This is a genomic window from Amycolatopsis ultiminotia (assembly GCF_039536925.1).
Lineage (GTDB): Bacteria > Actinomycetota > Actinomycetes > Mycobacteriales > Pseudonocardiaceae > Amycolatopsis > Amycolatopsis ultiminotia.
Genome location: NZ_BAAAZN010000022.1, coordinates 56,753 through 113,397, shown reverse-complemented (window position 1 = coordinate 113,397; position 56,645 = coordinate 56,753). Strand labels below are relative to the sequence as shown.

General features: G+C 70.7%; 55 protein-coding genes and 2 pseudogenes (2 of these 57 running past the window's edge). 24 read left to right on the top strand and 33 right to left on the bottom strand.

Annotated features, from left to right (window positions below):
* The 4 genes from ABD793_RS36120 to ABD793_RS36105 form a co-directional block, all read right to left on the bottom strand.
* Positions 1 to 1,242: the 5' portion of an NAD(P)(+) transhydrogenase (Re/Si-specific) subunit beta gene (locus ABD793_RS36120; protein ID WP_344867896.1), read on the bottom strand. The gene continues 150 nt to the left of window position 1, outside the view; only the first 1,242 of its 1,392 coding nucleotides appear in the window; it begins with the start codon at positions 1,240 to 1,242; the stop codon falls past the left edge of the window.
* Complete coding sequence (locus ABD793_RS36115; protein ID WP_344867937.1) at positions 1,239 to 1,547, bottom strand: NAD(P) transhydrogenase subunit alpha part 2; 309 nt, start codon at positions 1,545 to 1,547, stop codon at positions 1,239 to 1,241. The genes ABD793_RS36120 and ABD793_RS36115 overlap by 4 nt, the downstream gene beginning before the upstream one ends.
* 2 nt (positions 1,548 to 1,549) lie before the next feature.
* Positions 1,550 to 2,656 carry a Re/Si-specific NAD(P)(+) transhydrogenase subunit alpha gene (locus tag ABD793_RS36110; RefSeq protein WP_344867895.1) on the bottom strand — a complete coding sequence of 369 codons (1,107 nt, stop codon included), beginning with the start codon at positions 2,654 to 2,656 and terminating at the stop codon, positions 1,550 to 1,552.
* 63 nt (positions 2,657 to 2,719) lie between these two features.
* Positions 2,720 to 3,424, bottom strand: a complete 705-nt coding sequence (locus ABD793_RS36105) for a TetR family transcriptional regulator (RefSeq protein WP_344867894.1) — start codon at positions 3,422 to 3,424, stop codon at positions 2,720 to 2,722.
* A gap of 91 nt (positions 3,425 to 3,515) precedes the next feature.
* Here ABD793_RS36105 and ABD793_RS36100 point away from each other — a divergent pair, with 91 nt between their 5' ends.
* The 8 genes from ABD793_RS36100 to ABD793_RS36065 all read left to right on the top strand — a co-directional run bounded on the left by ABD793_RS36100 (position 3,516) and on the right by ABD793_RS36065 (position 12,169).
* The gene (locus ABD793_RS36100) at positions 3,516 to 4,601 is read left to right on the top strand and encodes a ferredoxin reductase (protein WP_344867893.1); all 1,086 of its coding nucleotides are present in this window, start codon (positions 3,516 to 3,518) and stop codon (positions 4,599 to 4,601) included.
* Between the two features lie 21 nt (positions 4,602 to 4,622).
* Entirely contained in the window at positions 4,623 to 5,735 is a 1,113-nt protein-coding gene (locus ABD793_RS36095; protein ID WP_344867891.1) for a fatty acid desaturase family protein, read from the top strand.
* Between the two features lie 9 nt (positions 5,736 to 5,744).
* Positions 5,745 to 5,969 (top strand): hypothetical protein, encoded by a 225-nt coding sequence (locus ABD793_RS36090; RefSeq protein WP_344867890.1) that lies wholly within the window; start codon positions 5,745 to 5,747, stop codon positions 5,967 to 5,969.
* Between the two features lie 761 nt (positions 5,970 to 6,730).
* A complete protein-coding gene (locus tag ABD793_RS36085) occupies positions 6,731 to 7,927 on the top strand; it encodes a sensor histidine kinase (protein ID WP_344867888.1) in 1,197 nt (398 codons plus the stop codon).
* Between the two features lie 30 nt (positions 7,928 to 7,957).
* A complete protein-coding gene (locus ABD793_RS36080) occupies positions 7,958 to 8,602 on the top strand; it encodes a response regulator transcription factor (RefSeq protein WP_344867887.1) in 645 nt (214 codons plus the stop codon).
* Positions 8,603 to 8,617: 15 nt separating this feature from the next.
* Positions 8,618 to 9,028, top strand: coding sequence for a YjbQ family protein (locus ABD793_RS36075; protein WP_344867886.1), 411 nt, complete (start codon positions 8,618 to 8,620; stop codon positions 9,026 to 9,028).
* Between the two features lie 25 nt (positions 9,029 to 9,053).
* Entirely contained in the window at positions 9,054 to 9,755 is a 702-nt protein-coding gene (locus ABD793_RS36070) for an HAD family hydrolase (RefSeq protein ID WP_344867885.1), read from the top strand.
* Positions 9,756 to 9,961: 206 nt separating this feature from the next.
* A complete protein-coding gene (locus tag ABD793_RS36065; protein ID WP_344867884.1) occupies positions 9,962 to 12,169 on the top strand; it encodes a phosphatidylglycerol lysyltransferase domain-containing protein in 2,208 nt (735 codons plus the stop codon).
* Here ABD793_RS36065 and ABD793_RS36060 read toward each other — a convergent pair.
* Positions 12,109 to 12,840 carry a DUF8017 domain-containing protein gene (locus ABD793_RS36060; protein WP_344867883.1) on the bottom strand — a complete coding sequence of 244 codons (732 nt, stop codon included), beginning with the start codon at positions 12,838 to 12,840 and terminating at the stop codon, positions 12,109 to 12,111. The two genes, ABD793_RS36065 and ABD793_RS36060, sit on opposite strands and share 61 nt — an antisense overlap.
* A 406-nt stretch (positions 12,841 to 13,246) precedes the next feature.
* Complete coding sequence (locus ABD793_RS36055) at positions 13,247 to 14,995, bottom strand: proline--tRNA ligase (protein WP_344867882.1); 1,749 nt, start codon at positions 14,993 to 14,995, stop codon at positions 13,247 to 13,249.
* Between the two features lie 165 nt (positions 14,996 to 15,160).
* Here ABD793_RS36055 and yaaA point away from each other — a divergent pair, with 165 nt between their 5' ends.
* On the top strand, positions 15,161 to 15,907 hold the full coding sequence (yaaA, locus tag ABD793_RS36050) for a peroxide stress protein YaaA (protein ID WP_344867881.1): 747 nt from the start codon (positions 15,161 to 15,163) through the stop codon (positions 15,905 to 15,907).
* Positions 15,908 to 15,917: 10 nt separating this feature from the next.
* On the opposite strand, the gene ABD793_RS36045 is transcribed toward yaaA, so the two are convergent.
* Together ABD793_RS36045 and ABD793_RS36040 are read right to left on the bottom strand one after the other, a co-directional pair.
* Complete coding sequence (locus ABD793_RS36045) at positions 15,918 to 17,006, bottom strand: NAD(P)/FAD-dependent oxidoreductase (RefSeq protein ID WP_344867880.1); 1,089 nt, start codon at positions 17,004 to 17,006, stop codon at positions 15,918 to 15,920.
* A gap of 5 nt (positions 17,007 to 17,011) precedes the next feature.
* Positions 17,012 to 18,550 (bottom strand): phytoene desaturase family protein, encoded by a 1,539-nt coding sequence (locus tag ABD793_RS36040; protein ID WP_344867878.1) that lies wholly within the window; start codon positions 18,548 to 18,550, stop codon positions 17,012 to 17,014.
* 210 nt (positions 18,551 to 18,760) lie between these two features.
* Here ABD793_RS36040 and ABD793_RS36035 point away from each other — a divergent pair, with 210 nt between their 5' ends.
* The 3 genes from ABD793_RS36035 to ABD793_RS36025 all read left to right on the top strand — a co-directional run bounded on the left by ABD793_RS36035 (position 18,761) and on the right by ABD793_RS36025 (position 22,939).
* Complete coding sequence (locus ABD793_RS36035) at positions 18,761 to 19,714, top strand: serine protein kinase RIO (RefSeq protein WP_344867877.1); 954 nt, start codon at positions 18,761 to 18,763, stop codon at positions 19,712 to 19,714.
* A 322-nt stretch (positions 19,715 to 20,036) separates the two neighbouring features.
* On the top strand, positions 20,037 to 21,650 hold the full coding sequence (locus tag ABD793_RS36030; RefSeq protein ID WP_344867876.1) for a DEAD/DEAH box helicase: 1,614 nt from the start codon (positions 20,037 to 20,039) through the stop codon (positions 21,648 to 21,650).
* 113 nt (positions 21,651 to 21,763) lie between these two features.
* Positions 21,764 to 22,939 carry an 8-amino-7-oxononanoate synthase gene (locus ABD793_RS36025; RefSeq protein ID WP_344867874.1) on the top strand — a complete coding sequence of 392 codons (1,176 nt, stop codon included), beginning with the start codon at positions 21,764 to 21,766 and terminating at the stop codon, positions 22,937 to 22,939.
* A 225-nt stretch (positions 22,940 to 23,164) separates the two neighbouring features.
* On the opposite strand, the gene ABD793_RS36020 is transcribed toward ABD793_RS36025, so the two are convergent.
* The gene (locus ABD793_RS36020) at positions 23,165 to 23,710 is read right to left on the bottom strand and encodes a TetR/AcrR family transcriptional regulator (RefSeq protein ID WP_344867873.1); all 546 of its coding nucleotides are present in this window, start codon (positions 23,708 to 23,710) and stop codon (positions 23,165 to 23,167) included.
* 61 nt (positions 23,711 to 23,771) lie between these two features.
* On the opposite strand from ABD793_RS36020, the gene ABD793_RS36015 reads away from it, so the two are divergent.
* The gene (locus ABD793_RS36015; RefSeq protein ID WP_344867871.1) at positions 23,772 to 24,527 is read left to right on the top strand and encodes an SDR family oxidoreductase; all 756 of its coding nucleotides are present in this window, start codon (positions 23,772 to 23,774) and stop codon (positions 24,525 to 24,527) included.
* On the opposite strand, the gene ABD793_RS36010 is transcribed toward ABD793_RS36015, so the two are convergent.
* The 5 genes and pseudogenes from ABD793_RS36010 to ABD793_RS35990 form a co-directional block, all read right to left on the bottom strand.
* On the bottom strand, positions 24,524 to 24,811 hold the full coding sequence (locus ABD793_RS36010; RefSeq protein ID WP_344867944.1) for a hypothetical protein: 288 nt from the start codon (positions 24,809 to 24,811) through the stop codon (positions 24,524 to 24,526). The two genes, ABD793_RS36015 and ABD793_RS36010, sit on opposite strands and share 4 nt — an antisense overlap.
* A pseudogene (locus ABD793_RS36005) lies at positions 24,766 to 24,980 on the bottom strand (transposase); the annotation flags it as partial. The gene ABD793_RS36010 and the pseudogene ABD793_RS36005, both read right to left, overlap by 46 nt.
* 197 nt (positions 24,981 to 25,177) lie before the next feature.
* A pseudogene (locus ABD793_RS36000) lies at positions 25,178 to 26,177 on the bottom strand (IS481 family transposase).
* A 119-nt stretch (positions 26,178 to 26,296) separates the two neighbouring features.
* A complete protein-coding gene (locus ABD793_RS35995; protein ID WP_344867870.1) occupies positions 26,297 to 26,749 on the bottom strand; it encodes a GNAT family N-acetyltransferase in 453 nt (150 codons plus the stop codon).
* A 20-nt stretch (positions 26,750 to 26,769) separates the two neighbouring features.
* On the bottom strand, positions 26,770 to 27,591 hold the full coding sequence (locus ABD793_RS35990) for a S1 family peptidase (protein ID WP_344867869.1): 822 nt from the start codon (positions 27,589 to 27,591) through the stop codon (positions 26,770 to 26,772).
* Between the two features lie 174 nt (positions 27,592 to 27,765).
* On the opposite strand from ABD793_RS35990, the gene ABD793_RS35985 reads away from it, so the two are divergent.
* Positions 27,766 to 28,626: a M15 family metallopeptidase gene (locus ABD793_RS35985; RefSeq protein ID WP_344867868.1), complete on the top strand. Its 861-nt coding sequence runs from the start codon at positions 27,766 to 27,768 to the stop codon at positions 28,624 to 28,626.
* 68 nt (positions 28,627 to 28,694) lie between these two features.
* The gene (locus ABD793_RS35980; RefSeq protein ID WP_344867866.1) at positions 28,695 to 30,089 is read left to right on the top strand and encodes a mycothione reductase; all 1,395 of its coding nucleotides are present in this window, start codon (positions 28,695 to 28,697) and stop codon (positions 30,087 to 30,089) included.
* 57 nt (positions 30,090 to 30,146) lie between these two features.
* Here ABD793_RS35980 and ABD793_RS35975 read toward each other — a convergent pair whose 3' ends face one another.
* Complete coding sequence (locus ABD793_RS35975) at positions 30,147 to 31,433, bottom strand: CynX/NimT family MFS transporter (RefSeq protein ID WP_425548830.1); 1,287 nt, start codon at positions 31,431 to 31,433, stop codon at positions 30,147 to 30,149.
* Between the two features lie 27 nt (positions 31,434 to 31,460).
* On the opposite strand from ABD793_RS35975, the gene ABD793_RS35970 reads away from it, so the two are divergent.
* A complete protein-coding gene (locus ABD793_RS35970) occupies positions 31,461 to 32,129 on the top strand; it encodes a FadR/GntR family transcriptional regulator (RefSeq protein ID WP_344867865.1) in 669 nt (222 codons plus the stop codon).
* 439 nt (positions 32,130 to 32,568) lie between these two features.
* The gene (locus ABD793_RS35965; protein WP_344867864.1) at positions 32,569 to 33,546 is read left to right on the top strand and encodes an SGNH/GDSL hydrolase family protein; all 978 of its coding nucleotides are present in this window, start codon (positions 32,569 to 32,571) and stop codon (positions 33,544 to 33,546) included.
* Here ABD793_RS35965 and map read toward each other — a convergent pair.
* Both map and ABD793_RS35955 read right to left on the bottom strand, forming a co-directional pair.
* On the bottom strand, positions 33,543 to 34,400 hold the full coding sequence (map, locus tag ABD793_RS35960) for a type I methionyl aminopeptidase (RefSeq protein ID WP_344867863.1): 858 nt from the start codon (positions 34,398 to 34,400) through the stop codon (positions 33,543 to 33,545). The genes ABD793_RS35965 and map overlap by 4 nt on opposite strands.
* 43 nt (positions 34,401 to 34,443) lie before the next feature.
* Positions 34,444 to 35,298: a GNAT family N-acetyltransferase gene (locus ABD793_RS35955; protein WP_344867862.1), complete on the bottom strand. Its 855-nt coding sequence runs from the start codon at positions 35,296 to 35,298 to the stop codon at positions 34,444 to 34,446.
* Positions 35,299 to 35,324: 26 nt separating this feature from the next.
* Here ABD793_RS35955 and ABD793_RS35950 point away from each other — a divergent pair, with 26 nt between their 5' ends.
* Entirely contained in the window at positions 35,325 to 35,594 is a 270-nt protein-coding gene (locus tag ABD793_RS35950) for a DUF4177 domain-containing protein (protein WP_344867861.1), read from the top strand.
* A 44-nt stretch (positions 35,595 to 35,638) separates the two neighbouring features.
* Here ABD793_RS35950 and ABD793_RS35945 read toward each other — a convergent pair whose 3' ends face one another.
* Together ABD793_RS35945 and ABD793_RS35940 are read right to left on the bottom strand one after the other, a co-directional pair.
* Positions 35,639 to 36,037: a VOC family protein gene (locus tag ABD793_RS35945; protein ID WP_344867860.1), complete on the bottom strand. Its 399-nt coding sequence runs from the start codon at positions 36,035 to 36,037 to the stop codon at positions 35,639 to 35,641.
* Positions 36,038 to 36,127: 90 nt separating this feature from the next.
* Complete coding sequence (locus ABD793_RS35940; protein ID WP_344867859.1) at positions 36,128 to 36,940, bottom strand: helix-turn-helix domain-containing protein; 813 nt, start codon at positions 36,938 to 36,940, stop codon at positions 36,128 to 36,130.
* 66 nt (positions 36,941 to 37,006) lie between these two features.
* On the opposite strand from ABD793_RS35940, the gene ABD793_RS35935 reads away from it, so the two are divergent.
* Complete coding sequence (locus ABD793_RS35935) at positions 37,007 to 37,261, top strand: hypothetical protein (protein WP_344867858.1); 255 nt, start codon at positions 37,007 to 37,009, stop codon at positions 37,259 to 37,261.
* 46 nt (positions 37,262 to 37,307) lie between these two features.
* Here ABD793_RS35935 and ispG read toward each other — a convergent pair whose 3' ends face one another.
* The 3 genes from ispG to dxr all read right to left on the bottom strand — a co-directional run bounded on the left by ispG (position 37,308) and on the right by dxr (position 41,002).
* Complete coding sequence (gene ispG, locus ABD793_RS35930; protein ID WP_344867857.1) at positions 37,308 to 38,459, bottom strand: flavodoxin-dependent (E)-4-hydroxy-3-methylbut-2-enyl-diphosphate synthase; 1,152 nt, start codon at positions 38,457 to 38,459, stop codon at positions 37,308 to 37,310.
* A 119-nt stretch (positions 38,460 to 38,578) separates the two neighbouring features.
* A complete protein-coding gene (locus tag ABD793_RS35925) occupies positions 38,579 to 39,793 on the bottom strand; it encodes a M50 family metallopeptidase (RefSeq protein ID WP_344867856.1) in 1,215 nt (404 codons plus the stop codon).
* Positions 39,794 to 39,796: 3 nt separating this feature from the next.
* Positions 39,797 to 41,002: a 1-deoxy-D-xylulose-5-phosphate reductoisomerase gene (dxr, locus tag ABD793_RS35920; protein WP_344867854.1), complete on the bottom strand. Its 1,206-nt coding sequence runs from the start codon at positions 41,000 to 41,002 to the stop codon at positions 39,797 to 39,799.
* A 98-nt stretch (positions 41,003 to 41,100) separates the two neighbouring features.
* Here dxr and ABD793_RS35915 point away from each other — a divergent pair, with 98 nt between their 5' ends.
* Both ABD793_RS35915 and ABD793_RS35910 read left to right on the top strand, forming a co-directional pair.
* Positions 41,101 to 41,355: a DUF2631 domain-containing protein gene (locus ABD793_RS35915; protein ID WP_344867853.1), complete on the top strand. Its 255-nt coding sequence runs from the start codon at positions 41,101 to 41,103 to the stop codon at positions 41,353 to 41,355.
* 102 nt (positions 41,356 to 41,457) lie between these two features.
* Entirely contained in the window at positions 41,458 to 42,129 is a 672-nt protein-coding gene (locus tag ABD793_RS35910) for a peptidylprolyl isomerase (protein ID WP_344867852.1), read from the top strand.
* A gap of 6 nt (positions 42,130 to 42,135) precedes the next feature.
* On the opposite strand, the gene ABD793_RS35905 is transcribed toward ABD793_RS35910, so the two are convergent.
* The gene (locus ABD793_RS35905) at positions 42,136 to 42,990 is read right to left on the bottom strand and encodes an SDR family NAD(P)-dependent oxidoreductase (protein ID WP_344867851.1); all 855 of its coding nucleotides are present in this window, start codon (positions 42,988 to 42,990) and stop codon (positions 42,136 to 42,138) included.
* Between the two features lie 59 nt (positions 42,991 to 43,049).
* Here ABD793_RS35905 and ABD793_RS35900 point away from each other — a divergent pair, with 59 nt between their 5' ends.
* Positions 43,050 to 43,691, top strand: coding sequence for a TetR/AcrR family transcriptional regulator (locus tag ABD793_RS35900; RefSeq protein ID WP_344867850.1), 642 nt, complete (start codon positions 43,050 to 43,052; stop codon positions 43,689 to 43,691).
* 64 nt (positions 43,692 to 43,755) lie between these two features.
* Here the strand turns inward: ABD793_RS35900 and ABD793_RS35895 are convergent, their stop codons facing one another.
* From ABD793_RS35895 to rlmN, 8 genes are all read right to left on the bottom strand, one after another.
* Positions 43,756 to 45,531: an MFS transporter gene (locus ABD793_RS35895; protein WP_344867849.1), complete on the bottom strand. Its 1,776-nt coding sequence runs from the start codon at positions 45,529 to 45,531 to the stop codon at positions 43,756 to 43,758.
* A 132-nt stretch (positions 45,532 to 45,663) separates the two neighbouring features.
* Positions 45,664 to 47,058, bottom strand: coding sequence for an FAD-binding oxidoreductase (locus ABD793_RS35890; RefSeq protein ID WP_344867848.1), 1,395 nt, complete (start codon positions 47,056 to 47,058; stop codon positions 45,664 to 45,666).
* A 145-nt stretch (positions 47,059 to 47,203) separates the two neighbouring features.
* Positions 47,204 to 47,821, bottom strand: a complete 618-nt coding sequence (locus ABD793_RS35885) for a class F sortase (protein ID WP_344867847.1) — start codon at positions 47,819 to 47,821, stop codon at positions 47,204 to 47,206.
* On the bottom strand, positions 47,818 to 48,627 hold the full coding sequence (locus tag ABD793_RS35880) for a choice-of-anchor P family protein (RefSeq protein ID WP_344867846.1): 810 nt from the start codon (positions 48,625 to 48,627) through the stop codon (positions 47,818 to 47,820). The genes ABD793_RS35885 and ABD793_RS35880 overlap by 4 nt, the downstream gene beginning before the upstream one ends.
* Before the next feature lie 466 nt (positions 48,628 to 49,093).
* The gene (locus ABD793_RS35875; protein ID WP_344867933.1) at positions 49,094 to 49,324 is read right to left on the bottom strand and encodes a hypothetical protein; all 231 of its coding nucleotides are present in this window, start codon (positions 49,322 to 49,324) and stop codon (positions 49,094 to 49,096) included.
* A gap of 248 nt (positions 49,325 to 49,572) precedes the next feature.
* Positions 49,573 to 49,941 (bottom strand): VOC family protein, encoded by a 369-nt coding sequence (locus ABD793_RS35870; RefSeq protein ID WP_344867845.1) that lies wholly within the window; start codon positions 49,939 to 49,941, stop codon positions 49,573 to 49,575.
* A gap of 27 nt (positions 49,942 to 49,968) precedes the next feature.
* Positions 49,969 to 50,742 (bottom strand): oxidoreductase, encoded by a 774-nt coding sequence (locus ABD793_RS35865; protein WP_344867844.1) that lies wholly within the window; start codon positions 50,740 to 50,742, stop codon positions 49,969 to 49,971.
* A gap of 274 nt (positions 50,743 to 51,016) precedes the next feature.
* Positions 51,017 to 52,123, bottom strand: a complete 1,107-nt coding sequence (gene rlmN / locus ABD793_RS35860) for a dual-specificity RNA methyltransferase RlmN (protein ID WP_344867843.1) — start codon at positions 52,121 to 52,123, stop codon at positions 51,017 to 51,019.
* 167 nt (positions 52,124 to 52,290) lie between these two features.
* On the opposite strand from rlmN, the gene ABD793_RS35855 reads away from it, so the two are divergent.
* Positions 52,291 to 54,636 carry a penicillin acylase family protein gene (locus ABD793_RS35855; protein WP_344867841.1) on the top strand — a complete coding sequence of 782 codons (2,346 nt, stop codon included), beginning with the start codon at positions 52,291 to 52,293 and terminating at the stop codon, positions 54,634 to 54,636.
* A 12-nt stretch (positions 54,637 to 54,648) separates the two neighbouring features.
* Here the strand turns inward: ABD793_RS35855 and ABD793_RS35850 are convergent, their stop codons facing one another.
* Entirely contained in the window at positions 54,649 to 55,347 is a 699-nt protein-coding gene (locus ABD793_RS35850) for an alpha/beta hydrolase (protein ID WP_344867840.1), read from the bottom strand.
* 57 nt (positions 55,348 to 55,404) lie between these two features.
* Between ABD793_RS35850 and ABD793_RS35845 the strand changes: the two genes are divergently transcribed.
* On the top strand, positions 55,405 to 55,959 hold the full coding sequence (locus ABD793_RS35845; RefSeq protein WP_344867839.1) for a TetR/AcrR family transcriptional regulator: 555 nt from the start codon (positions 55,405 to 55,407) through the stop codon (positions 55,957 to 55,959).
* Between the two features lies 1 nt (position 55,960).
* Here the strand turns inward: ABD793_RS35845 and ABD793_RS35840 are convergent, their stop codons facing one another.
* A protein-coding gene (locus ABD793_RS35840; protein WP_344867838.1) for a glutamate--tRNA ligase crosses the window boundary here: on the bottom strand, positions 55,961 to 56,645 show its 3' end. It continues 968 nt past the right edge of the window; 685 of the gene's 1,653 nt are visible here — the last part of the coding sequence; the start codon falls outside the window, past its right edge; it ends in the stop codon at positions 55,961 to 55,963.

Sequence of the window (56,645 nt, the reverse complement as noted above, 5' to 3'; positions counted from 1 at the left end):
TTCGTTCACCTTCAGGATCGGCATCCCGTAGATCGGCGAGCTCGGATCGGTCTGCGCGGCCGGGTTCGTCACGTCGTTCGCGCCGATCACCAGCGCCACGTCGGTCTGCCCGAACTCGGAGTTGATCTCGTCCATCTCGCGCAACTGCTCGTAGGGCACGTCGGCCTCGGCGAGCAGCACGTTCATGTGCCCCGGCATCCGCCCGGCCACCGGGTGGATCGCGTAGGCGACCTCGATTCCCTTGCTCTGCAAGAGTTTCGCCATCTCGCGCACGGTGTGCTGAGCCTGTGCCACCGCCATTCCGTACCCGGGCACCACCACGACCTTGCTCGCGTAGGCCATCTGGATCGCGGTGTCCGCGGCGCTCGTGCTGCGCACCGGCCGCACCTCGCCGGCACCCGAAGCGCCCCCGGCGACGGCAGTACCGCCGCCGAACCCGCCGGCCACGATCGCCGGGATGGACCGGTTCATCGCCTTCGCCATCAGGTTGGTGAGGATCGACCCGGACGCGCCGACGATCATGCCCGCCACGATCAGCGCGGTGTTCGACAGCGCGAGCCCCATCGCCGCCGCGGACAGCCCGGTGAACGCGTTCAGCAGCGAGATCACCACCGGCATGTCCGCACCGCCGATCGGCAGCACCACCGTCACGCCGAGCACCGCGGCCGCGACCAGCAACCCGATCATCAGCAGTCCGGCGTCACCACCCGCGGCGATGACCACCGCGCAGGCCACCGCGATCAGCAGGACCAGCACGTTCAGCGGCTGCTGGAGCTTGCCGAGCGTCACCGGCCGTCCGGTGATCAGCTCCTGCAGCTTGCCGAACGCGACATTCGAACCCCAGAACGAGATCGACCCGATCAACGCCGCGAACAGCGACGCGATCGCGACGTACAGCGGTTCGTGCGCATAACCGTCGGTGTTGCGGAACTCCACCCACGCGATGAGCGCGACCGCACCGCCGCCGACGCCGTTGAACAACGCCACCATCTGCGGCATCGCGGTCATCTTCACCTTGCGCGCGGCCGGCACGCCGACCAGCGCGCCGATCGCGACGCCGAGCACGATCAGCAGCCAGTTGCCCATGCCGGGCGTGAGCAGGGTCGCGATCACCGCGATGCCCATGCCCGCCGCGGCGATCCAGTTGCCGCGGACCGCGGTGCGCGGACCGGTCAGTCCCATCAGGCCGTAGATGAACAGGGCGAACGCGACGATGTAGAGGACCGCGATCAGCTGGGTCACTTCGCCGCCTCCTCGTCGTCGTCCGGCTGCGGTTTCTTGCCCTTGAACATCGCCAGCATCCGGTCGGTGACAAGGAATCCGCCGACCACGTTGATCGTGCCGAACGCGATCGCGATCACCAGCAGGATCTTGTTCAGCACCCCGTCCACGCCGAGTCCGAGCACGATCAGCCCGCCCAGCAGCACGATGCCGTGGATCGCGTTGGTACCCGACATCAGCGGCGTGTGCAGGGTGTTCGGCACCTTCGAGATCACCGCGAAGCCCACGAAACCCGCGAGCACGAGCACCGCCAGGTTTTCCACCAGCGTCACGACTGGCTCCCTTCCCGGCCGGCCACGCAGGCGCCGGCGACGACCTCGTCGGAGAAGTCGAGCTTCAGCTCGCCCTCGGTGGTCACGAGCAGTTCCAGCAGCTCGGTGACGTTGCGCGCGTACAGCTCGCTCGCGTGCGCCGGCATGCCGGCGGGCAGGTTCAGCGGCGCGCTGATCGTCACGCCGTGCTCCACCACGTCCTCGCCGGGCCGGCTCAGCTCGCAGTTGCCGCCGGATTCACCGGCGAGGTCGAGCACCACTCCCCCGGCAGGCATGCCCCGCACCGCCTCTTCGGTGACCAGCGTCGGCGCCTTGCGGCCGGGCACCAGCGCGGTGGTGACCACGACGTCGAACTTCGTGATCGCCTCGGTGAGCCTGCGTTGCTGCTCGGCGCGTTCCTCCTCGGTCAGCTCCCGCGCGTAGCCGCCTTCGCCGACCGCCTCGATGCCGAGATCGAGGAACTGCGCACCGAGCGAACGGACCTGCTCGCCGACCTCGGGCCGCACGTCGTAGCCGGTGGTCTGGGCACCCAGCCGTTTGGCCGTCGCCAGCGCCTGCAGACCGGCCACCCCGGCACCGAGTACGAGCACCTTCGCCGGCGGCACGGTGCCCGCCGCGGTGGTGAGCATCGGGAAGAACCGGTTCAGCTTCTCCGCCGCCAGCAGCACCGCCCGGTATCCGGCGACGCTGCTCTGCGACGAGAGCGCGTCCATTGCCTGTGCCCGCGAAATCCGGGGCACCGCTTCCATCGCGAACGCACGCACGCCTGCCCGTTCCAGTGCGGCGATCCCGTCCGGATCTCCCCGCGGATCGAGGAATCCGATCAGCACCCCGCCCCGCGCCAGCTTCGGGACCTCTTCCGCGGTCGGCGGCGCGACCTTGACGACCACGTCCGCCTGCCAGGGATCACCCACTTCGGCGCCGGCTTCGACGTACGCGTCGTCGGGCAGCTGCGCACCCGCGCCTGCCCCGCGTTCGACGATGGTGGTCAGGCCGCGTTGTGCGAGCCTCGACACCAGCTTCGGCACGAGTGCGACCCGGCGTTCGCCGGGCCGTGACTCGGTGACCACACCGACCGTGAGCCGGCTACCGCTCTCCGCCACGCGACCTCCTCGACCGTGAGGATCATCGAACGTGCGAGTTCTACCACGCGCAGAGCGGCTGCCCTAGTCACCACGATCACGTTGACCGGCGGACGGCTGCCAGTGCGGCACCCCGACCAGGATCATCCGCAGCCGTTTCTCCGCGACGGCCACCGTGCGCTCGTCCGCCGCGGAATCACCTTGCCGGGTCTCCAGCAGGTCGACGACGGTGGCGATCATGGCCGTGACGATCAGATCGGCCAGCAGGTGCAGATCGTCGGTCGGCCAGCCGCGCAGGTGCTCGAACCGGGCCAGGTCCACCGCCAGGTCGCCGGCGAACATCCGCAGTTCCACCGCGATCGCCCTGGACACCGGCCCGGAACCCGCGTAGCGCTCGCGCGTGACGAACCGGAAGTGCCCCTCGTGCGCGCGGACCTGCCGGTAGAGGGTGTGCACCGAGGCCCGGATCATGCCCTGGTAACTGCCCGGTTCGGTGCGGTCGGCGCGGAGCATGCCGCGCAGGGTGCGGGTGGTCTCCTCGACCAGCGCGATGCCCAGCTCCTCCATCGACGAGAAGTGCCGGTAGAACGCAGTCGGCACGATGCCGGCGCGCTTGGCCACCTCGCGCAGCGACAGGCTCGCGAACCCGCGATCGGCCAGCAGGTCCAAGGCGGCGTCGAGCAGCGCCTGCCGGGTGCGCTGCTTGCGCTCCTGCCGGCTCACCACACCGGCCGGTTCCCCGGCTGTCGACACGTCGGGAAGCGTACTGGCGTCCGTCGCGTGCCCCACGTCACATCACCTCGCTCCCACGTTGACAGCCGACCCGGTTCTGCCTCTTACTGGTCAGTGTACAGCTGTGCACTCAAATCCTGGAGGCGTGATGACCATTCAGCTCCCGCGCCGGATACGCGGGCTCGTCTCGCTCGCCGAGGCACTGCTCACCCCGCACGGTGCGGACCGGTACCTGGAACTGGTCGATCCGATGCTGGTGCGGCGCGAAATCCGCGGCCAGGTCACCGCCGTGCGGCGGCAGACCCCGGACAGCGTCACCTTCACCGTGCGGCCGAGCCGCGCGTGGCAGGGTTTCCGCGCCGGCCAGTACGTCCGGCTGCAGGTGGAGATCGACGGCGTGCGGCGGACCCGCTGCTACTCGCCGTGCGGCGCCGAGGGCGGCGAACTGGAGTTCACCGTGAAGGCGGACCCGGACGGGCTCGTTTCCCGGCACCTGCGGGACACCACCCGGGTCGGCACCGTGGTCGGGCTTTCCCCCGCGGACGGTGACTTCACCCTGCCTTCGCCGCGGCCCTCGCGGATCGTGCTGATCAGCGGCGGCAGCGGGATCACCCCGGTGCTCGCGATGGTCCGCACACTGGTGGCCGAGGGACATCCGGGCGAGATCGTGTTCCTGCACTACTCCAACTCCCGCGAGGACGCGCTCTACCGCGAGGAACTGGCCGCACTCTCCGCGCAGCACCCCGGGCTTCGGGTGGTGCACGCGCACACCCACACCCGTACCGGCGAACTGACCGGCCGGTTCTCGAAGGCGCACCTGCAGCAGGCCGCGCCGTGGTTCCGCACCGCCGAAACGTTCGCCTGCGGCCCGGCGCCGCTGATGACCGCGGTCGGCGACCTGTTCGCCGACGAAGGGTTGAGTGAACATCTGCACACCGAAGAGTTCACGGCTGCGCCGTTGACCTTCGACACCACGGCCGCCGAAGGGCGAGTGCGCTTCGCCCGCAGCGGCCGGGAATGCGACAACACCGGCAAGCCGCTGCTGGAGCAGGCCGAGGACGTGGGCCTGACCCCGGAGCACGGCTGCCGGATGGGCATCTGCTTTTCCTGCACGCAGCTCAAGACCGCGGGCCGGGTGCGCAACGCGCGCACCGGCGAGGTCTCCGGTGAGGAAAACCAGGAAATCCAGCTCTGCATCAGCGTCCCCCTCGGGGACGTCGAAATCGACGCCTGACCGCTCTGGAGGAGACGACCGATGACCGGCACACCGTTCCAGCTCACGCCCGACCAGGTCGAGGAATTCGGCCGGGAACTCGACGCACTGCGCCAGCGGATCGTCGACAACCTCGGCGAGCAGGACGTGACCTATCTGCGCAACCTCATCAAGACCCAGCGCGCACTCGAGGTGACCGGGCGCGGCCTGCTGTTCGCCGGGTTCCTGCCACCGGCGTGGCTGGCCGGGGTGGCCACCCTGTCGCTGGCGAAGATCCTGGACAACATGGAGATCGGCCACAACGTGATGCACGGCCAGTACGACTGGACGCGCATCCCGGAGCTGGGCTCGCAGCGGTTCGAATGGGACAACGTGGCGCCCGCGGACAACTGGCGGCACTCGCACAACTACATCCACCACACGTTCACCAACGTGCTCGGCAAGGACCGCGACATCGGCTACGGAATCCTGCGGATGGACTCGGCGCAGAAGTGGCATCCGTACTACCTGGGCAACCCGGTGTACGCCACGCTGCTGGCACTGCTGTTCCAGTGGGGCGTGATGCTGCACGATCTGGAGATCGAGCGGGTCGTCAAGGGCGAGCGCAGCTGGGCGGAGAACGTGCCGGTGCTGCGCAAGATCGCCCGCAAGGCTGCGCGGCAGATCGGCAAGGACTACGTGCTCTTCCCGCTGTTGACCGGCCCGCTGGCGCCGTTGACGCTGCTCGGCAACGCGAGCGCGAACCTGGTGCGCAACCTGTGGGCGTTCGCGATCATCTTCTGCGGGCACTTCCCCGCCGACGTGGAGAGCTTCACCGAGGAGGAGGCCGAGAACGAGTCACGCGGGCAGTGGTACCTGCGGCAGATCCTCGGTTCGGCCAACATCAGCGGCGGCCCGCTGTTCCACATCCTCTCCGGGAACCTCTCGCACCAGATCGAGCACCACCTGTTCCCGGACCTCCCGGCGCGGCGGTACCCGCAGATCGCCGGTGAGGTGCGGGAGATCTGCGAACGCTACGGCCTGCCGTACCACACCGGACCGCTGCGCAAGCAGCTCTGGTCGGTGGCGAAGAAGATCGTCCGGCTGGCGCTGCCCGGACCGGGCACCGGCCCGGAAGCTACCGTGGACTCCGACCGGCAACTCCGAGCAGCCTGAGGAATTCCCATGGTGGGTCAGTTCGAAAGCAGCAAGGACACCGTGCAGGAACTCACCGAGTCCGCGGCAACGCACATCGGCGCCATCGCCACCATCATCACCGGCGCGGTCCGCGACATCGCCCGCGAGACCGGCGATTGGCTCACCGACGTGATCGAAATGCGCGAAGCCGCCGCGCGCGCCCGGGCCGACGCGCCCGCCGAACCCGTCCCGGCAGACCCGGACCTGCCCTGACCCACCATCCGGGACCGGGGGTTTTCCCACCCGGTGGCCGGGACACCCCGGTGGCCCGGCCACCACGGGAACGGCAGACTCGGCCAGGTGAGAGCCGCACCCAACGCCGAACCCGGCCCGCCCGCCCGACGCGGCGGGCCGGCGGTGCGCTGCGGCAGGCCGACGGCCCGCCGCAGCACTCCGGCGATTCGGCATACCGGGCCGACGGCTCGGCACCGCAGGCCACCGACCCAGCACACCGGACCTGCGGTTCGGCACACCGGATCTGCGGTTCGGCGCGGCGAGCCGTCGGTTCGGCACGGCGAGCCGGCGATTCGGCACACCGGACCTGCGATTCGGCACGGCGAGCCGGCGATTCGGCACGGCGAGCCGGCGATTCGGCACACCGGACCTGCGATTCGGCACGGCGAGCCGGCGGTTCGGCACGGCGAGCCGACGGTTCGGCGCGGGACGTGGTGCTCGGCCGCCGTGCGGTCTGCCGCTGTGGCGGGATGGGCTTGCCAGGCGGCACTGCATACCTGCCTTGTCCCGGTCCGTTCAACCGCGCACCAACCCAGCTCGGCCACGCAGCCCGACGCTGCGGCGCCGAACCGGGCGGTCAGGTCGGGCGGTTCGGCCGTGCGGTGCGGTCACCGTGGCGGCGGGCCGGGCAACGCTTCTGACCGGCCGCCGGTCGCGGGTCGGTTCGGGAGGGCTCGGTGAGGGTTGCGGAATTCCCGAGGCTCTTGTGGCCCCCTTCGCGGCGTGCGGGGGTCGCCGAGGTGGGATGGCTGGTCGTTGCCGGCGCGCTGACGCCGGTGGCCTTCGTGGTGGTGCTTGCCGGGTTGCTGGTCGGGGTGGCGCTGACGCCGGTGCTCGCCGGGACGCTCGTGCTCGCCGGGGTGCTCGCCGGGGCGCGGCTGCTCGGTGGCGTGCACCGGCGGCTGGCCGGCGCTCTGCTCGGACTGCGCCTGCCCCGGCCACGACCGGCTGAGCTGCGTCCGGGGTTGTGGCGCTGGCTCGTCGCCCGGCTCGGCGATCCGACCGCGTGGCGTGCGGTGGCCTACCTGCTGGTCCGGTTCCCGCTCGGGATCCTCGGGCTGCTCATGGCCGCAATGCTGGCCGTCTTCGGCGTCGCCGCGGTCACCTACCCGTTCACCTGGTTTTTCCGGCACGGGCAGGAACTTCCGGTGTTCGGGGTGCACAGTGCCACCTGGCCGGGTTCACTGCTGTGGGCAGCGGCCGGAATCGTGGTACTGGTGGCGTGGCCTGCGTTCGTGCACGCCGTCGTCGCGGTGGACCGGCTGCTCGTGCGGCTGCTGCTCGCCGACCCCGGGCTCCGTGAACGAGTGCGCTTCCTGGAGGAGACCCGGGCGACCGCACTGGAGGACGCCGCCGGGCAGCTTCGGCGCATCGAACGCGATCTGCACGACGGCGCACAGGCCCAGCTCGTCGCGATGGCGATGAAACTCGGGCTGGCGAAAGAAGAGCTGGCCACCGACGAGATCGACCTCGCCCAGGTGCGCACCCTCGTCTCCGACGCGCACGGCAACGCCAAGCGAGCACTCGTCGAACTGCGTGACCTCGCCAGGGGCATCCACCCGGCGGCGCTCGACAAGGGTCTCGACGTCGCACTGTCCACTTTGGCCACCTCCGCCGGGATCGAGGCAACGGTGTCGGTCCAGCTGGCCCGCCGCCCGTCGCCATCGCTGGAGACGGTGCTGTACTTCGCCGCCGCGGAGCTGATGACCAACGCCGCGAAACACGCCGGAATACCTTGTGAGGTACGGGTTTCCGACCACGGCGCCGGACTTCGGCTGACGGTGACCGATCAGGGCGGCGGCGGGGCCGCGATCGTGGCCGGGGGCGGGCTCGCCGGCATCGCGGAACGGCTGCGGCCGGTGGACGGCGAACTCACCGTGCACAGCCCGCCCGGCGGACCGACCGTGATCACTGCCGCGATACCCGCGGCCCGCTAGGCTCGCGGCAGCGGGAGAGAGGGGTATGCCGTGCGGATCGTGCTCGCCGAGGACTCGGCCATCCTCCGGCAGGGGCTCGCCGAGCTGCTGTCGCTGCGGGGCCACGAGGTACTCGCCGCGGTGAACAACGCCGACGACCTCCGTGCCGCCGTGCGCGCCCACCGGCCCGATGTGTCCATTGTCGACATCCGGATGCCGCCGACGCACACCGACGAGGGCCTGCGCGCGGCCATCGAACTGCGTGGCGAACTGCCCGGATGCGCGATCCTGGTGTTCTCGCAGTACGTGGAGACGAACTACGCCAAGGAGCTGCTGGCCGGTGCAGCAGGTGCGGTCGGCTATCTGCTGAAGGACCGGGTGGCCGAGGTGTCGGACTTCCTCACCGCGCTCGACCGGGTCGCGGCCGGTGAGACGGTGCTCGATCCGGAGGTGGTGCGCCAGCTGTTCGCCGCCACCGGCCGTTCCGGCCCGCTCGCCGAGCTGACCCCGCGCGAACGCGAGGTGCTCGACCTGATGGCGCAGGGCCGGTCGAACGCGGCGATCGCGACCGAGGCGTACCTGTCCGCCGGATCGGTGGAGAAGTACGTGACGAGCATCTTCGGCAAACTCCGCCTGCCGCAGTCGGAGGGCCACAACCGGCGCGTGCTCGCGGTACTCCGGTACCTCGATTCGTGAGCCTAGGCTGAAGGCATGTACTCCACCGAGATCGAAGTGCACACCGGCGGCGAGGCCGTCGTGCACAACCTGACCCGCGAAGCCGAGGCGTTCCTGCGCGACGCCGACGCGACCGACGGACTCCTGCACGTGTGGGTGCCGCACGCGACGGCCGGTCTCGCCGTACTGGAAACCGGTGCCGGCAGCGACGACGACCTGCTCGCCGCCCTGGACGAGCTGCTCCCCCGCGACGAGCGCTGGCGCCATCGCCACGGCAGCCACGGGCACGGCCGTGACCACGTGCTGCCCGCACTGGTCCCGCCGTACGCGAGCATCCCGGTCCTCGGCGGCGTGCTGCTGCTGGGCACCTGGCAGTCGGTGTGCCTGGTGGACACCAACGTGGACAATCCGGTCCGCCGGGTGCGCTTCAGCTTCCTCGCCGGGTGAGCGCCGCGTCGGTACCATCCGCGGCGTGACCACGCGCGCGCACCGGCTGGTGCTCTGGGACATCGACCACACCCTGGTGGACTACACCGGGGTCGGCAGCGGCTGGTACGCCTCCGCGCTCGCCACCGCGACCGGGACCGAACTGCACACGCAGCCCGAATACGGCGGCCGCACCGAACGGGCCATCAGCACCGACATCCTGGCCCTGCACGGGATCGAACCGGAGGAGGAGACGATCCAGCGGCTCTGGCGGGAGCTGATCGCGGTCGCCGACCGGGACGGCGCCACGCTGCACGAACAGGGCCGCGCCCTCGAGGGCGCCGCGGCCGCGCTCGCCGACTTCGGCGGCCACGACGGGATCGTGCAGACCCTCGTCACCGGCAACCTGCCGGAGATCTCGCGGTACAAACTCGCCGCGTTCGGGCTCGACGAGCATCTCGACCTGGCGATCGGCGGTTACGGTTCGCTGTCGGCGCACCGGCCCGATCTGGTACCGCACGCGGTCGCGGCCGCGGCGGCCAAGCACCGCACCTCGTTCGCCCCCGAGACGATCGTGGTCATCGGGGACACGCCCAACGACGTGCACGCCGCGCTGGACCACGGCGCGATCGCGGTCGCCGTGGCCACCGGTCACTTCACCGCAGCGCAGCTGGCGGACGCAGGCGCCCGCACCGTACTGCCCGATCTCGCCGACCTGGACGCAGTGCGCACCGCTGTGCTCGGCTGACCGCGGGGCGTCAACCCCTGCTCCGGGTACTCCCGGAGCAACCCTGACCGGTCGGCGGAGGCGTTTGCGCAGGTGAACGCGGGCGGCCTCAGCCGGCATCCGCCTGTAGTCGAGACTTTCGTCCGTCCGGGGTAGCACTCCCTTAGGGGGAGAAGTCGGTCTGTCGCCGGATGTCCTGCGGCGCGTGCCACGCCAGACTCAAGGTCATGACGACCGCAACGCCGGCGGCGGGGACCGCCGACGGTGCCGGTACTGGGGGACGCGGGCGGGCGGCCACGGCGGCGCTCGAGCGGTTCGCCGTGCTGTGGCACCGGCTTCCGTTCACCACCATTGTCGTGCTCGCGATCCTGGTCGCGGGCTTCGTGAGCGGCGCGCTGTGGCATGCCGCCGAACACCAGGGCGCGTTCACCTACTACGCCTACGGACTGCCGTCGATGGAGCACGGCCGCTGGTGGACGCTGGCGACCGGGCCGTTCTTCGCCCTGCGGCCGCTGTTCTACCTGCCGATGGCGGGCAGCTTCGCGCTGCTGGCCGGATTCGCCGAATGGCAGCTCGGCACCCGGCGCGCGATCGCGGTCACCGTCGGCGGCCAGGTGGTGTCCACCGTCGCCGCGCTGCAGTTCCTCGAGCTGTGCCGGCACTCCGGGTGGGAGTGGGCGGACCGGATCGCCGGCACCCTCGACGTCGGGTTCTCCGGTGGCGCGCTCGTGGCGGTCGCGGTGGCCAGCGCGACGCTGCGGCATCCGTGGCGGTTGCGGCTGCGCGTGCTGCTGTGCATGTACGCCGGGGTGGCGATCGTGTTCGTCGGCACGCTCGCCGATCTCGTGCACTTCTTCGCACTCGTGGTCGGACTGCCGCTCGGGCACCGGCTGGCCGGTCCGGTCCGCGCGACGGACGGCCGCAGGCTGAGCTTGCGTGAATGGCGTTTCCTCGGCTGTGCCGGGCTGGTGCTGCTCACCGTCGCCGAGCTGGTGATGTGGCTGCTGCCCGGCGACGGCCCGTTCGGCTCGGACGACGGGGTTTCCCTTTCCGGCGTGGAGATCCTGGTGCTGTGCGTGATCGTGGTGCCGTTGCTGAACGGGTTGCGCCGCGGATCGCGGTTCTCCTGGCGGTGTGCGGTCACGCTCGGCGTGCTGGCGGTTTCGCAGGCGCTGGTGGTCGGCGGCCTGGTCACCGTCGCCCGGCTGTTCCGGGCGGGCTACGACGGCCACGGACTCGCGCTGTTCTTCGTGGACAATCTCTTGTGGACAGTCGAACTGGTGCTGCTGATGACCGCACGGCAGGCGTTCCGCGTGCCGTCGCGGCGCCGGCGCCGCAAGCTGTTCCGGCCGGGTCCGGACCGGGCGTTCGCGCGGCTGCTGCTGGGCCGCAACGGCGGCAGCACCCTCTCGTGGATGACGACCTGGCCGCAGAACGCCTACTTCGTCGCCTCCGACGGCGCGTCCTACCTGGCTTACCAGAACCACGCCGGCGCGGCCATCGCACTCGGCGATCCGGTGGCCCCGGACGGTTCGGGTGCCCGCACGCTGCGGGAGTTCGCGACCATGTGCGAGAACAGCGGACTGGTGCCGTGCGTGTTCTCCGCGACCGCGGAAACCGTTGCGGTGACCAGGGATCTCGGCTGGCAGCACGTGCAGGTCGCCGAGGACACCCTGGTCGACCTCGAGCACCTGCAGTTCCGCGGCAAGGCGTGGCAGGACGTGCGCACGGCGCTGAACCGGGCGAAGAAGGACGGCATCGAATTCCGTCTCGTGCGCCTTGCCGAACAGCCGCAGTCGATCCGCGACCAGGTGTGCGAACTGTCCCGGCAGTGGGTCGGCGAGAAGGCCATGCCGGAAATGGGCTTCACGCTCGGCGGTGTGGACGAGGCAATGGATCCGGCGACCAGGGTAGGACTGGCGGTCGACGCCGAGGGGGTCGTGCACGGGGTGACTTCGTGGCTGCCGGTGCACACCGGCTCCGGCACCGTCGGCGGGTGGACGCTGGACGTGATGCGCAGGCGCGGCAACGGGTTCCGGCCGGTGATGGAGTTCCTGATCGCCTCCGCGTGCCTGTCCTTCCGGGAGGAGGGCGCCCGGTTCGTGTCGCTGTCCGGCGCGCCGCTGGTGCGCAGCTGCGAACGCACTGCGGGCCGTGCGGTGGACCGGCTGCTCGACAGGCTGAGCTCGCTGATGGAGCCGTACTACGGATTCCGCTCACTGCACGCGTTCAAGGCGAAGTTCCAGCCGCGGCACGAGCCGCTGTACCTGGCTTTCCGCGACGTGGCGGATCTGCCACGGATCGGCATCGCGCTGGGCCGGGCCTATCTGCCGGACGCCGGGCTGAAGGATTTCGCGAAACTCGCCCTGCGCCGTCAGCGTACGGTCGGCGGCGGGGTGGTCGTGGACCGGTCGGCCGCGGGCACGCCACGGTAGCTGCGCAGGATCCGGACCAGATCGTCGCGCGTCGCACTGCCCTCGTCGGCGTACACGGCGAGCACGACCGAACCGGAACCACCCGCGATCGCGACCGCGCCGACCAGTGCGCGCGGCGGCTGGCACGGGGCGGCACCGCTCGCGGTCACCTCGGCGACGACCAGCCGTCCCGGCGCGGTCTTTCCGGACAGCGAGATCGAAGCCTGCTCGACCGGGCCGAACGCGACCTTGGCGGCCGGGGAGTGCTCCGCGGTGTAGGCGTCCACGCCGACCTCGGTCACCGCCTGGCGCGCGGCGGCCTCGGCGTCGTGCTGGTCCCCGCTGGTCACCCCGGCGCCGCCGCGGGTCGCGGTGGCACTGCCGGGGCAGCTGCCCTTGCCGACGAACGCGCTGGTGGCCAGGTTGATCCCGGCGGAACCGGCGGTCGTGTCCCAGCCGTGCACGATCTGCGGCGACGGCGTCCACGACGGCGGCACGTCGTAGGCGTAGGAGCCGTCGCGGCTCGCCACGGACTGCCAGCCCGCCACCACCGGCGGCACCACAACGCGAGGATCGGGTTGGTAGGTCTCCGGACCGCGGGACACCGGCGTCGAGTGGTCCCGGGACGAATTCCCGAGGTGCGACAGACCGTAGCCGGCCCCGGCGACGACGACCGCCACCAGTACGACCACCGGACGGCTGCCGCGTCGTCGTGGCCCGGCAGCCCCGCCACCGGAGGGGCCGGCCGGGACCGGCGCACCGGCTCGCCCACCCGGGTCCGGCGAATCCGGCCCACCGGCGAACGAACCCGGCACGCGGGTGGAAGGGCTTGGCGCACCCGGGAAAGGGCCCGATGCACCGGCGGAAGGGCCTGGCGCACCGGGGAAAGCGCCCGGCACGGAGGTGGCGGGACCCGGTGCCGCGGCCGGTCTGCCGGACGGAGCCGAGACACCACCGTCGGACGGCCGGCCGGCGGTGCCCGGCGGGCCGAACGTGGCGCCGTCGGCGGGTTCGTAGCCGCCGAACCCGCTCAGCGCGGCGTTGTCCTGGTACCCGCCGTCCCGGTTGCGGCGGCGCCGGAAGAATCCCACTGCCGGATCAGGCGCGCACGAGCTTGACGAGGTGGCCGACCACCGAATCGAGCGCGATCTCCTCGCTTTCCCCGCTGCGCCGGTCCTTCACCTCGACGACGCCGTTGGCCAGCCCGCGGCCGACCACGAGGATCGTGGGCACCCCGACCAGTTCCGCGTCGGCGAACTTGACGCCGGGGGTGGCCTTGCGGTCGTCGAGCAGGACCTCGATCCCGGCCTCGTCCAGTTCGGCGGCGAGCTGCTCCGCGCCGGCGCGCACCGTGTCGTCCTTGCCCGCGATGACCACGTGCACGCCGAACGGCGCCACCTCACGCGGCCAGATCAGGCCGCGGCCGTCGTGGTTCTGCTCGGCGAGCACGGCGACCAGCCGGGAAACGCCGACACCGTAGGACCCCATGGTGATCCGGATCGGCTTGGCGTCCGGGCCGAGCGCGTCCACCTCGAACGCGTCGGTGTACTTGCGCCCGAGCTGGAAGATGTGCCCGATCTCGATACCGCGCGCGGCGACGAGCGTGCCGTGGCCGTCCGGCGAGGCGTCTCCCTCGCGCACTTCGGCCGCCTCGATCGTGCCGTCCGGGGTGAAGTCCCGGCCCGCCACCAGGTCGAGCACATGGTGGTCGGGCTGGTCCGCGCCGGTCAGCCACGCCGTGCCCTCGACCACGCGCGGGTCGACGAGGTAGCGGACCCCGTTCTCCTGCAACGCCTTCGGACCGATGTAACCCTTGGTGAGGAACGGGTTCTTCGCGAAGTCCGACTCCTCCAGCAGCGCGACCTCGGCGGGCTCCAGCGCCGCCTCGAGCCGTTTGAAGTCCACCTCGCGGTCGCCCGGCACGCCGATGCCGAGCAGCTCCCACTCCTTCGCACCCGGCCGGCGGGTCTTCACCATGACGTTCTTGAGCGTGTCCGCCGCGGTGAACTCGCGGCCGAGCCCGGCGGCGTTGAAGAACGCGACGAGCGTTTCGATGGTCGGTGTGTCCGGCGTGTGGTGCACCTGCGCGGCGGGCAGCCCGTCGAAGGGGCGCGCCGGGGGCGCAGGCGTGACCACGGCCTCGACGTTGGCCGCGTAACCGGACTCGGTGCTGCGCACGTAGGTGTCCTCGCCGGTCTCGGCGACCGCGAGGAATTCCTCCGAGGCCGACCCGCCCATCGCGCCCGATGTGGCGGCCACGACCACGTACTCCAGGCCGAGCCGGTCGAACAGCTTGATGTAGGCGCTCCGGTGCGCGTGGTACGAGCGGTCGAGACCCTCGTCGTCGAGGTCGAAGGAGTAGGAGTCCTTCATCACGAACTCGCGGCCACGCAGGATGCCCGCGCGGGGACGCGCTTCGTCGCGGTACTTGGTCTGGATCTGGTACAGCGTGACCGGAAAGTCCTTGTACGAGGTGTACTCGCCCTTCACGGTGAGCGCGAACAGCTCCTCGTGCGTGGGACCGAGCAGATAGTCGGCGCCCTTGCGGTCCTTGAGCCGGAACAGACTGTCGCCGTACTCGGTCCAGCGGTTGGTCGTCTCGTACGGTTCGCGCGGCAGCAGCGCGGGGAACTGGATCTCCTGCCCGCCGATCGCGGCCATCTCCTCGCGCACCACCTGCTCGACGCGGCGCAGCACCCGCAGCCCGAGCGGCAGCCACGAATAACCACCCGGGGCGACCCGGCGGACGTAGCCGGCGCGGACCAGCAGCCGGTGGCTGGGTACCTCGGCATCCGCCGGATCCTCGCGCAATGTGCGGAGGAACAACGACGACATCCTGGTGATCACTGCGGACTCCCTGCGCTGAGCGGTTTCGCACAGGGTAGTCAACCCCCGCACCACCACGCATGCGGGTTATCGCCGGACGCAGGTCGAAGCCGGTGACCGGCAACGGCGGACACCCCGCGGCACACGGTCCCGCAGCCGGATTTCCCGGCGGCTACGCTCCGGGGTGTGCTGGTGCTCCTCCCCCCTTCCGAGACGAAGGCCGACGGCGGCAAGGGCGCTCCGCTCGACCTCGGCGCGCTGTCCTTCCCCGAGCTGAACCCGGTGCGGGCCAAACTCGCCGACGCGCTGGTCGAGCTGGCCGGTGACGTCCCCGCGAGCCTGTCCGCACTCGGCATCTCGGCCCGCCAGAGCGACGAGGTCACCCGCAACGCCCGGCTCTGGACCTCCCCCACGATGCCCGCGCTGCGCCGCTACACCGGCGTCCTCTACGACGCGCTCGACGTGCCGAGCTTCACCCGCGCGGGACTCGCCAAGGCGCAGCAGCGGCTCGCGGTGACCTCCGCGCTGTTCGGGGTGGTCTCGGCGACCGACCCGATCCCCGCGTACCGGCTTTCCGGCGGCAACACGGTGCCGTCGCTGGGCACCGTGCGCGGATTGTGGAAGCCCGCACTGGAGCCCGTGTTGCGCGCCGTCGAAGGCCTCGTGGTCGACCTGCGTTCGGGCACCTACGCCGCGTTCGCGAAGCTGCGCCCGGACGCGGTCACCGTCCGCGTGGTCACCGAGGACGCGCACGGCAACCGCACCACGGTGAGCCACTTCAACAAGGCCTACAAGGGACGGCTGGCCGCGGTGCTCGCCACCAGCCGCAGCGAACCGTCCACTGTGGACCAGCTGGTGCGTGTGGCGGCCAAGGCGGGACTGAACGTGGCACGTACCGGCGAGCACGCCCTGGAGCTGCTCACCGGCGACTGACCCCCGTCGCTCAGGAGAACCGGGCCGGGGCGCACGGGGCGAGCAGGTCCGCGGGCACGTCCTCGCCGAGGACCAGGTCGGCGATCAGCTTCCCGGCGTACGGCGCCAGGGTCAGCCCCGCCGGGCCGAAACCGGTGGCCAGGAACAGCCCGGAGGCGACCTGCCCGAGCAGCGGCAGCGTGTCCGGGGTCGCCGGGCGGAAGCCGACCCTGGTTTCCGCGAGGCTCGCCTCGGCCAGCCCCGGTGCGACGCTCAGCGCGTGGTCCAGCACCTCCCGCTGCCCGGCCACGGTCACCCGGTGGTCGAAGCCGGCGCCGGTCTCCCGCGTCGCACCCGCCACGACCCGGCCACCCGGGAACGACAGCAGGTAGTGACTGGTCCGCGGCAGCACGACCGGCCATCCCGAGGTGTCGGTGCCGGGCAGGTCGAAGTGGCTGATCTGGCCCCGCTGTGGCTCGACCGGCACCGGCACGCCCAGCGGCCCGGCCACCCCGGCCGACCATGCCCCGGCGGCGAGCACGACCGCGTCGCCGGTCAATTCCTCGTCGCCCGCGCGCACGCGCAGCCCCGGCAGCAGCGAGGCCTCCGCATCGACGAACTGCACACCCTTGTCGATCGCCGCGGAGATCAGCGCCCGGCGCAGCACGCGCCCGTCGACGCGGCCGGCGCCGGACAGGTGCACCGCGGCGAGATCCGGGGCCAGCGGCGGGAACAGCTCTCGTGCCTGTGCCGGGTCGAGCCGCTGCACGACACCCGCCTCCGGCGCGTCCGCGATCCGCGTGGCGATCCGCTCCCTGGCCGCGGCGAGCTCGTCCTCCGCCGCCGACACCACCAGGCCACCGACCACCTCGTACGACGGCTCGTGCCCGAGTTCCCGCAGCTCGGCGGCAAGTTCCGGATAGTAGCGGCCGGCCGCGGCGGCGAGCGGGTAGCCGGCCTCGTCCCAGCGCGACGTCCACGGGCTGACGATCCCGGCACCCGCGTCGGTGGCCACCCCGGGCAGGTCCGCGTCCACCACCACGACGTCCGCTCCGCGCGAAGCCAGGTGGTAAGCAGTGGCAGCTCCGCCCATCCCGCTGCCGATCACGATCACACGCATGCCCCTCACCTTGCCCGTCCGGCACCGAAACGTCGACCGAGTACGGCCATTGCCGCGTTGTGCCCGGGAATCCCGCTGACCCCGCCGCCCCGCACCGCGCCGGCGCCGCACAGCAGCACGCGCTCGTGTGCGGTCTCGACGCCCCAGGTCCCGGCTTCCCCGTACGGCCAGGACAGGTCGCGGTGGAAGATGTGCCCGCGCGGCAACCCCAGTTCGGCTTCCAGATCCAGCGGAGTCTTCGCCTCCACGCACGGGTTCCCGTTCGCGTCACGCAGCAGGCAGCCCTCGATCGGTTCGGCGAGCACGCTGTCGAGCGACGCCAGCGTTGCCCGCAGCGCTTCGGCTCGCGCACGTTCGTTGTCCGCCTCGAAAAGCCGGGCCGGCAGGTGCAAGCCGAACAAGGTGAGCGTCTGCACGCCGGCTTCCCGTTCGGCGGGACCGAGAATCGAGGCGTCGGTCAACGAATGGCAGTAGATCTCGCACGGTGGCACCGCCGGAATCCGGCCGGCCGCAGCCTCCGCGTAGGCGGTTTCCAGCTGGGAGAACGACTCGTTCACGTGGAACGTGCCGCCGAACGCGTCACGCGGGTGCACTGCGCGGTCCCGCAATCGGGGCAGCCGCCGCAGCACCATGTTCACCTTGAGCTGGGCGCCTTCCGGTGCCTCCCCGGGTTCTTCGCCGAGCAGGCGGGCGAGCGTGCGCGGCGCGACGTTGGCCAGGACGTGCCCGCCGGCCACGACGCGTTCCGCACCGTCGTGCGTGTAGTGCACCTCGCCGTCCGGGGTCACCGAACGCACCTCGGCCCCGGTGGCCAGCGTTGCCCCGGCCCGGCGCGCGGCGTCCGCCAGCGCACCGGTGACCGCGCCCATCCCGCCGACCGGCACGTCCCAGTCCCCGGTGCCGTTGCCGATCAGGTGGTAGAGCAGGCACCGGTTCTGCCGCAGCTGTTCGTCGCCGGCGGCGGCGAAGGTGCCGATGAGCGCGTCGGTGAGCACCACCCCGCGGACAGTGTCGTCGGTGAACCACGTGCGCAGGGTTTCCCCGGCGGGGCGCTCGAAGAACATCTGCCACGCCTCGTCGTCGCCGATCCGCGCACGCAGTTCGGCACGGGTCGGCAGCGGCTCGGTGAGGCTGTCGAAAGTCGCCGCTGCCACGCGTCCGGCCCGTGCGTAGAACCGTTGCCAGGCTTCGAAATCCTTTGTGGACCCGGTGACCTCCCGGAAGGATTCCGCGGTGCGCGCTTCGTCCGCCGTGTCGACAAGGAGACCGGTGCTGCGCACCGGCGTGTAGGAGGACATCCGGCGGCGCTGCAGCCGGATGTCCAGTCCCAGATCCGCGACGATCCGCCGGGGCAGCAGGCTCACCAGGTACGAATACCGGGAGAGCCGCACGTCGACCCCGTCGAAGGCGCGGAACGACACCGCCGCTCCGCCGATCTCGTCCCGGCGTTCGAGCACCAGCACCGAGCGGCCCGCCCGCGCCAGGTAGCCGGCCGCGACCAGCCCGTTGTGCCCGCCGCCCACGATCACCGCGTCGTAATCCATGGCGCCGAGGCTAGCCATCGGCGGGTGCGCGACAAATCGGTTGCGTGCCGCCGGTGCGGGCGGCACGCTGTGCGGTGACCGGAGAAGGTGCCGAGGTGAGGAGGTGCGTCATGGAGATTGTCCGGGCGCTGACCTGCCCGCTTTCGCCCGCCCTGCCCGGCTAGCGCGCCGCTCGCCCGGTGGGGCACCCCGATCGAGGAGAACCCACCAGTGCGCTGGCACGACTACGAAGACTTTTCCGATTCCTTCGACGACCGTTCCGGCAGGCGATCCCGCCGCCGGTACGCCGACGGGCCCGCCCCCGCCCGGCGCGGGCGGCTGACCGAGGGCGAGCGCGTCCGGCTCGCCAAACTGCGCGAGGACGCCTACACCGAGACCGAACTCCCGGACGGTGCCGACCGCTGGACCACCTGGGACGACGCCGACCACGGACCGCATCCGCGGCCGGACTGGGTGATCACCGGCCTCGGCGCGCTCGACACCGACCTCGGCGTGCTCAAGACCGGCAAGGAGGCCGACGTCCATCTGGTGCGCCGCCACGTTCCCGGCTCGGACGGCGTGCTCCTCGCGGCCAAGCGGTACCGCTCGGACGAACACAAGCTGTTCCACCGCGACGCGGGCTACCTCGAAGGCAGGCGGTTGCGCCGGTCCCGCGAGATGCGCGCGATCGCGGGGCGGACCACGTTCGGCCGCAACCTGATCGCCGAACAGTGGGCGGCCGCCGAATTCGCCGCACTGAGCCGGTTGTGGACGATCGGTGCACCGGTGCCGTATCCGGTGCAGCGCCACGGCACCGAACTGCTGCTGGAATTCCTCGGCGAGCCGGACGGCACGGCCGCGCCCCGGCTGGCCCAGCTCCGCCCCGATCCCGGCGAACTGGCCGATCTGTGGGAACAGGCCACCGCGGCTTTGGAACTGCTGGCCACGCAAGGACTTGCGCACGGCGACCTGTCCGCCTACAACCTGCTGGTGCACGAAGACCACCTGATGGTGATCGACCTGCCGCAGGTCGTCGACCTGATCGCCAACCCCGGCGGGCGGGAGTTCCTCGCCAGGGACGTGGCGAATCTCGCCGGATGGTTCCACAGCCGCGGGCTGCCTGCGGACGTGACGGCCGCCGAGGATCTGGTGTCCCGGCTGACCCTCGCGGCCGGGATCGGCTGAACGGCAGACGGCGGCGTCGCGGACGTGGCACAGCACACACCTGCGACGCCGCCCACAACCGTGGACCTGGGTGCGAAAGCACCAGGGTCGCTCCGGTACAGTGGACAAAGACCGCAACGGCGGCGTGGATGAGTTGGTGTCCGTCGCCTCCACAGCCCACTGCAGGGCTCGCGGTGCATCAGAAGCAATTTCCATCGGTGTCCGGCGCCGCGGCGTCGTGCATCGGGTCCGTCCCTGTGAACGCCCACCGCACACCATCTTGCCCTGCCTGCGAGCGGGGAGCCCGGGCCTCCTTGCGACGTGCCACGTCCGAGAGGCATTTGTGACAGTCACGTTCAATTCCGGCCACTCCACCCGCTCCCCGCGAGCAGGCCGGCCCGATCGCGCACCGCGGCACCGTCAGAGCGGCGGCGACCTGCGCGACGACGCGGTGGAAACCCCGAAGGCCCAGACCTTCGCCGAGCTCGGCCTGCCCGAGGGGCTGCTGCGGGCACTGGCCGACGCGGGCATCGCCGCACCGTTCCCGATCCAGTCCGCGACCATCCCGGACGCGATGGCCGGCCGCGACGTGCTCGGCCGCGCGCAGACCGGATCCGGCAAGACCCTCGCGTTCGGCCTGGCCATGCTGGCCAGGCTCGACGGCGGCAAGGCCCGGCCGAAGCGCCCGCGCGCGCTGGTGCTCGTGCCGACCCGTGAGCTGGCCATGCAGGTGGCCGACTCGCTCACCCCGCTGGCCAAATCGCTCGGCCTGTGGTGCCGCACCGCGGTCGGCGGGATGTCCTTCTCCCGGCAGGCCGAGTCCCTCGCCCGCGGGGTCGACCTGCTGATCGCCACCCCCGGCCGGTTGTCCGACCACGTCCGCCAGGGCACCGCGTCGCTGGGCGACTGCAACTTCATCGCGCTCGACGAGGCCGACCAGATGGCCGACATGGGCTTCATGCCGCAGGTGCGCGAGATCATGGACCTGACCCCGCCGCGCGGACAGCGGCTGCTGTTCTCCGCGACGCTCGACGGCGATGTCGACAAGCTGGTCCGGCAGTACCTCGCCGACCCGGTCACGCACTCGGTCGCGCCGTCGACCGCGAGCGTCACCACCATGGACCACCACCTGTTCCAGGTGTCGCACTCGGACAAGCAGGACATCATCACCCGGATCGGTGCCCGTGACGGCCGCACGATCATGTTCGTGCGCACCAAGCACCACGTGGACCGGCTCACCGAGCGGCTGCGCGAGCAGGGCGTGCAGGCGGCCGCCCTGCACGGCGGCAAGACCCAGGGCCAGCGCAACCGGGTGCTGTCGGACTTCAAGGAGGGCCACGCCGCGGTGCTGGTCGCCACCGACGTCGCCGCGCGCGGCATCCACGTCGACAACATCTCGCTCGTGCTGCACGTGGACCCGCCCGCGGACCACAAGGACTACCTGCACCGCGCGGGCCGCACGGCGCGGGCCGGTGCCTCGGGCGTCGTGGTCACGCTGGTCACCCGTGACCAGCGGCGCACCGTCGCCCGGATGACCGACCGGGCGGGCGTGCGTGCGGAGAGCACGATGATCCGGCCGGAGGACGCCGACCTGTCGCGCATCACCGGTGCCCGCGAGCCGAGCGGCGAGCCGGTCGTGGAGCGGCGCCGCGAGTCGCCGCGCCGTGGCCGTGGCTTCGGTGACCGCGACGACCGCGGCGGCTACCGCGGTTCGCGCGACAACCGTGGCTCGTACGAGGGCAGGCGCGGCAACGACGAGGGTTACCGCGGTCAGGCCCCGAGGGAAGGCCGCGGCGGCTACCAGGGTTCCCGCGAAGGACGCCCCGGCTACGGTGGCCAGGGCTCGCGTGAGGGCCGGCCGGGTTACGGCGGCCGTGGACGCCAGCAGCGCTTCGGCGGCGGCTCCGGCCGCCCGCAGCGCCCGAGCCGCGGACCGCGGCGCGGATACGACGCCTGATCCGGAAAAACGGCCCCGCCTTCCGGCGGGGCCGTTTTTCGTTGCCACCACGACGGTTTCGCTGTGGCGGGTCGCACGTCCGCGGAGGTGGCCCGGATGCGACACTGCCAGGCGTGACCGCCTCGTCCTCGCTGCCGCCCGAAACCGTCTTCGACTGGCTCGACACCGAAGCCGCGAAGCGGGCGGAGGCGGGTCTCACGCGACGACTGCGTCCCCGTCCCGCGCAGCAGGACGAACTCGACCTGGCCGGCAACGACTACCTGGGCCTGGCCAGGGACAAGCGCGTGGCCGGAGCGGCCGCGGCGGCCGCACTGCGCTGGGGCGCCGGGTCCACCGGGTCCCGGCTGGTGACCGGATCGACCGAACTGCACGCGGAGCTGGAACACGAACTGGCCCGGTTCTGCGGGGCGCAGGCGGCACTCGTGTTCTCCTCCGGATTCGCGGCCAACCTGGGTGCGGTCACCGCACTGTCCGGCGCGGAATCCGCGATCGTCAGCGACAAGTACGTGCACGCGTCACTCATCGAGGGCTGCCGGCTTTCCCGGGCCGACGTGGCCGCGGTCGCGCACGCCACCCCGGACGCGGTCCGGCACGCGCTGTCCACGCGACGCAAACCGCGCGCCCTCGTGGTCACCGAGTCGGTCTTCTCCGTGGACGGCGACCTCGCCCCGATCGAGGAGCTGGCCGGGATCTGCCGCGAACACGGAGCCGCCCTGCTCATCGACGACGCACACGGGTTCGGGGTCCTCGGCGAAGGCGGCCGGGGCGCGGTGCACACGGCGGGCCTGTCCGCCGCCCCGGACGTGGTGACCACCCTGACGCTGTCGAAGGCACTCGGCGCGCAAGGCGGCGCCGTCGTGGGTCCGCGCCGGGTCATCCGGCATCTCGTGGAGACCGCACGCAGCTTCATCTTCGACACCGCCCTCGCACCCGCGAGCGCTGCCGCCGCGTTGACCGCGCTGAGCGTGCTCAAGTCCGAGCCAGGCCTGCCGGAGAAGGCGACCAACCACGCGGTGGACCTGTCGATGCAGCTGAAGGCGGCAGGCCTGCACACCACCTTGCCGGAAGCCGCCGTCACCTCGGTCCGCGCGCCGTCGCCGGAAGCCGCCGTCAGCTGGGCGGAAGCCTGTGCGGAACACGGAATCCGCGTCGCCTGCTTCCGCCCGCCCTCGGTACCGGACGGGGTTTCCCGGCTGCGCCTGACCGCCCGCGCCGACCTGACCGAGTCCGATGTGGAGCGCGCGGTGAAGGTCATCGCCGAAACCGCACCACCCGGCGCCACCGCCTGATCCGGACCCGCCCCGGCAACGTCGGCACGTCCGGCCGGTCCCGGCTCAACCGCCCGCGCCTCCACGGGCCGGTCCCGGCTCAACCACCCACCCGCGCCTCCACGAGCCGGTCCCGGCTCAACCACCCACCCGCGCCTCCACGGGCCGGTCCCGGCTCAGCCACCCCGCCCCGGCTCAACCGCACGGTCCCGGCTCAGCCCGCCCCGGCTCAATCAGCCGGGTGACTCACCCGGCCGTCCAGCCGCCCGCGGCTGCGGCGACCCGGTCGGCCGGTTCGCCTGCCAGCAGATCCAGCAGCAGTCCGCGGATCCGCGCGAGTGCGCGGCGGGCCCGGATCTCCGCCTCGGCCACCGGAACCTCCGGCTGCGCCCGGACCAGCAGCGCAAGCCACTCCCGTGCGGACTCCCGCGCGAATCCTTCCCAGGGCCCCGGTTCGGCCCGCCAGGACAATGCGAACGCCTCGTAGGTCAGGCGGACCACCGGACGCTGGGCGGGTGCCGACAGCCAGTCCCACACCGCCGTCACGGCCGCCTCGAACCCGTCCACGACCTGCTCGGCCGCGGCCGACATCCGGGCCACCTGCCACCGCCGTGCGTGGGCCAGCACCGCGCGCAGCAGTTCTTCCCTGCTACCGAACAGGTACAGCAGCACCCGCGGACTGCTGCCCACCGCGGCGGCGAGCGGGCGCAGCGGGACCGCCAGACCGTGCTCCAGCATGTGCGCGTAACAGGCTTCGAGCAGTTCCGCGCGCCGCGCCGATTCACCGGACATCCGTCACCTCCGGACAGAGGATATGCTGACTGAAACGCTCGTTTCAGTGAGGTGGACCGGAATGGACGCGATCGGCGGATTCTCGCTCACCGGGCGGCGCGCCCTGGTCACCGGCTCGGTCCGGGGCCTCGGCTTCGCGATCGCCCGTGGCCTGGCCCTGGCCGGTGCGGACGTGCTGCTCAACGGGCGGAACCCGGACACGCTCGGCGAAGCGGCCGGTCGGCTGCGCGAGGAGGGCCTGGCCGTCTCCGCCGCCGCGTTCGACGTCACCGGTTCCGCGGCCGCGGACCACGTGGCGGCGCTGGGCGAACTGGACATCCTGGTCAACAACGTCGGCCACCGGGACCGGCGCGGTACCGAGGTGCTCGCGCCCGCCGAACTGGCGCGGCTGCTCGACGTGCACATCACCGCCGCGTACACACTCGCCCGGACCGTCGCGCCGGGGATGGCCCGGCGAGGACGGGGCCGGATCGTCAACATCTCGTCCGTGCTCGGCGGACTCGGCCACCGCGACGATGTCGCTTACGCCGCGGCGAAAGCCGGGCTCGACGGCCTCACCCGCGGCCTGGCCGCCGACCTCGGGCCCGCCGGGACCACCGTCAACAGCGTCGCAGCAGGCACGTTCGCCACCGACGTGAACCGGCACCTCGCGGAAGATCCACAGTGGACGGACTGGCTGCGGACCCGCACCGCACTCGGCCGATGGGGCCGGCCGGACGAGATCGCCGGCATCGTCGTGTTCCTGGCAAGCGCCGCGGCGTCCTTCGTGACCGGCCAGACGATCGCCGTCGACGGCGGGCTGACCGCCACGTTCTAGCGGTGTCCGCAAAGCCGGATGAGCAGCGTGGTCAGGTCGACCATCCCTCGGCAGGAGATCGCGGTCTTGTCGAACCGGGTGGCGATGGCACGGAACTGCTTGAACCGGTTGGCCTGCTGGTCACGGCGCTCCGGAATCGTCGCCGGGATGCGGCGTCGGCGCAGGTAGCAGCGGATGGCCGGCTGGAATAGCCCTTGTCTGCCGGGACCTGCACCTGCGTTGCCAGCGCGGACAGGGTGCCGGTGCGTGACCAGCGCCAGAACCGGTTGCAGACCGTCTTCCACGGCCCGTAGCGCTCCGGTAAGTCCCGCCACGCCACCCGGTCTTGGCCCTGAACAACATTCCGTTGATCACCCGACGGTCATCCACCCGCGGACGCCCCGTTCCCGATGCCGGCAGCAACGGCGCGATCACCTGCCACAGCTCATCGGTCAGCTCACGCCTGCGCACCACAACCGAGGACCAAAACAGAGCACCAGCAGCCACTTTGAAGACACGTTCCAGGAGCCGCAAGTCATCGGAGCCGGAGACCGCCGGCGGCGATCTGTGGCGGGGGCAAGTACGCCATGTCCACGATCACCGTCTCCGGTCGGTGGCGCTCAGTCCGCCGCAGCTACCGGACACCCCACCAACCACTGACCGGCCACGCCCTAGCTGTACTGACCTGTGAGGTTGGGGACGCGGGTGGCGGGTGGTTGGCCGCCGAGCGCCGCCGAGCGCGGTGTGGCCGCGGTGGTGATTGTAGGTGTGCAACCATCCCGGATAGGCGTCACGTCGCTCGCGTTCTGAGCGGTAAGGGCGTGCGTAGGCCCACTCCTCGAGCAAGGTGCGGTTGAACCGCTCGACCTTCCCGTTGGTCTGCGGCCGGTAAGGGCGCGTGCGCTTGTGGGCGATGTCCGCGTCGCACAGCGTGTCGCGCCAGAGGAAGGACTTGTAGCAGGACCCGTTGTCGGTCAGCACCCGCGCGACGGTGACCCCGGCGGCGGTGAAGAACGCGTGCGCTCGGGCCCAGAACGCGACCGCAGTTTCCTTGGTCTCATCGGGCAGGATCTCGCTGTAAGCCAGCCGGGAATGGTCATCCACGGCGTTGTGCAGATAGCTGGATCCGATCTTGGGTTTGCCGTGGCGGTAGCGAGCCGCGGTGGTGGCTTTCCTGTTCTGCAGGCCGGTGACGCGGTCGGTGACACGGTGGCCTCCGCCGTCGGGGATGGTGCCCAGCTTCTTGATATCGACATGCACCAGATCGCCGGGCGCGTCGTGCTCGTAGCGGCGGATCGGCACTGCGGTGGCCCGGTCGAGATGAGCCAGCCGGGAACACCGATAGCGCGTCAGGACCCGATGCACCGTGGACGGGCTCAGCCCCAGCAGATATCCGATGCGGGCCGGTCCCCACCGGCGGATCACCCGGACCTTGATGATCCGCCGCTCGAGTCGGGTGGGTGTCCGGTGCGGACAGGTCAGGGGCCGCGAGGAGCGGTCGGCCATACCGGCGGCGCCGTCGGCACGGCAGCGATCGGCCCAGCGTTTCGCGGTCGTGACCGCGACCTGGAACCGCTCCGCGGCGCGGCGCAGCGGCCATCGGTCATCCACGACACACCGGGCCAGACGGAGCCTGCCGGTCTCAGACAGCGAGGCATTACGGTGGGGCACGAGGGCCTCCTGGTAGCCGGTGCAGATGTCGCAATCCACACCGAACCCGCAGGCCCTCCCCTATTCCAAAATCATCCGATCACATGTCACCCCGTACCCAACCACCGTGGTCAGTACACCTAGCCCACCGCGCCATCCTTCGCCGGGCGGCGCATGGTGCGGTGCGGGATGCCGTCTTCCAGGAACTCCTCGCCCTCGGGCACGAACCCGAACCGCGCGTACAGGCCCTGGGCGTAGGTCTGCGCATCGAGGACGAACTCGCCGGTGGCGTCCGCCAGCGCGGCGGCCATCAACCGGGCGGCGAGGCCCCGGCCTCTGGCCGCGCGGGCGGTGACCACGCGGCCGATCCGGCGCAGGCCGCCGGGATCGGTCAGCACGCGCAGGTAGGCCAGCAGCTCGCCGTCCTCGCCGGTGAGCCACAGGTGCCGGGTGTCGGCAGGCAGGTCCCGGCCGTCGATGTCCGCGTAAACGCAGTCCTGCTCCACCACGAACACCTCGGAACGCAGGCGGAGGATCGCGTAGAGCTGGGCGGCGGTCAGCTCGGGACCGGCCGCATCGTGCAGAGTCGTCACGCGACCCTGCCTAACACACCTCAGCCGAACAGCCGGGACTGGGACTGCGCCTCGATGTCGTCGGAGAACGCGGCCACCCGGGTGTACACGCCCGGTTTGCCCGCCTTCGCGCAACCGTCGCCGAAGGACACAATGCCGATCAGCGTGTCGCCCGCCATCAGCGGACCACCGGAATCACCCTGGCAGGCGTCGGTGCCACCCTGCGGATAGCCGGCGCAGACCATGCTCGACGGGTCGTAGGAGTCGTAGGCGCTCTGGCACGTGGCATCGCTCACCAGCGGGACCTGCGCGCTGCGGAGCACGTCGGACCGATCGCCGCCCTCCGCCAACCGGCCCCAGCCGAGCACCGTCGCCTGCTCGCCCTCGGCGTAGAGCGACCGGTCGCCCGAGCCGGCGAGTTTCGCGGCCCGGTAGGGCAGCCTGCCGCGGACGGTCAGCACCGCGACGTCGTCGCCCTTGGTCGGATCGCTGAACCCGGGGGCGGTCCAGACTCGCGACACCGGGAGCACCACGCCGTCCGAACCGCGCTTGTCCTGCCGTCCGGCGACCACCCGCACGTCGGACTGGGACACCGCCTTCGCGCAGTGCGCGGCGGTGGCCACGGCCGACGAGCTGACGATCACCGCGCCGCAGAACTGGCTGCCGCTCTGGTCGGTCAGGTACACCGCGTACGGATGGTCGGACAGCGAGGCCTCACCGCCGCCGACGATCCGGGGCTGCGCGGCGGGCGATCCCGGATCCGCGGGACCGGCGGCCCACGCCGACCCGACCGGCACCGCCACCGCGGCGGCGAGCAGGGCCCCCACCGCGAGCAGGAGCGGACGGCGGAACTTGGCGGGCATCGGATTCCCCTTCGGCCGGCGGATACGTCACAGGAGCCCGGACGCGTCCGGGAGTCGGCCGACTCCGGCGCGTGAACACGGGACCGCGATTACCCTAAACGGAGCAGGCCCGAAACGGTGTCACTGGAACGGGTGGAGTCCGCGTTCACCGCCCGCGTTTGTTTAGCTGGTGCCATGCGACGGACAGCAGCCGCGGCAGCAGCCGCCCTGGCGGGCCTTCTGCCGGTCGCGTGCGGTGCGCCCGCGCCGGCCGCGGCTCCGCCGAGCCCGCTGCGGGCGCCTGCCGTCCCGTCGAGCCCGGCAGTTCCGGCAACCCGGACGAGCCCGGCACCGCCGCCGGTCACCTGGCAGGTGGGTGCCCATCCGCTGCCCCGCCGCGCGGACGGCTTCGGGGAGGTCGAGGCAACCCCACCCGAACTGGTGAACCGGTCGCTGCCCACCCGGGATCTGCTCCCGCCGCCGTCGGACAGCCGCTACACCGCGAAGATCTCCGCGGTGCCTGCCGACGTCCTCGCCCGCAGCACCTGGCAGCCCGCCTGCCCGGTCGCCGCGGCGGACCTGCGGTACGTCACGCTCTCCTTCTGGGGCTTCGACGGCCGCGCCCACACCGGCGAGCTGCTCGTCCGCCACGACGCCGCGCAGCCGGTGGCCGACGCGTTCGGCAAGTTGTTCGCACAGCGGTTCCCGGTCGAGGAGATGCGCGTGAGCAGCCCTGCCGAACTCGACGCCCCGCCCACCGGCGACGGCAACAACACCAGCGCGTTCGTCTGCCGTCCGGTGCGCGGCCAGACCAGCTGGTCCGCGCACGCGTACGGGCTGGCGGTGGACGTCAACCCGTTCTGCAATCCCTACACCAAGGGCGATCTCGTCCTGCCCGAGCTGGCTTCGTCCTACGTGGACCGTGCGCGGGTACGCCCTGGGATGATCGTCGCGGGCGGGCCGGTGGTGCGCGCGTTCGCCGGGGTCGGCTGGCACTGGGGCGGGACCGGGCGCTCGCCGACCGACCGGATGCACTTCAGCGCCACCGGCACCTGAGCCGGGAACACCGGGCCGGGTGCGCCGGTTGACCAGTCTGACAAGCCAGCAGCTCGAAAGGGACCACCGTGGCGCACTACGACCTGGTGATCGTCGGGACCGGATCGGGTAACTCGATCCTCGGCCCCGAATTCGCCGACCGGAAGACGGCCATCGTCGAAAAGGGCACGTTCGGCGGCACCTGCCTCAACGTGGGCTGCATCCCGACCAAGATGTTCGTCTACGCCGCGGACGTCGCGGCCACCCCCTCGGCCAGTTCGCGCTACGGCGTGGACGAACGGCTCGAGGGCGTGCGCTGGCCGGACATCCGGGACCGGATCTTCGGCCGGATCGACCCGATCGCCGAAGGCGGTGCGGAGTACCGGAAGAACCACGAGGACAACCGGAACGTCGACGTGTACCAGGGCGAGGGCCGGTTCGTCGGCACCAAGCAGCTGCGCGTTTCCTTCCCCGGCGGGCAGCCGGACGAGGTGCTCACCGCGGACCGGTTCGTGCTCGCCGCGGGCGGGCGCCCGGTGATCCCGGACGTGCCGGGGCTGGCCGAAACCGGCTACTACACCTCGGACACCGTGATGCGGCTGGAAGAACTGCCGAAGCGGATCGTGATCCTCGGCGGCGGCTACATCGCGGCCGAGTTCGCGCACGTGTTCGCGTCGTTCGGGGTGACGGTGACCGTGGTCAACCGCTCCGGCGCACTGCTTCGGCAGGAGGACGACGACGTCAGCGCGCGGTTCACCGAGCTGGCCTCACAGCGCTTCGACGTACGGCTGGAGCGCAAGACCCTCCGGGCGCGGCGGACCGGCGACGGTGTGGCGCTGGACCTGGAAGGCCCGCAGGGCGCCGAGACGGTGGCAGCCGATCTGATCCTCGTGGCCACCGGCCGCACGCCGAACTCCGACCTGCTCGACGTGGCCGCGACCGGCGTGGCCACCACCGAACGCGGACACGTGGTCGTGGACGACCACCAGGAGACCTCCGTCGCGGGCATCTACGCGCTCGGGGATCTGTCCTCGCCGCTGGAGCTCAAGCACGTCGCCAACCACGAGGCCCGCGTGGTGCAACACAACCTGCTGCACCCGGACGAACGGATCAAGGCCGACCACCGCTTCGTACCGCATGCGGTGTTCACCTCGCCGCAGGTCGCGTCGGTGGGCGTCACCGAGCGGGAGGCGGAAAGCCGCGGACTGTCCTATGTGGTCTCGAAGCAGGACTACGCAGGCATCGCCTACGGCTGGGCGATGGAGGACACCACCGGGTTCGCGAAACTGCTGGCCGATCCGTCGACCGGACAGCTGCTGGGGGCACACATCATCGGCCCGCAGGCCTCGACGGTGATCCAGCCGCTGATCCAGGCGATGAGCTTCGGCCTCGACGCGCGGGCGATGGCCCACGGCCAGTACTGGATCCACCCGGCAATGCCGGAACTGGTCGAGAACGCGCTGCTGAACCTGCCGCTGGACTGACCCGCGGCGAGCCGGGTGCCGCCGCGCTGACCCGCGGCGAGCCGGGTGCCGCCGCGCTCAGACGAAGCGGCGGCGTCCGGCCAGTGCACCGAAGACCATCTGCACCACCCAGATCACCAGCAGCACGATCAGCGAAAGCGCCCAGCCGCCGGTGGCGTCGTGCAGCAGCCCGAAGACGAACGGCCCGACCGCCGCGAGCAGGTAGCCGTAGCCCTGCGCCATCCCGGACAGGCGCGCGGTCTCCGCTCCGGTGCGGGCGCGCAGCGCGATCACCGTCAGCGCCAGGGAGAACACGCTCATCCCGATCCCGATCAGCACGCTCCACAGCAGCGGGGACCAGGTCGGCGCGACGAGCACCCCGACCATCCCGACGAACCCGCAGACACCCATGCCGACGATCCACGCGCTCTGGTTGCCCTGGCGCGCCGCAATCGGCGGGACCACCAGGCTGATCGGCACCGCGATCAGGGAGATCACGCCGAGCAGCAGACCGGACGCGCTCTTGCTCACCCCGGAGTCGATGAACACCTGCGGCAGCCAGCCCATCACCACGTAGGCGATGAACGACTGCAGACCGAAGAACACGGTGACGATCCAGGCGAGCGGGCTGCGCATCAGGGACCGTCCACCGGCAGTGCCCGCGGCCGGACGCGGCGGGCGCCCGGTGCCCCGTGCCGCAATCAGCCAGACGGCCAGTGCGACCGCGGCGAGCACCGCCCACGACCCGAGCGCGGGCCGCCAGCCGCCGAACGCCGTCTCGAACGGCGGGCTGAGCGAGGACCCGGCCGCGCCGCCACCCTGCAGCGCGGCGGTGTAGACGCCGGTCATCATGCCGACCCGGGCAGGGAAGGAATCCTTGATCACCACCGGGATCAGCACGTTGATCAGCGCGATCCCCGCGGTGGCCACGAGTGTGCCGCCGAGCACCACGTACGGCCCGTCGAGCACCCGAACGGCCAGCCCGACGGTCAGCACCCCCAGCGCGACCGCGATCGCCGCACCGATGCCGAACCGGCGCGACAGCAACGGTGCGGCGAGCCCGGCCCCGGCGAAGCACAGTCCGGGCAGCGTGGTGAGCGCACTCGCCCACAGCGCGGACGCGCCGAGGCTTTCCCGCATCTCGGCGAGCAGCGGACCGATGCTGGTGATGGCAGGCCGCAGATTCATCGCGGTGAGCACCACTGCGACCGCCAGCAGCACGCCGCCGGTGACCACCCCGGCCCTGGAACGGGAAGGCTCCGCTTCGACGCCGCCCTCCAGCTCGAGTTCGAGCCGCTCGGCGTAAGCGGACGGACGTGCGGAATCCCAGGAATCGACAGCCACGTGCGCTACTATGGCATACATAGGATGATTGGATGAGGGGATTAACCTGTGCCTTTGGCCACCACCCGTCGCGCGGGTCTCGTCGACCAGGTCATCGACCAGCTGCGCCAGGCGGTCCGGGACGAGGAGTGGCCGGTCGGGCACCGCATCCCGACCGAACCGGAACTCGTCACCCAGCTCGGAGTCGGGCGCAACACCGTACGGGAGGCGGTACGGGCACTGGCGCACACCGGCATCCTCGAGGTCCGCCAGGGCGACGGCACCTACGTCCGCGCGACGAGCGAAATGGGCGCTGCGATCCGCCGGCTGTGCGGTGCCGAACTGCGCGAGGTGCTGCAGGTGCGCCGCGTCCTGGAAGTGGCGGGTGCGCGGCTGGCCGCGACCACCCGCACCGACGAGGACCTGGCCGGCCTGCGCGAACTGCTCGACCGCCGCAACACCGAATGGCACGAAGGCCGCAGTGACGAATTCGTCCGCACCGACGCGGAATTCCACCTCGACATCGTCCGATGTGGACACAACGAGCTGCTGTTCGAGCTCTACCACGGCCTGATGGAAGCGATCACCGCGAGCGTGGCGTCCACTTCGGACCATCCGGAGCACGCAGAGCAGATCAAGCACGAGGGCCTGCTCGACGCCATCGCCGCCGGCGACGCCGACCGCGCAGCCACCGAGGCCGGCGGATTCCTGGACGAACTACTGACCCGAGTGGACTGACCCGGCAACCACGGAACGGCCTCCGAGCCCCGCAGCAACGCCGTTCCGGCAATTCGGGCACCGAGTCCAGACACCTCGGCACCACGATTCGGATGCTGCGGCAACGCCGTTCCGGCAACTCAGTCACCAAGCCCAGACACCTCGACACCACGATTCGAGTGCTGCAGCAACGCCGTCCCAGCAACTCAGTCACCAAGCCCAGACACCTCGACACCACGATTCGAGTGCTGCAGCAACGCCGTTCCGGCAACTCGGGCACCGAGTCCGGGCACTCGGCAACGCCGTTCGGGTGCCTTGGCAACGTGGGCCGGTCGGCAAGCCACCGTCCGCCGGCCGCGTCCGGGCCTCCGACTTTAACGTGAAAGACTCTCACGTCTCTTGCGATGTCTGCTCGCGGACGTCAGGCTTCGAACGTCATTCGCGGAGGAAGGGGCCGGTCGTGCGTCGTTCTGCGTTCGTCGTCGTGGGGGTGATCGCGGCGGTGCTCTTCGGGGCGGTGCCGGCCGGGGCGAGCGGGCAGCCGTCCTTCCGGAAATACGTCGCGCTCGGGGATTCCTACACCGCCGGGCCGCTGATCCCCTGGCAGCAGGCCAGCTGGTGCTTCCGCTCGAACAACAACTACCCGTCGTGGCTCGCCGCGCGGCTCGGGATCGCCTCCGGGAAGGGTGCGTTCACCGACGTCAGCTGCTCGTCCGCGGACACCACGAACATGACCCGGCCGCAGGTCACGCCGTCACCGGACATCCCGCTGTCCAGCCAGCCCGCGCAGTTCGACGCGCTCACCCTCGACACCGACCTGGTCACCATCGGGATCGGCGGCAACGACTACGGCGTGTTCGGCGACCTCATCGGCACCTGCCCCACGGTCCGTGACTCCGATCCCACCGGCGACCCCTGCCGCCGGCACTTCACCGTCGACGGCGTGGACACCATGGCCGCCGCGGTCGAGCACACCGGGGAAAACGTGCGCGCCGTCGTGCGCGGGGCCAGGGAACGCTCGCCCGGCGCGACGATCGTGCTCGTCGGCTATCCGAGGCTGGTGCCCTCCACCGGCTACTGTCCCGACGTGCTCCCCCTCGCCGACGGCGACTACCGCTGGGCCGACCACGTCGAACAGCAGCTCAACGCCGCGATCGCCGGAGCCGCGAACGCCGAGGGCGCCCGTTTCGTGGACACCTACGGACCCAGCCTCGGTCACGACGCCTGCGCCGGCGACGCGGCATGGGTCAACGGGCAGAGCACGAACCTGTTCGCCGCGGTCGCCTACCACCCGTACCGCGCCGGGATGGCGGCCGAGGCCGCACTCATCGCGCAATCCCTCGGCGTGCACAGCGACACCGGCGCGCCACCGGCACACGACCCGGCGAGCGCGGACCAGCTCGACCGGATGGCCCGCACCGCAGGGCTGACCCGCTAGGGCAGCGTGAGGACCTCCGCGCCGTCGGCCGTGACCACGAGGGTGTGCTCGAACTGGGCCGTCCAGCTCTTGTCCTTGGTGGTGACCGTCCAGTCGTCGGACCAGACGTCGTAGTCGATGGAGCCGAGCGTGATCATCGGTTCGATGGTGAAGGTCATGCCTTCCTCGATCACGGTGTGCACCGAGGGCTCCTCGTAGTGCAGCACGGTCGGCGCGGTGTGGAACGCCAGGCCGACGCCGTGGCCGGTGAAATCGCGCACCACTCCGTATCCGAACCGCTTGGCGTACACCTCGATCACCCGCCCGATCACGTTGAGCTGACGGCCGGGGCGCACCGCCTTGATCGCACGCGCCGTCGCCTCGCGGGTGCGCTCGACGAGCAGCCGCACCTCCTCGGACACGTCGCCGGCGAGGAAGGTCGCGTTGGTGTCGCCGTGCACGCCACCGAGGTAGGCGGTGACGTCGATGTTGCAGATGTCGCCGTCCTCGATCACGGTCGAATCCGGGATGCCGTGGCAGATCACCTCGTTCAGCGAGGTGCAGCACGACTTCGGGAACCCGCGGTAGCCGAGCGTGGACGGGTAGGCGTGGTGATCGAGCAGGAACTCGTGCACCACCTTGTCGATGTCGTCGGTGGTCGCGCCCGGTTTGACGGCCTTGCCGCCCTCCTCCAGTGCCTGCGCGGCGACCTTCGACGCCGTGCGCATCGCCTCGATCACCTCGGGCGTGCGTACCCCGTTGCCGGTGTCCCGTTTCGGTGCCGGCCGGTCTACGTACTCGGGGCGGACGATGTCGGCGGGGACAGTACGGCGCGGCGTCTGGACGCCGGGCCTCAACGGGGCGCGATCGGGCATGTCCTCCACCCTACGACGTCTCGGCCGACCTGGGCGAACCCGCTCAGAACAACACCGTCGCGTACTGGCCGACCTGCCGGAACCCGATCTTGCGGTAGGCCGACAGCGCCGGTGCGTTGAACGCGTTCACGTACAGGCTCGCGGTGCGGCCCAGCCCGTGCACCAGCTGGTGCACCACCGCTGCGGTACCGGCGGTGCCGAGGCCGCTGCCCCGGCGGTCCGGGTGCACCCACACTCCCTGGATCTGCCCCACGCCCGCGGACATCGCCCCGATCTCCGCCTTGAACACGACCTCGCCGTCCTCGAACCGGGCGAACGCACGGCCGGCGGAGATCAGCTCGCTGACCCGCGCCCGGTAGCTGGCCCCGCCGTCGCCTGCCCGCGGATCGACCCCGACCTCCTCGACGAACATCGAGACGGCCGCGGGCAGGTAGCGGTCCAGCTCGCTCTGGCGCACCGCACGCACGTGCGGATCGGCGGCCACGAACGGGCTGCCGTCCAGCGCCATCAACGGCTGGTCCTCGCGGACCTCGCGGGCCGGTCCCCATTCGCCCTCGAGCTCGTCCCACAGGCCGAGCACCTGTTCGGCAGGGCCGACCAGCGAGGAACAGGTGCGCTGGCGCCGCAACGCCCGATCGGCGAACGACCGCAACGCCGGTGCGGCGCCCCGCAACGGGATCAGGTTGGGGCCGGCGAAACACAGCCCGGACAATCTGCCGTACCGGGCCGGGCGGCTGTCCGCGGCCCACAGTTCGCCGCCGAGGCGCCACGGATCCAGGCCCGCGGCCTCCACCCGCGCGCTGACCATGCAGCTGCCGACCGGGTCGGCGGCCAGCGCAGCACGCACTGCCGGGTAGTCCCGATCATCGAGCAGCCGGGCACCGGCAAGCCGCAACACAGGGTCAAGAGTGCCAGAAGAAGCCGGTGAACGGAACGCAAGCCCGCCGACACGAGCAGATGAACGCCGCCGCCCGGCACAATCGGGACATGCAGCGCTATACCTATCAGGTCGTGGAACTCCGCGAAAAGATGATCGGCGGCAAAATGTCCGGCGGAAAACTCGAGAACCTGCTCAACGATCAGGCCGCCGACGGCTGGCAGCTGAAGGCGATCACCTCGGCGGAGGTGAAGGGCCGCGTGGGCCCCGGCGGTGTCGACGGGCTCTTGGTGACCTTCGAACGGCCGGTCCAGTAACCCGCCGCGCGTGCCCGCACCGGGCTGCCCGGCACGGACCGCGGTCAGGCGCCGCGGTACGTGCCGACGGTCCAGGAATTGCCCTCCGGATCACGGAGGCTGAACGTGTGCGAGCCGTAATCGGTGTCGTGCAGGTCCAGGGTGATCTCGGCGCCCGCGGCACGGGCTCGCGCGTGGATCTCGTCGACGTGGTCGGACACGACGTAGACCGCACCGGTACCCGGCTTCATCGCGTCGTGCACACCGTCGGAGTGCCCGCTGGTGCTGCCGAGCATCACGTTGCCGCCCTCGGGCCGGTGCAGTTCGGCGTGCGCGATTTCGCGGTCCGCCGAGCCGGGCACCACCAGCGTCTCCTCGAACCCGAGAACGTCGGTCAGGAATCGGATCGCCGCCGGGGCGTCGTCGTAACGCAGGGCGGGCCATACCGTCGGTTGTGGAGTCATGGCAGCGAGTCTGGTCGACCACCTGCCCGCTCGTCTTGGAGAAACGGGAACGCCCGCGCCGATTCGAGGTGCCCGGACAGGTCCGTGGGCTCAGCCGGGTTGCTCGTCGAGCTGATAGCCGAGTGCGGGCAGTTCCTCGGCCATCCAGGTGCGTGGTGAACACCCGGCCAGCGCACGCCATTCGTTGGACAGGTGCGCCTGGTCGTAATAGCCGGACTCGAGCGCGACGCCGGCCAGGTCACGGCGGCCTGCACGCAGCAGCCGTCCGGCCTGTTCGAACCGCAGTACCCTGGCCGCCTGCTTCGGCGGAAGGCCCAGTTCGGCGCGGAACCGCTCACCGAGGTGCCGTCGGCTCCAGCCGACCTCGTCCGCGAGTTCGCTCACCCGCACCAGTCCGGCGTTGTCGCGCAGCCGATGCCAGGCCCGGCCCAGCTCCGCGGGTGGTACGAACGGCTCGGCCGCCCGCGCGGCGAGCACGTCGTCGAGGATCGCGAAGCGGGCCGCCCAGTCCGGCGCCTCGGACAGCCGTTCCGGCAGTCGCGCGAGGTCGCCGCCGAACTCGGCGAGATCGTTCACCCGGCCGCTCAGCTCCGCAGCGGTCACGCCCAGCAGCGTGCGCACGCCGAGCGGGTCGAGTTCCAGGTGCAGGCCGCACTGCACCCGGCTCTGCGTGATCAGGGCCGGCGCTGTGTGCAGACCGCCGACCAGCGCCTGCCGCGCGCCCTCCCCCGGCAGCCCGGCGCACCGGACCGGCTCGGCAAGGCTGATGATCAGCGTGACGTGCCGGGAAGGCAGGCCACGGTGCACCGCCAGGGTCACGTTGTCCTGCGCGTAGCCGACGTAGCGATCCACAAGCGGCCGCAGCACCGGATGCGGCCGCCGGACCGCCCAGCTGTGACCCATCTGACCAGGTTAACCCCGTCCGTTTCTGCTACCACGGGAGAGCGGTCCCCACGACAGGAGAAGCGGATGACGATCCAGGAGCAGGCACACCAGCTGGAACTGCTCGCCGACCAGGTCCCCACCGGCATCGCACTGGCCACGAAGGGCGAGCTGGAAGACCTGCAGGCACAGGTGCTCGGGCTGCTCGGCCAGACCTCCACCGCGACCGCGGTGCAGGGCGCCATCCAGCTCGCCGGCCGGCAGATCGACGAGGTCGCCGCCTCACTGGAGAACGTGCGGGTGCAGATCCAGGACGCCGCCCGGCATCATCTGCAGGGCTGATCGGAGCGGCTCCCGGGACCGAGGGGTTCCGGGAGCATCCGGTAGCTCAGCCGACGGTGACGCTCGGGTTGCCCTCGCCGATGCCCTCGCCGGATTCCTCGGCGATGCGCATGGCCTCCTCGATCAGCGTCTCCACGATCGCGTGTTCCGGCACGGTCTTGATGACCTCGCCCTTGACGAAGATCTGGCCCTTGCCGTTGCCGGAGGCGACCCCGAGATCGGCCTCACGGGCCTCGCCCGGCCCGTTCACCACGCATCCCATCACCGCGACGCGCAGCGGCACCTCCATCCCCTCCAGACCGGCGGTGACCTGGTCGGCAAGGGTGTAGACGTCGACCTGTGCGCGTCCGCACGAGGGGCACGACACGATCTCCAGCTTCCGCGGCCGCAGGTTCAGCGACTGCAGGATCTGCGTGCCGACCTTGACCTCCTCGACCGGCGGGGCGGACAGCGACACCCGGATCGTGTCGCCGATGCCCTGGCGCAGCAGCGCACCGAAGGCGACCGCGGACTTGATCGTGCCCTGGAACGCCGGCCCGGCCTCGGTCACGCCGAGGTGCAGCGGGTAGTCGCTCTGCTCGGCAAGCAGCTCGTAGGCCCGCACCATCACGACCGGATCGTTGTGCTTGACCGAGATCTTGATGTCGTGGAAGTCGTGCTCGGCGAACAGCGACGCCTCCCACATCGCCGATTCGGCGAGCGCCTCCGGGGTGGCCTTGCCGTACTTCTCCAGCAGCCGCTTGTCCAGTGAGCCCGCGTTGACCCCGATCCGGATCGGCGTGCCGTGGTCCTTCGCGGCCTGCGCGATCTCCTTGACCTGGTCGTCGAACTTCCGGATGTTGCCGGGGTTCACCCGCACCGCGGCACAGCCCGCCTCGATCGCGGCGAACACGTACTTGGGCTGGAAGTGGATGTCCGCGATCACCGGGATCTTGGACTTGCCCGCGATCGCGGGCAGCGCCTCCGCGTCGTCGGCCGAGGGGCATGCGACGCGCACGATGTCGCAGCCGGCCGCGGTCAGTTCGGCGATCTGCTGGAGGGTCGCGTTGACGTCGGAGGTCAGTGTGGTGGTCATCGACTGGACGGAGATCGGGTGCTCGCTCCCGACCCCGACCGAACCCACCATCAGCTGGCGGGTCTTGCGGCGCTCGGCGAGAACGGGGGGCGGCAAAGCTGGCATACCTAGCGCGACGGTCACGCCATCCAGACTACTCACCCCACCCGCCCCCGGTTCAACGAAGTCGACCGTCGCGGTGAGCCGGATTACCCCCGGTCGGGAGCCCGCGGGACCGGGGGTGCCCCGACCGGTGCGCCCGGCTACTGCAGCCGGATCGGGTTCACGATGTCGGCAGTCACGGTGAGCAGGGTGACGCCGCCGCCGATCACGACGAGCACCATCGTGACCGCGGACAGCTTCGTGTAGTCGACCGGTCCGCCCGCCGGTTTCCCGCGCAGCCCGCGCAGCCAGTCGCGCACCCGCTCGTACCACGCCACCGCGATGTGCCCGCCGTCGAGCGGCAGCAGCGGCAGCAGGTTGAACACGCCGATGAAGAAGTTCAGGCTGGCCAGCAGGAAGAAGAACACCACCCACAGGCCCTGCTGCACCGCCTCGCCGCCGATCCGGCTCGCGCCGACCACACTGACCGGGGTGTTCGGATCGCGTTCACCGCCGAAGATCGCGCTCACCACGGCGGGCACCCGCTCCGGGAACTGCACCAGCCGCTGTGCGGTCTCGGCGAACATGGTGCCGGTGAAGGAGAACGTGGCCGGGACGCCCTGGAGACCGTTGTAGTGCAGGTACTGGGGCGGGATCGCGGTGGAGGCACCCATCATGCCCACCTCGTGCACCTGGCCGTCGGTGGTGAGCCGCTGCACGCGCGGGATGTCGACGGTGAAGTTCAGCGTCCGGTTGCCGCGCAGCACGGAGATCGGGGTCGGGCCGCTGGTGCCCTGCACGATCCGGAGCACGTCCTGCCAGGTCGGCGTTTCCTGGCCGGAGACGGACACGATCTTGTCGCCGGCGCGGATGCCCGCGGTCTGCGCGGGGGTCGGCGCACCGGCCGGGCACGTCTCGTCCTGCAGCTGCTGGCTCGTGGTGGCCGGGCGGGCACAGGACGTGGCGGCGAGCACCGGTTCGGTGGAGGGGTTGATGTTCGGCAGGCCGATGGTGATCGCCATCAGGTAGAGCACGACGAAACCGAGGATGAAGTGCGTCACCGAACCCGCGCACATCACGATCGTGCGCTTCCAGGTCTTGAACCGCCACATCGCACGCGGCGCTTCCTCCGGGGTGACCTCGTCCAGCGCGGTCATGCCCGCGATATCGCAGAACCCGCCGAGCGGAATCCACTTGAGACCGTATTCGGTCTCCCCCCGGCGCCAGGAGAAGACCGTGGGCCCGAAGCCCACGAAGTAGCGCCGGACCTTCATTCCGAACGCCTTGGCCGTCACCATGTGACCGGCCTCGTGCAGTGCGACGGAGATGCAGATCCCCAGCGCGAACAGCACCACCCCGATGATGTAGGCGAGCACGCGCTACTTCCCCTTACCGAGCATCGTTCCGGCGCGCGCGCGAGCCCAGCGCTCGGCGGCGAGTACATCTTCGACGTCGCGAGGCTCGCGACGCCATTCGTCGGCAGCTTCCACCACCTGCGAAACAGTGTCCACAATCGAGGTGAAACCGGCGTTCTGCGCGAGGAAGGCGGCCACCGCCTCCTCGTTCGCCGCGTTGTAGACCGCGGGCAGGCAGCCGCCCGCGGCACCGGCCGCACGGGCCAGTTCCACCGCCGGGAACGCCTCGTTGTCCAGCGGTTCGAAGGTCCAGCTCGCGGCGGTGTCCCAGGTGCAGGCCGCGGCCGCCCCCGGCACCCGGTCCGGCCAGTTCAACGCGAGCGCGATCGGCAGCCGCATGTCCGGCGGGCTCGCCTGCGCGATCGTGGAACCGTCGGCGAAGGTCACCATCGAGTGCACGATCGACTGGGCGTGCACGGTCACGTCGATCCGCGCGGGTTCGATGCCGAACAGCAACGCCGCTTCGATCAGCTCCAGGCCCTTGTTGATCAGCGTCGCCGAGTTGATCGTGATCAGCGGTCCCATCGACCAGGTCGGATGCGCCATCGCCTGTTCGACGGTGACCTCGGCCAGGTCGGCGCGCTTGCGGCCGCGGAACGGGCCGCCGGACGCGGTGAGCACCAGCCGGGCCACCTCCTGTTCCCGCCCGGACCGCAGTGCCTGCGCGATGGCCGAATGCTCGGAATCGACCGGCACGATCTGGCCGGGTTTGGCCGCGGCGAGCACCAGCGGGCCGCCGGCGATCAGCGATTCCTTGTTGGCCAGCGCGAGCGTGGCGCCGGTGGCGAGCGCGCGCAGCGTCGGGTCGAGTCCCTGCGAACCGGGCAGCGCGTTGAGCACCACGTCGACTTCCACCGTGTCGATCAGCTGCGCCACGGCGTCGGAACCGGCGAGGATGCGCGGGAGGCGGAACTCCCCCTTCGCATAACCGCGACGCTGCGCCTCGGCGTACAGCGCGAGCTGCAGATCCTCGACCACCGTGGGCTTGGTCACGGCGACTGCGGTCACGTCGTGCGCGAGCGCCTGCGCGGCCAGCGCCGCCGGATCGGAACCGCCCGCGGCAATGCCGGCGACGGTGAACAGGTGCGGGTTACGGGCGGCGACGTCGAGTGCCTGGGCCCCGACGGACCCGGTCGAGCCCAGCACGAGAACGCTTCGCGAGGTAGTCATCGAGAGTCATTATCGCCTGCGCGGGCCGTCTCCGCGGAGCACCCGGCCGTATGGGATCATTCGAGGGCACAACGTCCGGTGGGCCCGAAGGAGTGGTCGTGGCAGGCAAGGCGATCGAGAAGCGCCCCGAGGTCGACCCGCGCGACGAACCGTCCGCCGCATGGGGCTGGCACGGCTCGTTCCCGAAGGCCACCCGCATCGCGGGCTGGGTGAGCGCGGTCATCCTGCTGCTGATGCTCAAGGGCAACCACGAGAACAACACCGAGAACGTCTGGCTGATCGGGCTCGCCGCGGTCATCGTGCTGGCACTGGTGCTCGATCTGCGCCGCCGCCGCACCGCCTGGCGCAAGTAACTGCGCCGCCGTCCGGTCCGAGCGATCGGGGCGGAGCGCACCGCGGGTCACCGGTGTACAGAGCTGGCGCAAGGACCACTGCATTCGCTAGTTTGCGGGTCCATGAAGCCACGTTGGGCCGCGCTCGCCCTCGCCGTTTTCGCCACTTCGGTGCTCACCGCGGCGCCCGCTTCGGCCGCGCCGGCTCCGTCTGCACCGGTGGTCCGCTGCGAGTTCACGCCGACCCCGGACAACCCCGCCGCGCGTCCGGTGCTGCGTCCGCTGCCGCTGGCCCTCACGCACGGCACGGTGGAGGTGACCTTCCACTTCAACTACGGCCCGGTTACCGTGGCGCTCGACCGCGGCGGAGCGGCCCCGTGCGCGGTGGCGAACATGGCCAGCCTGGTCCTGCAGCACTTCTACGACCACAGCCAGTGCTGGCGGCTGACCGATTCGGAACGTCTCGGCGTGCTGCAGTGCGGCGACCTCAAGGAGGTCGAGAAGGGCGGTCCGGGCTACGGATTCCCCGACGAGGTGTCCGGCAAGGAGACCTACGAGCGCGGCACGATCGCGATGGGCAACCAGGGCCCCGGCACGAACGGATCGGAGTTCTTCATCGTGCACTCGTTCGCGCACATCCCGGCGCAGTACTCGGTGCTGGGGAAGGTGATCCGCGGACTCGACGCGATCGACCGGATGGTGGCGGACGGCATCATCCCCACCGACCCGGACGGACCGCTGGACGGCGCACCGGCGCATCCGGTGCAGATCGAACGCGCCGGTTTCGGGCGTTGACCTTCCTCAGCCGACCGGAAGACCGGCCGGATAGTCCTGGCCGAAGTCGGCGGACCGGCTGACCGCTGCCCACCTGGCCGCCTCTTCGAGCTGGCCACGCGAATAGCGCTGCGCCATCTCGACCGCGCCGGCCCCGAGCACGAGGTGCGAGGGCAGGTCCTCCCGCTTCACCACGCGGACCAGGATCTCGCCCGCCCGCTCGGGATCGCCCGCGGCACGCGACCGGCCCCGCAGATCGGCCATCGCGCCGACGGTCTGCCGGTACTCCGGCGCGATGTCGTGGATCTGCATGGACGAACCGGCCCAATCGGTGTCGAATCCACCCGGTTCCACCACCAGGAACCGGATCCCGAGCGGCGCGGTCTCGGCAGCCAGCACCCGGGTGAACCCGTCCACGGCGAACTTCGCCGCCTGGTAGGAGCCGAGGCCGGGGCTGCCGCCGACCCGGCCGCCGATCGAGGAGAACTGGACGATCGTGCCCGCACCCTTGGCTTTCAGCACCGGGAGCGCAGCGAGGCAGACGTGGTACACGCCCCAGAAGTTCGTGTCGAACTGCCGGCGGAAATCGTCCTCGGCCATGTGCTCCACGGAAGCGACGTTCGCGTAGCCGGCGTTGTTCACCACGACGTCGATCCCGTCGAATCGCGCGCATGCCGCCTCCACGGCAGCCACCGCGGCCGCGCGATCGGTGACGTCGAGCCGCACCGGCAGCACGCGGTCGCCGTACTGCCGCACGAGGTCGTCCAGCTGCTCCGGCTTGCGCGCCGTGGCGACGACCTGATCACCGGCCGCCAGCGCCGCAACGGCAAGCGCACGTCCGAAGCCGCGAGACGAACCGGTGATGAACCAAGTAGTAGTCATGCACTTAGTACAACACCGTTTCATTATTAGTGCAACGTGGTTGTGTTATGATCCGCGTCATGAGCCCGGCCGGTCCCCAGCGCGCCCGCAGCGCGGCGGCGAAACAGCAGCGTGAGCGTGCGATCGTCGAGGCGGCACGCGAACTGGGCACCGAGCGCAGCGTTCGTGAAGTCACCCTCACCGACATCGCCGCCGCGGTGGGCATGCACAAGTCCGCGATGCTGCGCTACTTCGAAACGCGGGAGCAGATCTTCCTGACGCTCACCGCCGAAGGCTGGCACGAATGGGCCACCGCGATCGCCGCGGAGCTGGGTGAACCCGCCGAGCCCCGGCAGATCGCCGGGGTTCTCGCACGGACACTGGTGGCCCGGCCACTGTTCTGCGACCTGCTCGCCCAGGCGCCGCTGAACCTCGAACGCAACGTCTCGCTCGACACGGCGTTCGAATTCAAGACCGCAGTACTCGGCGAAGTCGCCGGAATCGCCGCGCGCCTCCGCACCGCGGCCGGAATCGACGAGCAGGCAGCCTCCGACGTCATCGCCACCGCCACCGGCATGGCCGGCGCGCTCTGGCAAATGGCCGCTCCCGGCACCAAGCTGCGGGAACTCTACGAACAACACCCCGAACTGGCCCACGCCGTCGTGGCAGTCGAACCGCGGCTGACCAGCATCCTGACCGCACTGCTGACCGGCAGCCGTTGACCAGCACGGAAAAGGGCCGCCCCGGGGAAACCCCGAGGCGGCCCGTGCACCCAGTTCGGCCTGGTTACCGATCAGCGCGCGGGGACACCAGCTCGCTCGGCCCGCCGCCCGATTCGCCGGACACGGCGGCCAGTTCCTCGCCGACCGACTCCGGATCGGCGGGCTTCTTCTTCGGGTCGGTCGTCAGCAGCGACGCGATGGCGCCGATCAGGCAGACCACGATGGCGAACCCGAAGGCGACCGCGAGCCCGTCCTGGAACGGCCCGGAGATCAGGTTCGGGAAGAAGCTGCGCCCGGTCAGGAACGAGGCCTGGTCCGGCGGCAGGCTGCTCAGCTGACCGCCGAGCAGCTGCTGGATCGGGTTGTAGCCGAGGAACGCGGCGAACAGCACGGCGACCGCAGGCAGGTGCGCGATCTGGTCGGCCGAGCCGGCCGGCACCCCGTGCGAGGTGAGGCCCTGCGCCATCGCGGACGGCAGACTGCTCGACAGCCCGGCGATGATCAGGCTGAAGAAGAACCCGATGGACAGCACCATGGCGGCGTTCTGGAAGGTGGTCATCATGCCCGCGCCGGACCCACGGGAGTCCGCGGGCAGGCTGTTCATCACCTCGGCCCGGTTCGGCGAGGAGAACATGCCCATGCCGATGCCGTTGATCAGCAGGATCGCCGCGAACGCCCAGTAGTTGAAGTTCACCGGCAGCAGGATCAGCAGCAGGAAGGTCGCCGCGGTGATCACCAGTCCGCTGGAGGCCAGCGCCCGGCTGCCGATGCGGTCGGACAGGATGCCCGCGGTCGGCGCGGACGCCAGGAAGCCGATCGTCATCGGCAGCATGTAGATGCCCGCCCACAGCGGCGTCTGCTCGAAGGTGTAGCCGTGCTGCGGCAGCCAGATGCCCTGCAGCCAGATGATCAGGATGAACTGCAGGCCACCACGGCCGAGCGACGCGGTGAGGTTGGCCAGGTTGCCCCAGCTGAACGAGCGGATCCGGAACAGCGAGAGCCGGAACAGCGGGTTGTCCACCTTCGTCTCGATCACCACGAAGGCGATCAGCACCGCGATGCCGCCGATCAGGCAGGACAGCACCATCGGGCTGCCCCAGCCGGTGGCCGAGGTGCCGTAGGGCTGGATGCCGTAGGTGATGCCCACCAGCACCGCGATCAGGCCGACGGCGAAGGTGATGTTGCCCCACCAGTCCATCTTGGCGTGCTTGCGGATCCCGGTGTCGTGCAGCTTGAGATAGGCCCAGACGGTGCCGATGACCCCGATCGGCACCGAGACGAGGAAGACCAGGTTCCAGTTGATCGGGGCCAGCACCCCGCCGATCACGAGCCCGAGGAACGAGCCGGCGATGGCCGCGACGCCGTTCATGCCGAGCGCGAGACCACGCTGGTTGGACGGGAACGCGTCGGTGAGGATGGCCGAGGAGTTGGCCATCAGGAAGGCACCGCCGACGCCCTGCACGATCCGCCAGCCGATCAGCCACAGCGCGGCCGCGCTGCCGTCGAACCACGTGACGGCCAGCATGATCGACGAGACCGTGAACACCGCGAACCCGAGATTGTACATCCGGGCCCTGCCGTACATGTCGCCGAGCCGCCCGAACGCCACCACCAGCACCGCGGTGACCACGAGGAAGCCCATGATCATCCACAGCAGATAGCTGGTGTTCGACGGCTCCAGGGGGTTGATCCCGATGCCCTTGAAGATGTCGGGCAGTGCGATCAGCACGATCGACGAGTTGATCGTCGCGATCAGCATGCCCAGCGTCGTGTTGGACAGCGCGATCCACTTGTACCGCGGCCCCAGCTCCGCGATCGAATAAGTCCTGCGCTCCGCCACAGTCGAAGACCTCTCTCGTTGCGTTCCCTTAGCTAGGCTAAGCAAGTTGCTTGCGTTAGACAAGCAACTTTCGGAAACGGTTGCGAGACACGGGTCACAATCGCTTGACTGTCCTTTGTGGATTATTTACCTTCACTCGTCCGAGTTAACCCCCCGGACATCCGGGAACACCTTGCCCGGGTTGAGGATCCGGTGCGGGTCGAGCGCGTTCTTGACCGCGTGGTGCAGCTCGAGCACGGCCGGTCCCAGCTCCTCGGCGAGGCCCGGCTGTTTGAGCAGTCCCACCCCGTGCTCGCCGGTGACGGTGCCGCCGAGGGCGAGCGCATCGGCGACGATGTCGTCGAACGCGGCCTGCGCGCGGCGCCGGGCGGCGTCGTCGCCGGCCGGGGTGATCAGCAGCGGGTGCAGGTTGCCGTCGCCGATGTGCGCGATGTTCGCGATCTGCGTGTCGTGCCGCTCGGCGGCGGTCTCGATCCGCGCGAGCATCTCCGGGACCAGATGGGTGGGCACGCAGACGTCCTCGGTGAGCACCGGGCCCAGCCGCTCCAGCGCCGGGTAGGCCAGCCTGCGGGCGGCGAACAGGGCGTCGGCCTCGGTCTGGTCCGAGGACTGCACGGCAAAGGTGGCGCCGGCCTTCTCGAAGCACTCCAGCATCACCGCGGCCTCGTGCTCCCCCGCCGCGCCCGGCGCGTCGCTGCGGCCGAGCAGCACCACGTCGGCGTCGGCGGACAGGCCCATGTTCTTCCAGGCGTCGACGGCGGCAAGACAGTGCCGGTCGACCAGTTCGAGCGCGGACGGCACGATGCCGGCCGCCCGGATCGCCGCGGCGGCCTCGCCTGCCGCAACAGTCGAATCGAAGTACCCGGCGACCGTCGCCTCCGGTGAGCGCTGCGCGCGCAGCCGCACGGTGATCTCGGTGATCACCCCGAGGGTGCCCTCGGAGCCGACCATCAGCCCGGCGAGGTCGTAGCCTGCCACGCCTTTCGCGGTGCGCCTGCCCAGCCGGACGAGCTCACCGGTGCCGGTCACCACCTGCAGGCCGAGCACGTAGTCGCGGGTCACGCCGTACTTCACGCAGCAGACCCCGCCCGCGTTGGTGGCCACGTTGCCGCCGATCGTCGACCACGGCGAACTGGCCGGATCGGGCGGGTACCAGAGGCCGTGCCCGGCACACGCCGCGCGCAGGTCGTCGTTGACCACCCCCGGAGCCACCACGGCCAGCCGCTCCACCGGGTCGATCTCCTTGATCTCGGTCATCCGGTCGGTGACCAGCACAACGCATCCGGCGACGGCGTTCGCCCCGCCGGACAGCCCGGTGCCTGCACCGCGCGGGACCAGCGGAACCCCGTTGGCCAGGCACTGCCGCACGGTCGCCTGCACCTCTTCGGCCGAGCGCGGGCGGACGACCACCGCCGGTTCGGTGTAGGGCGCCCACTCCGCCTCGTCGTGCGCGTAGCTCCGGAGCACGTCCGGATCGGCCGTGACCCGGTCTTCCGGCAGGACTGCACGCAGGTCGTCGATCAGCATGAGCGCTCCGTTCGCGTTCGGTCGTCCCGCCAGGTTAGGCCGGGCCGCCCGAACACCGGCACCGGCGGACCGGCGGAAACGACGGCAGGGCCCCGCCGTCCTGCCCGAGCGCAGGACGGCGGGGCCCCGGTTCCGGGGTGGCTGCTCAGGTGTCGAGCGTGCCGTACACGATGATGTTGTCGAGGTAGCTGTGCGCCGCCGGATCGAACGCACCGCCACAGGTGATCAGCCGGATCTGCGGGTCGGTGGTGTTGCCGTACACCGCTTCGGTGGGAAACGTCTTCTTCGCGATCTGGTCCACGCGCGTGACGGTGAAGGTGGCCTTCGACCCGTCCTTGCGCCCGATCACGACCTCGTCCCCCTTCTTCACCTCGTGCAGCCGCCAGAAGATGCCCTTCCGGTGGTTGCCGTCGATGTGGCCGAGCACCACTGCCGGACCGACTTCGCCGGGTGTGGGGCCGTAGCGGTACCACCCGGCCTGCAGTGGCTGGTCCACCGGCGGCACCTGCACCGTCTTGTCCGCGTTGAGGCCGAGCGAGACCAGCGACGAATGCGCGTCGATGCTCGGCACGTCGACCGACACCGGCTCCGACTTCGTCAGCCCGACCGCGGCCGCGGACGACGGAACAGGCGCAGCGGCCGGCGCCGGCGTGGACGATCCGCAACCGACCAGCGCGAGGTTGGCGACGAGCGCCAGCAGCAGGGCCCACCGCCCGAACCGGGACCGCCGCGGGCGGTCACCGGCACACCGGGACTGCCTCACCGGGCGGCCACAGTGGCCAGCGAACCGTCCCCGGTCTCCGGTGCACCGGCGGGCACGACGCTCACCTGGCCGGGGCCTTCTGCGGGCGGTTGCGCGGGCGAGGTCGGCCGGCTGGGCGAGGTCGGCGGCGGGGTGGTCGTGCCGGCGACCTTGGCGCAGGTGGCGGAGGCAAGCACGATGTCGCCACTGCCGAGTGCGCCGGTCTTCTTGCCGCCGAGGAGTTTCACGTGCAGCGCGTTGACCGTGAGGCTGCCGTCGGAGTGCTTGATCTGCTCGTTCACGATCACCTGCAGCACCCCCGGCACGCCGATCTTCTGGTTCGGCGAGGTACCGACCGGCAGGTCACCGATCTTGCCGAGGTCGAGACCGACCAGCTTGGACGAGGCGGTGATGCCCTCCGGTGTGGAGGTGCACTCGGAACTGATCACGCCGGCCTTCGGCGTGCTGCCGGCGAGCGGGGCGAGCACCGGGAGCGCAGCGTCGACGATCGCGGCCTTCGCGGTGACCGGGCCGTCCTCCTTGGCCGAACTGCTGATCGCCTTGGCGGTGATCAGGCCCTTCAGCGGGACGTCCACCACCTGCGCCGACTCCGGGCCCGCGGTGGACGACCGGGCGAGCTTGCCGGTCTCCACCGAGATTCCCTTGTCTCCCAGCACACCGGGCAGCAGCGAGACCGAGGCCGACGCGCCGTAGGCCGATCCGGCGGGCGCTTCGTCGGCGACCGCCGAGGGGGCGACGGTGGCGAGCAGGGCCAGTGCGGGAACGGCGACCGCGACGGTCCGTCCACGCAGCAGGGCAGAACGCATGAATTGTCCTTTCGAACAGACAAGTTGGGAACCGCCCGCGAATCCCCGAATCCGCGCGTGATCGGCCGCAACTGGCGATCACCGGCGAGGACGCGACATTATCAAGAGCCTCGGGCAACGCAAAACAAGATCAGCCGGGACCGTCCGGCAAACACCGCACCGCAGTGACCGCAATTCCACAATTTCACCACTAAAGAGGTATGTAACGCGCGCTCGCAACCTGCGGTTTCTCACGCACTGCCACCGAATTGCCGGCCAGACCACCCGGTTGCCAGTCCGCCAACCCGGTTAGGTGATCCTGCAAACGGAGGGCTGCGGATACCGTGCGTCAGCTGGGCGTCACGCTCGCGGCCACCTCCAGGGAATTCGTCCCGCACTGCAGGCCCGGCCGGAAAATGTCCACAATGGAACTGTGGTACCGGATCGCACGGTTCCCTTCGCCGCGCGCCGTCGAATTGTCCGTGCCTCAGTCGGCCGGTCCGCGCAACGTCAGGACCACGCGCAATACGTGTTCGACGGCCGATTCGAAGACCGCACCTCGCAGCTCCCCGCGCGCGGCGAGGTTGCGCGCGGCGAAGTCCAGCATGCGCTCCGGCCCCACGCGCCGGACCACGAGCGAGGCGACGTCCTCCAGCTCGAGTCCGGGGTTGTCCATCCTCGTGAGCGCGAACTCGATGAGCAGCTCTTCGTCGGTCATGTTCCCGGGAACCACGCTCTCCAGCGTAGATCAGGTCCGGACGGGAGGGGACGGTGCAAATCGCGTACCCCCGCCGAGGGCGGCACCGCCTGCCGCTCGCCCCGGGGAGCCCATCGCGGTGGCTGTGCGCGGTGATCAGCGAGGTAAGCGCAGCGCAGGCGATACCGGCGCCGGACAACAGGGGGGAGATGAGCAGCCACCTGCGCCCCGGCGGGAGAAGCACTGCTCCTTGCCGGTACCCGGCGTCGTCACGCCGGCCGGACGCAGAACGGGTGTCCGGCCGGGCTGGCGTAGACCAGGGCACCGGGGTGCTGTTCCAGGTCGACGCCGGGCGCGGGCCGCAGCCGTCGGCCGCCTGCCTCGACCGCCAGCCGGTCCGTCGCGGCCGGGTCGTCCGTGCGCAGGTCGAAATGCATCTGCTGGTCGCCACCGTCCGGCCAGTCCGGCGGCAGGTGGCCGGGAACCCGCTGGACGACGAGCACGGGCATTCCTTCGACCTGCAGGAAGTGGTGGCTGTCGGTCGTGCTGAGCGAGCCACCCAGCAGCCGGTGCCAGAACGCACTTTCGGCGTCGGGTTCAGCGGCGTCGAGCACCAGGGAGAGCAGGGTCGTGTTCATCGTTGCCTCCGGATTCGAAAGCGCCGGTCACAGCGCGGGGATGATTCCGCCGTCGACCCGGAATTCCGCCCCGGTGAGCCACTTGGCGCGCCCGGAAGCGAGGAATGCGATCATCTCCGCCACGTCACCGGGATCGCCCGGCCTGCCCATGGGCACGTCCAGGTGGTCGACGATCTGCTGTTTCACCTCGTCGACATGCACGCCCTGCTCGTCGGCCAGGTGCTTGAGGTGGGCCAGCGCACCGTCGGTGACCACGAATCCCGGCAGGACGCACACCACCCGCACCCCGTGCTTGCCGACCTCGGTCGCCAGTTCGCGGCTGTAGGTGTTCAACGCTGCCTTGGCCGCGGCATAGGACGCCTCGGCCCGCTGCGGCAACCGGCTGGCGATCGACGAGACGTGCACGACCACGCCGGATCCCCGCTCCACCATGCCGGGCACGAGGGCGCGGTCGAGCCGAACCGCGCTCAGGAGGTTCAGGTCGAGATCCGCCAGCCACGATTCGTCGGACCGTTCGAGGGTCGGCGCCGGGGCACTTGCCGCGGCTGCGTTGTCGACCAGCACGTCCACGCCGCCGACGGCATCGACGACTCGCCGTCCGAGCTCGGCGACACCGCGCTCGGACGCCAGATCCGCGGCGATGAACGTGGCGGGCAGATCGTCGGCGGGCGCGGAACGGGACGCGGTGAGCACGCTCGCGCCTGCGGCTGCGAACCGCCGGACGGTCGCCTCCCCGATACCACGGCTGCCGCCGGTGACCAGCACCCGCAGCCCTTCCAGCCGCTCTGCTGATCCGGACATGGCACGCGCCTCTTCCGCAATAAGGTGAACCAGACTCCGGTAACCTTACACAAACGGAGTCAGACTCACCTTAAGCAGATCTGTTGCGGTCATCACGTTCACGACAAGCCGAGACACCGTCCGCCCGCCGAGGCGGGCTGACGTGGAGGAATCGGAGTGCTGGTACCGAACCGGCAGCCCGTGCGCGAGCTGCACCGGTCCGGGACTGCAAAGAGGACTCGAAGCGCTCCCGTTGGAGCGCCGGCTGCTCAGCCTTGTGCGGCGTGCGAAGCCGTTACGCTTCGGCGGCCAACTGCCCGCAGGCCGCGGCGATTTCCTGACCACGGGTGTCGCGCACGGTGCATGCCACCCCACCGGCGTTCACCAGCCGCACGAACTCCCGCTCCACCGGCTTCGGCGACGCGTCCCACTTCGACCCCGGCGTGGGGTTCAGCGGGATCACGTTCACATGCACCAGCTGGCCCAGGTGCTTACGCAGCCGCTTCGCCAAAAGCTCCGCCCGCCACGGCTGGTCGTTGATGTCCCGGATCAACGCGTACTCGATCGACACCCGGCGCCCGGACGTGTCCGCGTAGTACCGCGCCGCCGAGAGCACCTCGTCCACCGACCAGCGGTTGTTCACCGGCACCAAGGTGTCGCGCAGCTCGTCGTCCGGCGTGTGCAACGACACCGCCAGCCGCACCTGCATCTTCTCGTCCGCCAGCTTCCGAATCGCGGGCGCCAGCCCCACCGTCGACACCGTCACCGAACGCTGGCCGATGCCGAGACCGCCCGGCGCGGGATCGGTGATCCGCCGCACCGCCGAGACCACCCGCCGGTAGTTCGCGAGCGGTTCACCCATGCCCATGAAAACGATGTTCGACAGCCGTCCCGGACCGCCGGGCAGCTTGCCGTCGCGCATGACCGCGGCCGCGGAACGGACCTGGTCGACGATCTCCGCGGTGGACAGGTTCCGGTCGAGGCCGCCCTGGCCGGTCGCGCAGAACGGGCAGGCCATCCCGCAGCCCGCCTGACTGGAGATGCACAGCGTGGCCCGGTCCGGATACCGCATGAGGACGCTTTCCAGCAGCGTCCCGTCGTGCGCGCGCCACAGCGTCTTGCGGGTCGCACCGCCGTCCGCGGCCAGCGCGCGTACCTCGGTGAGCAGGGACGGCATCAGGTCGGCCACCAGACGTTCCCGCGCGGCGGCCGGGATGTCGGTCATCTCCGCCGGGTCGACGGTCAGCCGCGAGAAGTAGTGGTTCGACAACTGCTTCGCGCGGAACGCCTTCTCCCCCAGTTCGACGACGGCCTCGGCCCGCTCGGCGGCGGTGAGGTCGGCGAGGTGGCGCGGCGGGAGGCCGCGCTTGGGCGCGTCGAAAACCAAAGGGAGGGCAGTCATGACCTGCTCAGTATCCCATACCGGCCACGGTGCCAGGCAGCCGGACCACCCCGCCCGGGATGCGCCGCCGCGTCCGGACACCCCCTGAACGCCCGGTTCAGGGGTGGGGCCGCGGCGCTGCCCGGTTTAGCGTCCCGAACGTAGGCACGTCTCCCGGGGGTGGGCTCATGCGTTCCAGAACAGCCGTCGCGATGCTGGTTCTCCTGCTGCTCGGCACGGCACCGGCCGCGGCCACGGGTACCGGCGCCACGATCGCGGTGGACGGGCTGGCCCGGCCGGTCGATCTGCTGGTCGACGAATGGGGCGTGCCGCACGTGTACGCCGCCGACACCCGCGATCTGTTCTTCGCACAGGGCTTCACCGTCGCACGGGACCGGCTGTTCCAGCTCGACACCTGGCGCAGGCGCGGGCTCGGCCTGCTCAGCGAGGTGCTCGGACCGTCCTATGTGGAGCAGGACCGGGCCGCCCGGCTGTTCCTCTACCGCGGTGACATGCAGGCCGAATGGGCCTCCTACGGACCGGAGGCCAAACTGGCCGCGACCCGTTTCGCCGAGGGCATCAACGGCTACATCGACTGGCTCGGCAAGCATCCGGAGTCCGTCCCACCCGAGTTCCGCACGCTCGGCTATCAGCCCGCGCACTGGCGCCCGGAGGACGTGGTGCGCATCCGCACGCACGCGATCGGCGAGAACCTGATGTGGGAGGTGGCCCGCGCGCGGATGGTCTGCGCCGCCGGGGAGGGCGCGAGCCGGTACCTGCGCAGCCTGCACCCGGACCACGAGGCGAAGGTTCCCGCCGGGCTCGACCCGTGTTCGGTGCCGGCGGACGTGCTTTCGGTGTACGACAAGGCCACTGCGGCGGTGACCTTCCCGAAGGGCGTGACCACGACGAAGGACATCGCGGACGCCACCAGCGGCAGCAACTCCTGGGCAGTCGGTCCCGGCCGCACCGCGACCGGCCGTCCGATCCTCGCCAACGATCCGCACCGCGGCGCCGACGCGCTGCCGTCCGGCCGGTACGTGGCGCAGCTGTCCGCGCCGGGGCTGAACCTCACCGGTGCGGGCGAGCCGTGGAACCCCGGCATCGCCATCGGGCACAACGGGACTGTCGCGTTCGGACTGACGAACCTGCCGATCGACCAGACCGACCTCTACGTCTACGACCTCGATCCGGCCGACCACAGCCGCTACCGGTACCGCGGCGGCTGGGAACCGATCACCAAGGTCACCGAAGCCATCCCGGTGCACGGCGCCGCTGCGGTACAGCAGGAGCTGGACTTCACCCGGCACGGACCGATCGTGAAGATCGACGAGAAGGCGCACAAGGCGTTCGCCGTGCGCACCGCGTGGACCGAGCCGGGCAGCTCCGCCTACCTCGGCAGCCTGAACTACCAGCGAGCACAGAACTTCGGCCAGTTCAGCGCGAGCATGCAGAAGTGGGGCGCCCCCGGGTCGAACCTCGTCTACGCGGACAAGCACGGGGACATCGGCTACGTCCCCGCCGGGCTGACCCCGCGGCGCACCGGTACCGACTACGACGGACTGCTTCCGGTGCCGGGCGACGGCCGTTACGAATGGGATGGTTTCCACGCCAATTCCGAGCTACCGGCGCAGCACAACCCGCCCGAGGGATTCTTCGCCTCCGCCAACGACTTCAACCTCCCGCCCGGCTATCCGGTCGTTTCGAACTACGAATGGCAGCTGCCCTACCGCAAACAACGTATCGACGAGCTCATCCGGTCCGAGCCGCAGGCGAGCGTGGACGATTCCCTCGCCATCCAGCGCGACGAGAAGTCGTTGGTGGCCACGCAGCTGCTGCCGTTCGTACGAGCACTGTCCTCATCGGACCCGGACACCGCGAAGGCACTCGAACTGCTGCGCGGCTACGACGGCGTGGCGTCGGTGGACTCGGCCCCCGCCGCACTGTACGAGACCTGGATCATGAAGTACCTGCACAGCGGCTGGGCACACACCCTGTTGCCCGCTGACGCCGCCGACGTGTTGTCCCAGACGATCAATCCCGACTTCAGCCTGGTCATCGACTCGTTCACCGATCCGGATGCGTGGTTCGGCACCGGCGGCGCCGCCGCACGCGACAAGCTGATCCTGGACACGCTGCCGCTCGCTTTCCGCGACGTGGCAGGGAAACTCGGGGAAGACCCGGCGAAGTGGCGCTGGGGCGGCCTGCAGTACGCACAGTTCGACCACCCGCTCGGCAGCCCGAACGTGGGCCCTACCCCGATGGGCGGCGACTACGCCACGATCCACCCGTCCTTCTTCCATCCGCTGACCTACCAGCAGATCATCGGGGCCACCTTCAAGATGGCACTGGACGTGGGCAACTGGGACGCCTCGCGGGCGATCAACGCGCCCGGCCAGTCCGGCGATCCACGCAGCCCGCACTACCGGGACCTCAACGATCTGTGGGCCGCCGGCGGCTCGTTCCCGCTGTTGTCGAGCCGATCCGAGGTGGAACACCACCTGGACACCAGGATCCGCCTCGTGCCACGGTGACGGCCCGGCCGGTCACGACAGGTTCGCGACGAGATCGGCGACGGTCCGCGGCTGCGACAAGAACGGGTGGTGGCCCGTGCGTACCTCGACCACCTTGTCCGCGCGCCGGGAGAACTCCCGCTGCGCCGCCACCGGGGTACCGCGGTCCTCGGTGCATACGACGTACGTCGTGGGCAGGTCGTGCCACGCCGCCGCACGCACCGGCTGCTGGGTGACCGCCAGCGTTTGCCGGACCAGCAGGGCCGCTGCGTCGCGGGCGATGTCCGGCGGGCAGTCCTGCACGAACGTCTCGGCGAACAGCTCGGGCCGGGCGCCGAACGTGCCGCCGTCGAGGTCGAAGTCCAGAACCGGAGGCGGCGCGCCGGGACCGAACGTCGACAGCGACTCGCCCGTCTCGGGCAGGTAACTCGATATGAGCACCAGGTGCCGCACCGTTTCGGCATCCGCCGCGGCCTCGGCGGCGACGATGCCGCCGTAGCTGTGCGCCACGAGCACGACCGGCTCGTCGTCGGCGGTCAGCGCCGCACTTACCGCGGCGACGTCCTCGGACAATCCGGGCCCGTGCGGTCCGGCCGGCCGGTCGCCCTCGCCGCAACTCGGCAGCGCCGGGGCGACGCTGCCGATCCCGCGCTCCCGCAGAGCCGCGGCGGCCAGGTGCCACCACCAGGATCCGTTCCGCACGCACGCTCCGTGCACGAATACCACACGCATCTCGACCTCCTCCCGCCCACGGTAGACGTAGCGTCAGTTACGTGAAAACCTGTGCCGATGGGACGGCACAAGCAGCCGGAGATCCGCGACCGGATCCTCGACGCCTGCGTCGACCACGCCCTCGCACACGGCCTTCCCGGCCGCCTCGAGCCGTTCGCGACGGCATCCGGCACCTCGACCCGGATGCTCATCTACCACTTCGGCACGCGCGACGCGTTGCTTCGGGAAACCCTGAAAAGGGCACGACAGCGACAGCGCGAGTGGTTCGGCGAGCTGCTGTCCGCCCGACCGGGCCAGCCCTATCCGGACACCCTGCGGCGGGCTTGGCAGGTGATGACCGGCCCGGCCGGCCGGCCGTTCCTGACCATGTTCGGCAAGCTCCGCGAAGAGGCCGGGCAGCAGCTGTGGCCGGATTTTCGCCGTAGCGCGACCACGGACTGGCTACGCCCGCTCGAAGACGGCCTTCGCGGCATCGGCCGCCCCGAACTGGCCACCCTCGTGCTCGCGGTCATCCGCGGCCTGATCATGGACCTGGAGGCGACCGGCGAGGTGTCGCGGGCCGATCGGGCTTTCGCCGATTTCCTGGCCACGCTGACGACCGCGGGCCGGTAACTCAGGCCGTCAGGTTTCCGAACCGCCGCAAGGTTTCCTCGGCACCCAGCGCCTGGGTGATCGAGTGCAGGTCCGGGCTGCGGGTCGAGCCGGTGACGGCGATGCGGATGATCTGCGACGCCTCGCGGATCGAACCGGGGTAGGCGTCCGGGTCCTTCTTGTATTCCTTGGCGTTGCGGGCGAAACCGTGTTTGGCCGCGACGTCCCGGATCTGCTGGAACCATTCCTGGCCGTCGTCGAGCTGCCGGTAGGCGGCCACGAAGTCCGCCGCGACGGCACGCACCACCTCCGGCGCGACCCCGAGCGCGGCGATCCGCTCGTCGTCGGGACCGGTCACCGGCTGGTGCAGCTGCGGGAAGAAGAACCCGTAGACAGCGCGGAAATCGCTCCACTTCTTCAGGTCCTTGCGCGGGTTCTCCACACCTTCGCGTTCCACGGCCAGCGCGCGCAACGCCAGCTCGCGGGAGGATTCCAGCAGCGCGTGCAGCTCCGGGTCGAAGCGCTGCGCCCACTCCTGCACCGACTCGAGGATTTCCGCGCCGGAGAGGGTCGCGACGTAGTCGGCGGAAATGTCGTCCAGTTTCACCAGATCCACGAGCGGACCGGCGACCCCGCACTCGTCCAGGTTGATCGGCTCCGCCAGCGCCTGTTCCAGCGGCAGTTCGGCGAGCCGGCCGTTCGCGAGG

Bases quoted from the DNA above. Each gene is read 5' to 3' on its own strand.
- ABD793_RS35910 (WP_344867852.1), top strand. From the start codon at position 41,458: ATGAAGCCACGTTGGGCCGCGCTCGCCCTCGCCGTTTTCGCCACTTCG.
- ABD793_RS35905 (WP_344867851.1), bottom strand. From the start codon at position 42,990: ATGACTACTACTTGGTTCATCACCGGTTCGTCTCGCGGCTTCGGACGT.
- ABD793_RS35890 (WP_344867848.1), bottom strand. From the start codon at position 47,058: ATGCTGATCGACGACCTGCGTGCAGTCCTGCCGGAAGACCGGGTCACG.
- ABD793_RS36075 (WP_344867886.1), top strand. From the start codon at position 8,618: ATGTACTCCACCGAGATCGAAGTGCACACCGGCGGCGAGGCCGTCGTG.
- ABD793_RS35990 (WP_344867869.1), bottom strand. From the start codon at position 27,591: ATGCCCGCCAAGTTCCGCCGTCCGCTCCTGCTCGCGGTGGGGGCCCTG.
- ABD793_RS36065 (WP_344867884.1), top strand. From the start codon at position 9,962: ATGACGACCGCAACGCCGGCGGCGGGGACCGCCGACGGTGCCGGTACT.
- dxr (WP_344867854.1), bottom strand. From the start codon at position 41,002: ATGACTACCTCGCGAAGCGTTCTCGTGCTGGGCTCGACCGGGTCCGTC.
- ABD793_RS35945 (WP_344867860.1), bottom strand. From the start codon at position 36,037: ATGACTCCACAACCGACGGTATGGCCCGCCCTGCGTTACGACGACGCC.
- ABD793_RS35870 (WP_344867845.1), bottom strand. From the start codon at position 49,941: ATGAACACGACCCTGCTCTCCCTGGTGCTCGACGCCGCTGAACCCGAC.
- ABD793_RS35900 (WP_344867850.1), top strand. From the start codon at position 43,050: ATGAGCCCGGCCGGTCCCCAGCGCGCCCGCAGCGCGGCGGCGAAACAG.
- ABD793_RS35855 (WP_344867841.1), top strand. From the start codon at position 52,291: ATGCGTTCCAGAACAGCCGTCGCGATGCTGGTTCTCCTGCTGCTCGGC.
- ABD793_RS36020 (WP_344867873.1), bottom strand. From the start codon at position 23,710: ATGTCCGGTGAATCGGCGCGGCGCGCGGAACTGCTCGAAGCCTGTTAC.
- map (WP_344867863.1), bottom strand. From the start codon at position 34,400: ATGCCCGATCGCGCCCCGTTGAGGCCCGGCGTCCAGACGCCGCGCCGT.
- ABD793_RS35985 (WP_344867868.1), top strand. From the start codon at position 27,766: ATGCGACGGACAGCAGCCGCGGCAGCAGCCGCCCTGGCGGGCCTTCTG.
- rlmN (WP_344867843.1), bottom strand. From the start codon at position 52,123: ATGACTGCCCTCCCTTTGGTTTTCGACGCGCCCAAGCGCGGCCTCCCG.
- ABD793_RS35975 (WP_425548830.1), bottom strand. From the start codon at position 31,433: ATGTATGCCATAGTAGCGCACGTGGCTGTCGATTCCTGGGATTCCGCA.
- ABD793_RS35845 (WP_344867839.1), top strand. From the start codon at position 55,405: ATGGGACGGCACAAGCAGCCGGAGATCCGCGACCGGATCCTCGACGCC.
- ABD793_RS35940 (WP_344867859.1), bottom strand. From the start codon at position 36,940: ATGGGTCACAGCTGGGCGGTCCGGCGGCCGCATCCGGTGCTGCGGCCG.
- ABD793_RS35880 (WP_344867846.1), bottom strand. From the start codon at position 48,627: ATGCGTTCTGCCCTGCTGCGTGGACGGACCGTCGCGGTCGCCGTTCCC.
- ABD793_RS36015 (WP_344867871.1), top strand. From the start codon at position 23,772: ATGGACGCGATCGGCGGATTCTCGCTCACCGGGCGGCGCGCCCTGGTC.
- ABD793_RS35850 (WP_344867840.1), bottom strand. From the start codon at position 55,347: ATGCGTGTGGTATTCGTGCACGGAGCGTGCGTGCGGAACGGATCCTGG.
- ABD793_RS35865 (WP_344867844.1), bottom strand. From the start codon at position 50,742: ATGTCCGGATCAGCAGAGCGGCTGGAAGGGCTGCGGGTGCTGGTCACC.
- ABD793_RS36095 (WP_344867891.1), top strand. From the start codon at position 4,623: ATGACCGGCACACCGTTCCAGCTCACGCCCGACCAGGTCGAGGAATTC.
- ABD793_RS36100 (WP_344867893.1), top strand. From the start codon at position 3,516: ATGACCATTCAGCTCCCGCGCCGGATACGCGGGCTCGTCTCGCTCGCC.
- ABD793_RS36040 (WP_344867878.1), bottom strand. From the start codon at position 18,550: ATGGATTACGACGCGGTGATCGTGGGCGGCGGGCACAACGGGCTGGTC.
- ABD793_RS35875 (WP_344867933.1), bottom strand. From the start codon at position 49,324: ATGACCGACGAAGAGCTGCTCATCGAGTTCGCGCTCACGAGGATGGAC.
- ABD793_RS36090 (WP_344867890.1), top strand. From the start codon at position 5,745: ATGGTGGGTCAGTTCGAAAGCAGCAAGGACACCGTGCAGGAACTCACC.
- ABD793_RS36045 (WP_344867880.1), bottom strand. From the start codon at position 17,006: ATGCGTGTGATCGTGATCGGCAGCGGGATGGGCGGAGCTGCCACTGCT.
- ABD793_RS35935 (WP_344867858.1), top strand. From the start codon at position 37,007: ATGACGATCCAGGAGCAGGCACACCAGCTGGAACTGCTCGCCGACCAG.